We start from the raw sequence: 55,880 nt of genomic DNA, 5'->3' as shown, positions 1-55,880 counted from the left end.
CTTGCCTGACTGGAGCCTGAGCGATAAGACGATCACCTGCACCCGCAATTTCAAAGACTTTGTCACCGCCATTGCCTTTGTCAACCAGCTGGTTGAACCCGCCGAAGCCGCCGGACACCACCCCGATATCCAAATTTCCTATAACCGTGTGGTAATTAGCCTCTCTACCCACGATGCGGGAGGACTGACAGACAAAGACTTTGCCATGGCGACGACGATCTCCAGCTTAGACTAGACCTAGTTTGCCATCCTCCACGGCTCAGACTAACGGCCAGCCCTAGTAGCTTGCCTTATACACCGTCGTCATCGGGCTACTGGTTGCAATAGACAAAGCGTTTTGTAACGTTTAGAGGTGCTTTAGAGCTAAGTTAGCTCGAAAACACCTCCCATTCGATATCATGCGAACTGGTTCCCGATTCAAGGCCATTGCACTTCATTATTCAGCAACTTTAAGTTTCCCTGCTTGAAGATTTACTGAACGCCTCTGGGAACCCTACTTAGGTAATGCTCGTCATGTGATGGGTAGGTGGGTTCTTGGTCACGTGACCAAACTTATCTAGCCGACACAGAGCATATCTGCTAATATCAGTTTTGAATGTACATTGAGGTTTCGGTTAGTCTGGCCCATTAGTGGGTTAGTGCGATCCTCTTTCGATTAGAGTTGGCTTCGGCCAAACCTGCTGATACGTACACGATAAGCCTTGTATAAGGTGTGAGGAGAAAATACCGAATGGCTAAGTTATTTTGGCAATCTTTATTGGCCGTACCCGCTGCTCTGGGTGCTGCTGTAGCTGTTTCTGGCTCTGCGATCGCGGCTGAAGCTGCATCCACCGTTGAAGTCAGCAACTTCGATCAGGACTCTGTTCAGCTGGCTCAAATCACCAGCGTTTCTGAACTGACCGACGTTCTACCTTCCGACTGGGCTTTCCAAGCTCTTCAGAGCCTGGTTGAGAACTACGGTTGTATTCAGGGTTACCCCGACCGCACCTTCCGCGGTCAGCGCAGCATGACCCGCTTTGAGTTCGCCGCTGGTCTCAACTCCTGTCTCGACGTGATTGCGACCCTGATCGCCCAGTCTGGCATCGACCCCGATGACCTGGCTACTATTCGTCGCCTGCAAGAAGAGTTCCAGGCTGAACTGGCTACCCTACGGGGCCGCGTCGATGCTCTCGAAGCTGAAACCGCCACCCTGCGTGCCCAGCAGTTCTCCACCACCACCAAACTGCGTGGTCAAGTGGACATGCACCTGGTCACTCCCATCGATACGGTTGCGACTGACACCAGCACCAGCGTAGCTAGCCGAGCTCGTCTAAACTTCGACTCCAGCTTCACCGGCAACGACCGTTTGCGCATTCGCCTTCAGGGTGCTCAGGGTAATGCTGTTAGCAGCGGCGTTCTAGGTGGTCTGGCTAACGCCTCTGGCGGTAGCTTTGCGTCCGTTGTTGTTGACGACTTCTACTACCAGTTCCCCGTTGGTAGCCGCATCACCGTGACGGCCTCTGCCAACGGTCTGCAGGGTGACGACTACGTTACCAGCACCATCGTTCCCTTCGATGGCCCCTCCGTGGCTGATGCTGGTGGTCCTCAGTTCTATGATGCTGGTGGCAGCAGCTCCAATGGTGCCGGTGTTGGCCTCAGCATTGCCTTTACCGATAACCTCGTGCTCGACGCTGGCTATACCGCTGGTTATGCTGGTGCTTCTAGCCCGACGGTGGGTGTTTTTGCAGCCACCAGCCAGAGCTACATTGCTCAGCTGAGCTACCTCAGCGATGGCTTCCTGGATGTTGGCGCGACTTACCTCCACAACGACCAGTTGGGTGGCACTGACACCTTTGCTGGTCTACTCAACCTTGACTTCGGCAACTTCTTTGTCGCTGGCCATGGTGCCTACAGCACCTTCACTGGCGGCAATGACTTCAGCTGGACGGCTGGGGTTGGCTTCAATGACCTCTTCCTTGAAGGCACTCAGTTGGGTATCTATGGTGGTCAGCTGCCTAACTTCACCATCGGTGGCGAAAATCCTCTGCTGATTGAAGGCTACTACGAGATTCCCTTCAATGAGTTCCTGACCATCACCCCCGCTGTCATCTACGGCGATCTCAACACCAACGTTGCGGGTGCCGATGATACTGGTTTCTGGGGTGCTCTGCGGGCCACATTCCGCTTCTAGGTTGACCAAATCAACCCTGCGTTTAGCTAGACTTTTCTAGCGATTAAAGGCTCTGCCGAGTTTGGCAGAGCCTTTTTGTATTACAAGGTAAATTCAAAGGGCCTAGGCTTCAGTCCAGCAGCCCTCAGACAGCCATTGCCCCCCCAGGGCGATAACGCGATCGCGGTTCATGGTGTAGACCCAGGCCAGCCCCAGCGATCGCCAATGATGGTCATAAATCAATTGACGGTGCCGCTGGTATTCGCTGCTGTCAGGGCGATCGGGATAGTATTCTTCAAACGCATCAATCGCTTTGAGACAGTCTGAATCAGGAAATGTTAGCAGCACCCCCCGTACCCAGCCAACTTCTAAAGTCATGGCCGGGTAACCCAGGGGTAAATGGTAGAGCCGACCATGGGTTTGGGCAGGCTGAGTTGCGATCGCAAAGGGTTGGCAAAGTTCAACAAAGGCACGTTCACCCGGTTTGAGTGTGCCGTAAGCAAAGATACAACAACGATCGTTCCCAGAGCTAAAATCAGCTGGCATTTTACTCACATGGGCTAAATCATCAATCAGCGCTGTCTAACAGGGTGTCAACGTAAGTCGAGACAAGGCGTGGCGTGGGGAATTCAGGAGCTAGGAACCAGAGGACCGCGCTCCTAGCTCCTGAATTCTTACAGCTGCCTAGAAAATTTTCCGCGTTAAGTTGGTACCCGTCTAGCGCGCAAAACTTCATAAAGAGTTAGTCATTTAGTCAACCTTACAACTTGGGTAGTTTAGATATATCAACACAATCCGGGCATGCAAGTAAGCTGGTGTAGAGCTGCTTGGTTGTAGTTTAGTCATCCATTGCTGGTTATTGACCTATGAGAATCCTCGTAACTGGTGGAGCCGGGTTTATTGGTTCCCACCTAATTGATCGCCTCATGACCGCAGGGCATGAAGTGATTTGTTTAGATAACTTTTATACTGGCCATCGCCGCAACTTACTGCACTGGTTCAATCATCCTTATTTTGAACTGATTCGCCATGATGTAACCGAGCCTATCCGGCTTGAGGTCGACCAGATTTATCATTTGGCCTGTCCTGCATCGCCCGTGCACTACCAGTACAACCCAGTCAAAACCATCAAGACCAACGTCATGGGCACACTCAACATGCTGGGATTGGCCAAGCGAGTTAAAGCGCGGTTTTTGCTGGCATCCACTTCTGAAGTGTATGGTGACCCTGAAGTACATCCCCAGCCTGAAGAATACCGGGGTAATGTTAACCCCATTGGCATTCGCAGCTGCTACGACGAAGGTAAACGTGTGGCCGAGACCCTAGCCTTCGACTACCATCGCCAGAATAATGTCGATATTCGCGTTGCCCGTATCTTTAACACCTACGGCCCCCGCATGCTCGAAAACGATGGCCGGGTGGTCAGCAACTTTGTGGTTCAGGCTCTCCAGGGCATGCCCCTGACTCTCTATGGCACTGGGGCTCAAACCCGCAGCTTCTGCTACGTCTCGGATCTAGTAGACGGGTTAATGCGGCTCATGAATGGCGATTACATTGGCCCGGTTAACTTGGGTAATCCCGATGAATACACTATTCTGCAGCTTGCCCAAACGGTACAGTCGATGGTTAATCCCGATGCTGAGCTGATCTATAAACCCCTACCCCAAGACGATCCTCAACGTCGCCAGCCCGATATCACCAAAGCTAAAACTTTCCTAGATTGGAGCCCCACCGTACCCTTGCAGGAAGGTCTGAAGCTCACTATTGACGATTTTCGCGATCGCACCCAAGCTGGCGATAAGGCTCTAGAAAAATCAGCGTTGCACTCTGTCACAGCTTCCTAAGCCAGCAAGAGCTCCAGAAGATAGACTGTTCATCGACAACAGCTCAGTTATCAACATTTCATAAAAGTAAAGGGTATTTTCTATGCGCGTATGTGTAATCGGTACAGGTTATGTGGGCTTAGTCACTGGTGTTTGCCTCGCCCACGTTGGCCACGATGTAGTGTGTATTGATGTCAACGAAGAAAAAGTCAAACTCATGCAGTCTGGGCAGTCGCCCATTTTTGAGCCCGGTTTATCCGACCTGATGCAGTCATCGATGGCAGCAGGTCACCTACAGTTCTCCACCGATCTTAAGGCAGGGGTCGAACATGGTGATGTCCTCTTTATTGCCGTAGGTACACCGGCTCTGCCAACAGGCGAAAGCGACACTCGCTATGTTGAGGCTGTTGCTAAGGGCATTGGTACTCACCTTAACGGGGGGTATAAGGTCATTGTGAATAAATCGACCGTACCCATCGGCTCTGGTGACTGGGTACGCATGATTGTCCTGGATGGCGTGACTGAACGGCAGAAAGTTGCGGTACCTGCGGGTGGTGTTCCTAACACCACTCACCCTGAGGTGAGCGCTGACTTTGATGTTGTGAGCAATCCTGAATTTTTGCGCGAAGGATCGGCAGTATACGATACCTTTAACCCCGATCGCATTGTGCTCGGCAGCAACAGCCCCCGTGCGATCGAAATGATGAAAGAACTCTACACCCCGATCGTAGAGCGTCGTTTTGCTGAAGACTCAGCGGCTACACCGGTACCCGTTGTCGTGACCGACCTCAGTTCAGCAGAAATGGTCAAGTACGCGTCTAACGCATTTTTGGCCACCAAAATTAGCTTTATTAATGAAGTCGCCAATATCTGCGATCGCGTTGGGGCAGACGTTACCCAAGTTGCCCAAGGCATTGGCCTCGATTCTCGCATTGGCAAAAAATTCTTGCAGGCGGGCATTGGCTGGGGCGGCTCTTGTTTCCCGAAAGATGTTTCAGCCCTCATTCACACCGCCGACGACTATGGCTATGAGGCCCAGCTGCTCAAGGCTGCCGTTGAAGTGAACAACCGTCAACGCCAAATCACCCTTGAGAAACTTCAGCAGGTACTCAAGATTCTCAAGGGCAAAACCGTAGGTCTACTCGGGCTTACCTTTAAGCCAGATACCGATGATATGCGCGATGCTCCCTCGCTGATTTTGATTGAGCAACTCAATCGCCTCGGTGCCAAGGTTAAGGCCTACGATCCAATCGTCTCTCAGAGCGGCCTCCGCCACGGGCTGAGTGGCGTTAGCGTCGAGACAGATGCCGCTCATTTAGCCGATGGCTGCGATGCCTTAGTGCTAGTCACCGATTGGCAGCAGTTTAAAGCCCTTGACTACGCTGCTATGGCTCAGCGTATGCACAGCCCAATCCTGATCGATGGACGCAACTTCCTCGATCGCGAGGCCATGATCCGGGCTGGATTCCAATATCTGGGTATTGGGCGCTAAAAGACCCGTTCATGATCTCTATTGACTACAGGCCTGGGAACCGTTACTAGTTCCCAGGCCTGTAAACTTAAAGGGAAGAGCCACAGGTTTTGTATTTTGCGATGACATCCTATCAGCCTGCCCCTAACCTTACCTACGCCCTGGATGATGAAGCCTGGTGGGTACAGCGCTGGGTCGAACTCCTCAACACTTACAGATTCAAAAAGCGCTTAGAACGAGGGCGCATCTATGCCCGAGAGGGGCATATTCTCAGCCTTGAATACAAGGGCTCAAAGGTAACAGCCCTAGTACAAGGCACAGCTGAAGAACCCTATAAGCTATCTATTTGGCTCGATGCGTTTAGTGACGAAGACTGGGACTATGTCATTGACTCACTATCAGAGCAGGCAATTTATTCAGCTCAGTTGTTAGCGGGAGATATGCCCGCAGAGATCGAGGCTATTTTTACCGCTAACGGGCTGAGTCTTTATCCTTTCAATCTGTCTGAGGTGCACTCTAAATGTAGCTGCCCCGACCCTAAGAACCCATGCAAGCATATCGCAGCGGTATATTACCAACTCGGCGACCTCTTTCGAGAAGATCCCTTTGTCTTATTTCGGCTTAGGGGGCGCAGCCGAACCAGCATTTTAGAGGCTCTACGCCAGCGACGGCAGAGTCTCACAACGTTGTCAGAAAACTCTATCACTGAGAGTCAGGCCAACCCAGCTGTTGAGTCAATTGCTGCCGTTGAAGACCTTAAGTTACAGGGTTTTTGGACCTATGAAGCACCTTTAGACACGGAGTTGGTAGTCATCACCCCCAGTGAGACTACCGTCTTAGATGTGCTGGGCAAAATACCCCTTCCGCCCGAAGAGGCCGCGATTGTCATGGCCCACCTGCGTGAGGTGTACCAGGCAACAACTCAGCAGGCCATGATGCAAGCCCTGGGTTAAGCTGATTGAGTCAGTGAGAGCAGCCGCCGCAAGCCCAGCCAGCCAACGATAGAATAGCCAGCAGCCAGCAGCAGGCTAATCACAGAAACACGAATCCCTGAACGCCAAGCCTCAGTTTTTACACGGCGCTCAGCTTCGGCCCGGCGAGTGCCAATTTCAGCTTCAATTTGCTGCTGAGCTTGATCAGCTCGATCCTGCAAAAATTCCGCTAGACCATCAGGATTATCACGATATTGCTCAATATCTGGAGGCAGTTGGCCACTTTGAATTGCCTGGGCCAGTAAATCTTCGTTTTGGAGTAGCGCGCCCAGCTGAGTTTGCTGTTGGCTTAATTCGGTAGATAGCTGCTGCTGCATCTGGGTGGCCGCTTCGCCAGCTTCTGTACTCACTTGGGTTAAGGCTTGCTGACTCGACAGTCGCACAGCATTCAAGTGCAGCAAGCTTAGAAGCAGGTAAGCAAACCCTAGTACACTAGCTAAGGAACATACCCAAAAGCGGGCGTCAGCGGTCAAGCTTTTGCGTTGGCTAACACGACCCACAAAGCTATCAATCCAAAACCCAGCCAGCAGCAAAGACATACCCACCAGAGGCACAATGCCACGATCAACAAGTTGAGTAGTGGTAGCCAATTGCCACTGAGTATTGGTCAGGTTAGGTGGAATCAGCAAGATAAGAAAGTCTAGCAGCGCTGACAATATGGCGATCGCGCCAGCTATCTTCAGAGCGATTGCTGCTAGGGGAGACACCACCGGGCTAGTAATAGCAGGTTCAGAGGTCATAGGGTTGGTCGATTGCTACAGGTATCCATTTTGCCCTGGCTATGGCAGAAAACGACAAAACCGCCACAAAATATTGAGCTTTAGCAGCGGGGCCGAAGCCCAGATCTATCTTGCCAACCTAATCCTGGTAGATTGACAACCAGCCGGGCTCTAGTCAGATTCATGAGATTTTGGCTCACTATCTGGCCCTTCGGGCACCGGGTCATAACCGCCAGGATGAAAGGGATGACAGCGCATGACGCGCCGCATGGCTAGCCAACTTCCCTTCATGGGGCCAAACCGATCGATCGCCGTCAGAGCATACTGCGAACAGGTGGGCGTAAACCGACAGGTGGGTGGAAACAGCGGCGATAGCAGCCGTCGGTAGCCATGAATGAGCAATAGCAGGAGTTGCTTCATAGCTCTATTCTATCGACTGGCTGGGCCTGGAGATACGCTCTATTGGCGCAGGCTGTTTAACTCTAATAGTCCAGCATCAAGGTGCTGTAGTCTTCAGGGGCCTGGCGGCTGTTGCGCTCGGGCAGGTATACGTTAGCGTTGGGGGCAAAATTGACACCCTGGGGCTTGGCTGTACCGGGCTTTGGAGCTGGCTGACGCAGGTTAGTGGCCTGGGCATCTAGCCCCTCAGTTTCCTGGTTGATTTCGGCGAGGCGATCGCAGAGCCGCTGACGACGCTCGTCAATGTACTCTAGCTCCTGCTCAAGGCGCCTTTTCTCAATGGTGAGCTTGTACATGTCGAGGTAGTGAGTCGCCTCGGTGGCCTGGCGGGGCATGGTGCTCACCTTGGGGAAAATTCGGCGGGGGGCGCGTTTATTAGTCATAACAGTCTCCGGGGGCTGAACTAGAGTTCACTGCCCTAGTTTGCCCGTTGACTAGGAGGAATTCCCAGCGCCTGACAATTTGTAGCAATCGATCACGACTCATACTAAATCCTGTTTGGTTACCCCCGATTCCTGAGGGCGAATACCATTCGCCCCCTACAGGTTGGCCTTTATGGAACCGGGGATATGCGGTTCGGATTTGGTATCAGCCAGTAGGCGAGCTACCGCGTATACCAAGGTTAATGTAGATGAGGCCCAAACACCTTCAGGGGTTGAGTCATCTGCTCAACCCGAGACAGGAGGGGATGTCGCCTCGAAACAGCGCAGTGAGCCTCAGCAGGCAGAGCAATGGTTTGTTGAAGATCTCGGTAGCCAATGCCAGTGGCGAGAATCGGTTGTCCATTGATGCGAAGGGCGATCGCAGCCCCTGGCACCTGAGCCTGAGCGATAGACTGCTGAATAGCGTTATCGAGACGCTGCCTCAGATCTTTTTTCATCTGTTTAGCTGATGGCTGAAGGTGGCCTGCTGGGTTGCTGTATCAGAGGTGCTAGTCAGCGTTTAAGAGTTGCTTTGAGCACAGCGAAATCCAATATGGCGGTGTCCTCGATCGGGGGTGCGTGAAAATCCGACTCGGTAGTAAGCCGTTAGCTCGTTGGGGGCAGAATCATAGACGTAATCGCCACCGCGAGTAACCCGTTCACCGCTGTTGTCTAGCTGTTCGCGCCCGTCGTCGGGATTGTAAGGGTAGGGCCGATACAGTGTACTTGTCCACTCAGCAACATTTCCAGCCAAATCATGAATGCCGTCGGGGGTCGCGCCTGCTGCGTGAGTGCCTACGATCGCCGTTTCACCCGAACGCCGACCATAGACGGCCCGCTCCGGAGTTGGTAGGTCATTACCCCAGGGGTAGAGACGCCCCTGCTTACCCCGTGCGGCAGCCTCCCACTCAACTTCGGTGGGCAGTCTTGCGCCTCGCCATTCACAAAACTGCTGGGCTCCGCGCCAGGTTGTTTCGGTGACGGGATGCTGTTCATAGCCTGATTGGGCAACAAATTGTTCGTTCTGAATCGCAATGCGACTGTGTTCATCATCCAGCGCAATCAAGGGTTGTTGCTGATTACCTTCCGCTCCTTCGATGAGTACGGGGGCGGCCGCCTGGGGCAGATTACCTGAGCGGACTCGTCCAGCTGGGGCATCCTGGAGGGGTGCAATGGCCAGCGAATTGAGAAATTCAGCGTATTGAGCATTGGTGACTTCATCGCGATCGATCCAAAAGGAATCTAAGGAAACCTGATGAACAGGTTGGGTATCCTCAGCTTCATCTGAACCAATCGGATAAGTCCCAGCGGGCACGAGAATCATGCCTTGGGTTTGAGCAGCGCCAGTGGTCGGTACGGTTGCAGCCGGGCTCGATGGTGGCAAATTGGTGGTCGCAGGTGGACTGTCTGTGCCACAGCCAATTATCAGTAATGTAGTCAGGGCAGCGACCGTGATGGGTGGCGTGTGGCGTTTGCGGTAACGAAGCGATCGTAATTGACGAATTAGACTGTTCATCGCTACACCTCATCAAATTGATTGGGGTTCAAGTTTAGGAATAGAAAATCAAGTGCTGCCCACTCTCAATTGCCCTCAAGAAGCTGTGCGGCTGCAATAAACATTGCTACAGCTTGCTATAGTTGTATCTCTGTAATAAATAGTGCTACAACAACTGGCTATGCACGGAGTCGATATCCTATTCCTCGAACAGTTTCAATTCGACTGTTGCCCAATTTTTTCCGCAGATATCCGATATAGACATTGACAATATTTGTGCCAGGTTCATAGTCGTAGCCCCAGACGCGATCGAGGATTTGCTCGCGGGTCAGTACCTGCATCGGGTGGCGCAGAAAAAGCTCGACCAGAAAAAACTCTCGTGCTGACAATTCGATAGCGCGATCGCCCACCCAAACCTGACGAGTTAATAGATTCATTGTGATGTCTGACACCTGCAACGAAGCGTCTGGCTGGGTGCGGGGCAAGTGATTGCGGAGTTGAACCCGGATACGAGCCAGTAATTCCTCAAAGCTGAATGGCTTGGTCATGTAGTCATCCGCACCGACATCCAGTCCAGCAACTGTGTTTTCGATGCCGTCGCGTGCAGTCAGCACAATAATAGGTAGCGCATAACCCTGTCCACGTAGTGCCTTGAGAATCATCAAGCCATCTTGGTCCGGAAGGCCTAGATCCAGAATAGCTAGATCGAACATCTCAGATTGGCTCACCTGTAACGCCTCCTGGCCGGTGTTAACGGCGATGGTTGTGTAGCCGTGCGCTTGCAGCCCAGATTCTAAAAAGTCGATGATGCGGAGGTTGTCCTCGATAATCAAAATCTGACTCATGACTTTCTCTGTCTAGATTGATTTCAAGAGGTATTACAACGGTAAACGTAGAACCTTGCCCTAGGCTACTGGAGAGTTCTACCCAACCGCCATGGGCCTGAGAAATTGCCTGTACAATGGCCAGACCCAATCCATGATGTTCGTTTTCACTCTTGCGGACTGTGGCCCGAGAAAACCGCTCAAAAATATGTGCCTGATCTTCTGGCGCAATACCCTCTCCGGTGTCACTGACCCAGAGATAAGCGCGGTTTTCACGAACCGAAGACCCAATCGCGATCGTGTCATTCTCTTGGGTATGGCGAATGGCATTTTGAACCAGATTCATGACCACTTGGGTAATACGCTGGCGATCGATCAAAATCGGGCTCAATCCCTTCGACTCTAGTTTCCACTGCCGATTTGCGATCGATCGCACTTTTAGATACAGTTCCTCGGTCAGCCAGTCTAGTTCTTCCCATTGCAGCACCAAAAAATCTTGGCGCTCGGCTTTGGCAAGCAGTAATAAATCATTTACTAATCGACTCATCCGATCGAGTTCATCAATTGCTAGGGAGACCTTTTGTTCCTGGCGGTCAGGAGAGTATTTCAAGGTCTCTAAATGGCCACGAATTACCGTTATCGGCGTTCGTAGTTCATGTCCAGCATCTTTAACAAACTCCTGTTGACTCTCAAACGCTATCTGGAGGCGGTCGAGCATTGCATTAAAGGTCGTCGTTAGTTCCGCAATTTCGTCGGTTCCTTCCACGGCAATGCGGCGCGTCATATCTGATTCGGTAATGGTATGGGCTGTTTGAGTCAATTCCCGTAGGGGAGCCAGCGCTCGTCCGGCGGTGGCCCAGGCAACTGCCGCCGCGATACCCATCACACCCAATGTGGCTGGAATAATGAGCAACACGGCTCCATCTATCACTTGATACGCCGTGTCTGCACAGTGAACGATGACTAACACACCTTGAGGTTGCCCGTCTACGATGATGGGTTCGACGAAATAAAACAGTTTGCCTGCTGATGTGGTGGTGTTGCCCTGTTTGGCGACGGTTAACTGTCCCCACTCTCGAATCAACGCCGCATCTTGGATGAGCAGTTCAGTGGGAAACAGGTCTGTGTACTGGTAAACTTGGCCGTGCAGTAGGGCGATCGCATAGTCATCGGCATCTACAGGTTGATACCGAGACAAAAAGGCATCAACCATAGCCGTCGCCTGCTGGTCTATGGGAAGGGCTGTATCAGCTTGCTGCTGCTGGACAATTTCGCGAAACTCGCCGATCTGGCGAGACACATACGTCCGTGATTGATCTCGAATTCGCTCATACAGAATGTGATGGGTGACCAGGATCGAGACCACACTGGAAAAAGCAGTGAGCAGAAAATACCAGATTAAAATACGAGAACGGGTACTTCTGAACCACCGTTGCGGCTTGAAAGCAGTTAAGGCACTCATCACCTCCTCCCCAATTCACGTGAGAGCGACATTTCTAAGGCATTTAGTAATCCGGCATTTCTGAGCTGCATCAAGGCAAGCTCGGAACTTTGAGTACAGCCGCTCGATGTTCTGATTGAGTCTTTAGTTGTTTGCACCATGTGCTGATGCAGGAAACTCAAATATTGTCCAATTTGGATATGGGGCATGAGGGGTATCATGATTGATTTTACTCCTACATTAGGGTTACTTGAGCAATGCTTTCTTCAGAGCCTGATTTGACCGTCGCCAGAGCGATCGCATGTACTTTTTTTGATCGATTGCGTGCAACACGATGAAGGCTAAAAACGTATAGCCGATCCAAAAATGTAAATCCCGTGCTAGATCCACGACCGCTGCATTCTGGGGGAAAAGATCAGGTACGGTTGCCACCCAGAAGAAGGGAACGTTGCCGCTTTGATAGGAATTGGACAAGAAAAAACCGCTGATGGGTACTGCCAGCATAAACACATAAATTGCCGTGTGTAGAAGGAACGTACGCATCCACTCACCGTCGACCAAAGGTCGACGGTGAGTGTACTTACGCCACCAAACCCGCTGTAACCAAAAAATACGCCAGGTTAACAGTGCCATGGTTAATGAGCCAAGCGACTTGTGCAGGGTGTAGGCGTTTTCTTGCAAAATTGTATCCTCCGGCATCCGCACCATACTAAAGCCTCCTACAAAGAGCAGCAGGTAGCAGCCTGCCATCCACCAGTGAATTGACCATAGCTGTTTAAAGGCGGAATTCATTCTGAGTCGCGGTTTTGGGGTTTGAGAAGCCGTTTTTTGAGGAATTAGTGGTGAACTCATTGGATACCTCCCGATTTAGATGATGTTCGCTCACACCTTCTAATATCTGTAAGGTGGATAAATCTAGAGTAAGCAGTTGATAAAAAAGTTCTTATATTTTTGGGTGCTGCTGTATGGCCATACCTGCTGAGAAAACCAGTGGCGCAAACGCTATTAAAGCTGGCGGGACAAGCCGCAAGAAGGGCGAGCTCTCTTTGCCTGCCAGAGACTACCAGTCAGGGCTAGTATCGTCGGGCCAGCTGGGGCGTTAGTCACGCGCTGGAGGCCGACTAATAAGAGCCTAAGCTAAAGACTAACTCTTTTATTTGTCAAGCCGGTACGCCGTGTTAGTGCGATCGAGCAGTGTTAGGCTAGCTTATGCTTCAGCAACAGTCCGGACAGTTTTAGCAACGACGCTATAAGGCTTACAGGGCAATCACTCTAGCAATTTCCTATTTAAATCAAGGTTAGTTTTCAGGCTGACATTGATTTAAATACTTTGAGCAACGTAGGCTCTGGCTTACAGGTAATATGGAGGGCAATTTTTTGTCCGGGGTATTGCTTCAGGTAAGCCAACTTAATATATTTGCAAGGGGTCGCACATAAAAAGAGTCTTATCTTTGCTTTATCAGACATTTACGAATGCAAACCATACTGATTTGTGTCAAGCCGCTCAGGCACTTATGCAGTTCAGTTGGAGATAACCCATGAAACTCTTTTCTCTATGTACCCTAATTTTCACTTTAATGGGTACTATTGTTTTGCCAGTTGAGGCAACAGAACAAAAAAAGCCTAACCTCAATGAACTCCGCCGCGAGAACTTAGATAAGGACGCCGTTGACTTCGATAAACTCCGCCGCGAGAACTTAGATAAGGACGCCGTTGACTTTGATGAACTCCGCCGCGAAAACTTAGATAAGGACGCCGTTGACTTTGATGAACTCCGCCGCGAGAACTTAGATAAGGACGCCGTTGACTTTGATAAACTCCGCCGCGAAAACTTAGATAAGGACGCCGTTGACTTTGATAAACTCCGCCGCGAAAATCTTGACAAGAATTTAGTTGAGCCAACATATCAGGCCCTGCAGATGATTTCTAGACAAGGAGAGTCAATAATTCCTGTAGGTCTTCTCAGCTAAAAATTGAGTTTGGGCTGCATCCAAGAAATACTGGATGCAGCTTTTTTATCCCAGAAAAATAAAATATCTTTATATTACTTTTATCGCTGCATTACAGAGCTCCTAAAATCTAGCTCTAGAGCCTCGAACTATTATCAGTATAAGTGTTGACGATGGCAATCTTGCCGTTGCAGACTTTTGTTTTGAAACGAGTATGATTGTATAAATATTCACGTCTAAGATGGCGGGGATGTATGGATCCGATCACTTGTATCAGCAGATGCGTCGAACGTTTAGTGCCCCGATCGACAAATTCTATCCTGGTTCTGGTATCACAGAGGTTGCCGAGATGGATGCTCAAGCAACTCGTCGTCTAGAATCCTTAGCAACCGCTGGGTCAGAGATATTGGAGAGGGTATTGCTGACAATGATCAGGCAAAAATTTTTGAACGCTTTGCTCGTACGACCCATAGCAAAACCCAGGATGAACACCACGGGTTGGGTTCGGGCCATTTCTCAAACCTACGGTGGATAGGCTAAACTCTCTAGCTATCGGGTTCAGGGAGCAACTTCCTTCATATCCATACTGTTCCGCTAACTCTCGATAGAGCAATCTATGAATCGGATTTTGATAGTTGAAGACAACCCCCGCATCGTCGACTTCTTAGAGTCCGGACTGCAGGCGCTTGGTTTCACGACCATCGCCGTTAACACCGGTCGTGATGCGCTGCAAGTCAGCGTTAGCGAGGATTTTGACTTAGTGATTCTGGACTTGGGCCTGCCCGATCGAGATGGTTTGTCCGTGCTCAAAGCCCTACGAGAGGAATACACGTTGCCGATTATTGTCCTGACTGCCCAAGATGGGGTGCGAAACACGGTTACGGGGTTGGAAGGGGGCGCGGATGACTACATCACTAAGCCTTTCAGCTTTGAAGAATTGCTGGCCCGCATCCGAGTCCAACTCCGCAATCGACTACCCCGCACTCAACCGGAGAAAACCTTACAAGTTAGGAATATCCGGCTAGATCTCTTAACTCGTCAGGCTTGGGTGAGCGATCATCCTGTCGAACTCTCAACTCGGGAGTTTTTACTTGCAGAATTTTTCCTTAGACATCCGATGCAGGTCCTGACCCGAGAACAAATTCTGGATCGTATCTGGGGCTACGATTATGATCCTGGCACGAATATTGTCAACGTCTATGTTGGACATCTGCGGAGAAAGCTAGGCGATAATTGCATTGAAACAGTTCGAGGGGTGGGGTATCGACTCCGCCCCTAATCAAGGCAGTATGCGCTTGAACATCTAATTCATGCCTACTTCCAGCAGGCCTGATCTTGTTTATTTTCCTATTTAAAGTAGCTGTAAATCTGCATCTATTGGTATTTTCCTGTTGAATAACGAAGTAAGATCGCAATGAATTTTACGTAAGAAACTTCCTATAATTCTGGCGAGAATTTTTATCGAAAAGCTAAAACCCTTTCCAGTCCTGGGGCATTAGTGTCTTAAAAGGACTTGGCTAAAATATTGACAGTTCAATGGATGCATGCCGATGCATTGTTCAAATTGCCAAAGCCAGAAGGTAATCAAACGAGGATTTGACCAGTTAAAAGATGGAACACAGTTGCAACGATATCGTTGCCAAGAATGCGGGAAACGTTTTAACGAACGAACAGGAACGCCGATGAGCCGATTACGCACCTCCAGCAGTCTGGTTTCGTTTGCGCTCAATGGTCGCACTGAAGGGATGGGTGTTCGAGCAACGGGCCGGACCTTTGGCAAGTCCCATACGACGATAATACGTTGGGAGCAGTGTTTAGCGGACAAGATTGTCGAATGGTCACCGCCAGCCCCTGAAGGGTCTGATGTGACGGTTGAAGGGGATGAAGTTTACACTCGCGTCGGCGAGAACTTTCCCCCCCGCTGAATCAGAAGGCTGGACCGTGCATTTTATTGGATGTGAGAGTCGTTATTGGATCGGGGCGCGAGCCTGCCTCAAGGACGAGCAACTCTTTGCCACCAGCGTTGAGGCCGCTTGGGAGTGGGTCAAGGGCTGTGAAGGCATCCGTTGGTTTTCCGATGGCGAAAGACGATATGGAAACCAATTGTGGAACCTGGCTAGTGTCTATCTCCTGAGCGGTGAGTATCACCCAGGTTATGGCTATCGCAAAGTCTGGCGAGAGGGCTTAGAAGTCGCCATGAAAATTAAGGGGTCTCAAGGAAATCGGCGGGTTGAATGGGTCAAAGTTGAGCATCCTTTTACCACAATTAGCCCAAAGCTTGTGGTCCAGGCGAATCATAATGAGGCTCAGAATGTAGCCTTGAGAAGGCGATGTAGTACCTATCGCAGACGGGCAAATCTCTATGCGAAGAAACTCCCGAGCTTACAGCGGGTTTTAGACCTGCAACGGCTGGTTCATAATTGGGTCAGACCCCATTGGGGACTGGCAAAAGGTGCCACCCCAGCCATGAAAATGGGATTTTGTTCTCGTCCGTTCACGATGCTGGAATTGCTCACTAGCAGAGGGTCATCCAGTATGCCCTGCTAGCAAACCAGTGCCGTCTAGCTCTCGACAAATGTCTCGCACAATGTGCCGTAGCCAAAGATTGGCTGCATCGCGATCTTGTAGTTTACTCCAGACCATCGCAATCCCCCAGGACGGTAGCTGGAGGGGAATCTCAAAACACTGCACTGGGTAATACTCAACAAAGTGCTGCTGTAAACAGGAGGGAATAGCGGTGAGTAGATCGGACGCGGCGATCGCCGCTGGCAGCGTAAACCAGTAGGGAATGGTGAGGGCAATCCGACGCTGTAATCCTTGTTTGGCGAGGGTTTGGTCAATAATACCGATGGCATCGCGACGCAGCGTAAACAGAGCGTGAGGAAACTCAACAAAGTTCTCCAGGCTAACTCCGCCAGTTTTAATTGCAGGATGTCCCTGGCGGCAGAGACCCACAAATTTCTCCGTAACTAGGGTTTCTCGCGCGATATGCGATGGCAAGTCCGCGAAGGTTCCCAATGCTAAATCGATAATGTCTTCTTCCAAAAGTTCCACAAAGGATTCTTTCTCAACCGTGATGAGGCGGAGATCGACCTGGGGAGCCTGGTCTTTAAGCACCGGCAACAGTTTTGGCAAAATCAGACTGGCAAAATAGTCAGAAGTGGCGAGGGTAAATATCTTGGTCGCCAGGGCTGGATCAAAAGTTTGTCGCTCCGCCAGGGTTGCTCGCACCGTGCTTAGCGCCGAGGCAATCTGAGGTGCGATCGCCTCGGCCCTGGCGGTGGGTCTCATTTCTCGCCCCACCCGCACAAACAGGTCGTCGGCAAAGAGCGATCGCAGGCGCCCCAGCGCCGCACTCATCGCCGGTTGCCCCACATGGATGCGCTGGGCTGCCGCCGTTACGCTGCGCTCGGCGTAGAGAGACTCGAAGGCCACCAGCAGGTTGAGGTCAATAGCGCTCAGATCTATCATTTGAATTGATGCATTCTATCTTTATTATCAATTTGATTTATCCGAACTCTGCCATTATCGTAGATTTTAAGCAAGTCGGGGAATTTCAAGGATGAATGAAGTAGAAAGCCAAAATATAGCGGTTGCCCATCGCTACGTTGAGCAATTTTTAGGCAAGGGTGACATGAGTCTGGCAGAAGAACTGCTAGACGAAAGCGTGCAGATTATTACAGGTCTCAAGCCCACTGGGCCAATCGATGGTATTGAGGAATACAAACAAGTTTTTTCTGGCTTTTATGAAGCCTTTCCTGATGTGAAATCGCTGGTCATTGAGGATAGTTTTGCCACAGGCGATCGCGTTGTGGTGCGCTTTAAGTCATTTCAGCAGCACGTAAAAGACTATTTTGGTATTCCTAAAAGCGATCGCGTGATTACCTTCCATGAAACCCACGTCATGCGCCTTGCCAACAGTAAGATTGTTGAGAATATCGTCAGCGCTACTAATCTGGAGTTTGAAATGCTGATGGCACCGGTTCTAGCCCCTCTAATTTTGGCCTAAAATCATGGCATTACCTGATATCTATGCTGGGACGCCCGTTGCGATCGCCCCGTCGCAAACCCTAGTTACACTGCCCGTCAATACTTTTTTAGAGAATCTAGCGATCGCCCCCACAGGCAAACTATTGATCACCAGCCATGAAGCTGGAGAAATTATCACGCTCGATCGCGAAAATAACTTAGGACTATATGCCAAGCTTGAGGGTAAAGTCACCGGCATTGCCCTAATTGAGGAAGATAGCCTTCTAATCAACGGCTGGAATGCAGAAAGCGTTCCTTTTGTGGCCATTTTGGCCGATGGCGAAGTGCAGTTTTTGCAAACGCTACCGGGGGCCCTGTTTCTCAACGGCATTACGCCGATTTCGGCTAATCAATACCTGATGGCAGACTCCTATCGAGGCGCGATTTGGTCCTTTGATCTGATCACTCAGACCGCCAATATTTGGCTAGAGCACCCGCTTCTTGCCCGCGCCGATAGCAACAATCCATTTCCGGGAGCCAACGGGTTGAAGCGATTTGGCGACGTTCTCTACGTGTCGAATACCGAGCAAAAACGGCTGGTGCGTATTCCACTAGATGATAACCATACACCGCAGGAGCCAGAAATTTTTGTGGAGGGCACCAACCTCGATGACTTTGCCTTCGATATCCACGGCAATCTCTACGGCACGACCCATGTCTACAATAGCGTGGTGCGCATCGAGCCCGATGGCAACACAACCATTATCGCCGAGGCCGAACAGGGCGTAACCGGCTGTACCGCTGTGGCCTTCTACGGCACCGGGCTTTACGTCGTCAACAATGGGGGCATGTCCTATCCGCCACCGGGTGGAGTCGAACCCGCCCAAATTGTGCGACTAGAGCTTGGGGTTGAAGGCGCACCGCTGCTCAGCAAAGGCTAAGGTTATGCAAAGCGATCCTCCCGTTACGGTAGACGTGATGCAGAGCGTTAGACCTGGAAAAGAGCGCGAGTTTGAATTTCTGCTAGAGCAAATCATCGGTACTGCCAGTACCTTTGAAGGTTATCTTGGCTCGTCTGTCTTTCGCCCCAGCCAACAAAATCCATCGGAATATCGCGTCATCTTTAAATTTGATCATCTGGATCATTTGAAGCAGTGGGAAAATTCTACTGCTCGGCAAAACTATCTAGCCCAGGCTAAGGAACTTACCCTCAACAAGGGTACATTCTCAATTATTACAGGTCTAGAAACCTGGTTTACGCTGCCGTCGAAACCTGGCCTCAAGCCTCCCGCCCGCTACAAGATGGTGATAGTCACCGGGGCCGTTATCTTTGTCATCAACCGCATGTTGTCTTTGCTGCCAGCTGCCTGGTTAGGCCTGTTTCCACCCCTGGTGCAGTTGCTCATTTTGATTTTTATCACCGTTACTCTGATGACCTATATGGTTATGCCCCGACTGACTAAACTGCTGGCCTGGTGGCTTTATCCCAATCAGTAATTTTCCGTTCAAAATAAAAAGGAGCGAAACCATGGTAAAACTCTGTGCCATTGTGGGTATGGGTGAGGGCAATGGTATGGCGATCGTCCGCAAATTTGCCAGTGAAGGCTTTGAGATTGCGATGGTCGCCCGCAGCCCAGAGAAGCTCAAAGGCTATCAGTCCGTGCTGCAATCAGAAGGCACGACCTCCCACTATTTCTTGGCCGATGCTGGCGACGAAGCAGCCCTAAAAGCGGCGTTTGTGGCCATGCAAACCCAGTTGGAGATGCCGGAGGTTCTGGTTTACAACGCCGCCGTGCCTCGCATGGAGAGCGTGCTGCAAACCGAGTTTGACACTTTAGTCAGCGACTTTCGGGTCAATGTCGCCGGGGCGATCGCCTGTGCCCGGGCCGTTCTTCCCGCCATGCAGGCCCAGCAAAAGGGCACGCTCCTCTTTACCGGCGGTGGCTTCGCCCTCTACCCCGACCCCAACTTCATCTCTCTTTCCGTCGGTAAAGCCGGAATTCGCGTACTGGCCAACACCCTCCACGCCGCCCTCAAAGATTCGCCAATCAAAGTGGGCACCGTCACTATCTGCGGCACGGTCAACGGCGATGACCCAAAGTACAGCAGCGATCGCATCGCCACAGAATACTGGAAGCTCCACACTGCCGAAAATGGAGAGTACGAAACAATCTATTGAGGCACTGCTGAAGGATGAATCAATTTCCAAGAACCGTTGTCGTCATTGGTGCTAGCCGAGGCATTGGCGCCGCCGTGACTCAGCATTTCGTAGATCAGGGCCACGCAGTATGGTCTGTTTCTAGAACCGCCGCCGTCGCGGGCACCTGGATACAGGCCGATATTTCAACCCCAGAGGGCATTGCCGCGATCGCTCACGCCCTCGGCAACCAGCCCCTAGATGCCCTGCTCTTTATGGGCGGTGTATGGGAAGCAGGGGCGTTTACCGACGCCTACGACTTCCTCAGCAGCTCCGACGCCGAAACCCGCTTTGTGCTGAGCGTCAACACCATTGCGCCGATCGAAATCACGCGATCGCTGGCGTCGAACCTTTCCCATGCCGCCAATTCGAGGGCCATCTACATTGGCGCTCTCAGCGGGCTAGACAACTGCCCGTCGGTGGAAGTGGCCAATACGGCTTCCGAGTTTGGCCTGCGCGGCGCGGTACAGGCGCTGCGGCTGGCCTTGGGTAGTCAAAACATTGGATTCACAGTGATTAATTCTGGCAACGTGGCCACCGAAGAAGTCATGCTAGATATCGCAGCGGGCCGGTTTGGCCCCCAGACCCCGATACCGATGGCCGCGATTACCTCGGCCATCGATTGGCTGCTGAGCCTGCCCGCCAGCGTGGATGTACAGGAGCTGAATTTACAGCAGCGATCCTATAACCTTTAGCTTCGTCTAATACCAAATCCTGTTTGGTTACCCCCGATTCCCTGGGGCGAATGCCATTCGCCCCTACAGATTGGCCTTTATGGAATCGGGGTTATGCGGTTCGGATTTGGTATAAGGCAGCAGCAGCCCATATCGTGTGGTAAGTAGGCAAGACTGCGCTTGAGCCAACCAAAACTCCAGTTTCTAGCTAAACCCTGAATTCGGTATCAGCGTTGACCTTTGGAAGACCGGCTTGCCTTCCCCTCCAAGGAGGGGCTAGGGGTGGATTCGCCTGGGTCATTAAGCTATCTATCTGTGAGGAACGGTTGGTCTGATACCAAATCCTGCCTGAATACCCCCGGTTTGTAGGGGCATAGCATGCTATACCCCTACGGGGTTCCTGATTGTGAATCGGGGTTTCCCAAATCGGGTTTCGTATGATATTGCCGTTTTGACCCATCCCGCCGTTTGGCTGAGCCCACGACGAAGCACTCCGGGCACCCCTCCCGGTTGGAAAAAGCATTCTCTCGAACTGACGTTGCTAAAGCTGGCCAAAGCCTTTCTTTTTCTTCTGTTTTTTCTGTTTTTTGTTGCTGGGGGCACGAAATCCCGGCTGAGCCCCGCCGCCCATACCGGGTAGCCCCGGCATACCACCACCCATACCGGGGAAGCCGCCGCCATCCATGCCTGGCATACCGCCACCCATGCCGGGAAAGCCGCCGCCGCGCCCCATCTGCTGCATCATGGTGCGCATCTTGGTGAAATCACTGACTAGCTTGCCCACGTCTTTTTCTTGGTGCCCTGAGCCTTTGGCAATGCGACGGCGGCGGCTGGGGGAGCTAGCGAGCAGATTGGGCTGTTTGCGCTCTGCGGTGGTCATGGAGTTGATCATGGCTTCGCAGCGTTTGAGCTGCGCCTCACCCTGTTCCAGCATGTCCCCGGTAATTTGCTTGCCCATGCCCGGAATCAGCTTCATAATGCCGCCCAAAGAGCCCATGCTCTTCATAAAGCGCATTTGCTTGAGAAAGTCGTCAAAGTCAAACTCGGCTTCGAGAATTTTTTGCTGTAGCTTTTCGGCATCACCAAGGTCCACGGCTTCCTGAGCCTTTTCCACCAGGGTGAGCACGTCACCCATGCCCAAAATGCGGGATGCCATGCGATCGGGGTAGAAGGGCTGAAGCGCTTCTACCTTTTCGCCCACGCCAATAAACTTAATCGGCTGGCCGGAGATCTGTCGCACCGACAGAGCCGCCCCACCCCTTGCATCGCCGTCCATTTTGGTGAGAATGGCCCCGGTAATACCAATGTCGTCGTGGAAGGTGCGGGTGAGGTTGGCAGCCTCCTGGCCGGTCATGGCATCGACCACCAGCAGCACCTCGTCGGGCGCAATGGCGGTTTTAATATCGGCCAGTTCGGCCATCATCTTGGGGTCGATCTGGAGGCGACCTGCCGTGTCAACGATGACTGTGTCTACGCCATCGGCTTTGGCCTTCTCAACCCCCTGGCGGGCAATGTCAACGGGGTTGGCGTCGGTGCCCAGCTCAAACACGGGCACGTCAATCTGCTTGCCGAGGGTAACGAGCTGATCGATCGCCGCCGGACGGTAGACGTCGGTGGCGACCAGCAGGGTGCTGCGGTTTTCTTTGCGCAAATGTAGCGCCAGTTTAGCGGTAGCGGTGGTTTTACCCGTACCCTGTAGACCCGCCATCAGCACCACTGTGGGCTTGGTTGGCGAGTCTGCCAAGGGAGCATTGGTGTCGCCCATGAGCCGCACCAGCTCATCGTTCACCACTTTGATGAACTGCTGGTCGGGGCTGACCCCCTTGACTACCTCAATGCCCAGGGCGTTTTCTTTGACCTGGGCGATAAAGTCTTTAATCACCTGGAGGTTGACGTCGGCTTCTAACAGAGCACGGCGCACCTCCCGCAGGGCACTGTCAATATTAGACTCGCTGATTTTGTCCTGGCCACGCAGGCTTTTCCATGCAGATTCGAGGCGGTCAGACAGGGCTTCAAACATAGCTCAGCGATAACAACCATCTAAACAAAACGAATAGTCACCATAGTCAGGTCATCACAAGCATGACGTGACATGGAGTGCCTCAAGCACTGGTCTACAGCGTTGATCTCCGTGGCCCGAATATAGCCCATGCTATCCCCAGGGCAGCACTTACGCACTGAACTTATATTCTAAAGGGTGAAGGAAACAACTGAAGTGCTGAGACTGCTGGCCAACAATTTCAAGCCTTGCGTTCTACTTTTTTTGGGCGCAGGAGGTGGGCAGCTCGCTTTAATGATGTGAGGAGAGCCCTTTGCTGAAGACTCACGCACTGTGGCGGGTATGCTGGTTGCTAGGGGAGTTGCTAGCTTACGGCTTAGCAAAAGCTTGGTGTCAGGATGCTGACGATAACATAAGGTTCATGATATAGCCACAGATACACCTCGATTCCACAAAGATTTGAGGCGCAATGCGGAATTCTAGCGGGTTGCTTTGTAACAATCCTTAGAAGGGTGAATCACAGGGTAGCTATGGCTAACGAATCGTCTCAATGCATCGACCCGCAATTCATCTCTAGGTCTATGCCGACAAGTGATACCAGTAATATGATCAATGATCATACCAGCTTGCGACAGGGGGGTGAGACCCCTAGCACCCCTCCATGCCGTCCGCAGGTGCCATGGTTAGACCTAATTCAGAATCATAGCCACCTGGTAATGGCGGTAGTTGACATAACTGGCGAGATCAGTTCTCCACCCCGGGCTCACCCTGTATTGTTTGCCAATCAATATTTTTGTCGGCTCACGGGCATTGCCGCTGAGGCGGGTCACCTCGATTTGAGCTTCTTCGATCGCCTCACTGTGGCCGATCAAAAGACCTTGCAGGAGCGGTTTAGACGCCATTTTTTGCAGGCGCTACTGCGATACGCCTACAACCAGACCAATTTGGTCTCGGAACGGCTACTCAACGAGCCTTTGGTGATGTCGTTGGCAGATTCTGCAACGGGCCAGGTACGACAAATTGAGTTGCGCCTGCGCACTGCCGCAGGCGGTCTCGAAATTAATGCCGTGGATCCTCTGCTGAACGCTCACTTGAGCACCTGTTGGGCTGAGCCACCGAGCCGTGAGCAGGTCGCTACCCAGCTACTCAGTCCAGAACCCGCTTTTAAGCAGCTTTTGGCAGCCCTCAAGCCGGGTAACTATGGTGTCAGCGGCCAGATTTTAATTGAGGGCATAGACGTTACCGAGCGAGAGACCTCTAAGGCTCTGATCCAATTGCTGGTGGGCCATGAGTCGGTGCTGGGGACCCAGCGCTTTGACCAGGCAAATGAATTAATGAAACAGTTGTTTAAGGCCACTGATAGCTTTTTACTGAGCGCTGAGAATAATCAGGCCCAGCTGTTTACGGCCCTTGACCAGCCCGAATGGATAACAGCTACCTATGCCATGGACGCTCTCCAGGGCTCAGCCTTCTTGAGGGCGACTGGGCAACGAGCGGTCGTCAATATCCCCGATCTAAGTCTCGCCTGTAGCACCCAGTGTGAACGAGAGTTAATTGCCCAGGGGACGCGATCGCTGCTGCTGATTCCTCTGGTCATGCGCAGTGCTCGACTGGGCGATAGCGCTGCCCCCATGGTCGGGCTGGTGGGCTTAACCAGCACTAAGCCCTATGCCTTTGATCAGGCTGACTGCAGCCGCGCTACTAGCCTAATACCAGCCCTGACAGCGGCCATGCGCCATAGCGTACAAGATCGCTTTACCAATATTCATCCCTCAGTGCGCTGGCGGTTTGAGCAGGAATCTGAACGCCTCAGCTTGGGGCTGCCGTCGGGCCCCATTGTGTTTGAGAGCGTTTATCCGCTCTATGGCATTTCCGATATTCGCGGTTCGTCAGATGAGCGCAACCGAGCCATTCAACAGGATCTGCTCACTCAGTTCAGGCTAGCTCTAGCGGTGGTTGAGCAGGCTAGTCAGACTGTGGGCAATGCTCTGGTAGAGCAGCTGGCCTTAGATTTGGACGATCACATCATGGCGCTAGAGCAAGGTGTCACGGTTGATGCCGAAGTCACCCTACTGCGTTATCTACAGAACGAGGTAGAAGTCCATTTCCCTTACTTTGCCCAGCACAGTGCTGAGGTAGAAGAGGCGATCGCACAGTATCAAGCGGCCATTGATGCCGACCACAACTGCGTTTATCAATCTCGCGCTATCTATGACGAAACCATTGGCCATATTAACGGGCTGCTGCGTGAGACCTGGAATAAGTGGCAACAGTCAATGCAGACCATTACTCCCCACTACTGTGACCTAGAGGCCACCGATGGCATCGACCATATGATCTATGCCGGTAAGGCCATCGACCCCAAATTCACCGAGTTCCAGCTTCAGGCGCTGCGCTATGAGCAGATGCGGGCGGTATGCGACTGCGCCCGCAAGGGGTTCGCCCTCAAGTCGATCTACAACACCGACATGACCATCACTCACCTGGTGCTAGTACAGGGCTTTACGGTCGATATTGTGCACGACGAAACGACCGAGCGGCTGTTCGATGTCCGGGGTACCCGTGACACTCGCTATGAGATTGTGAAAAAACGCATTGATAAGGCTTGCGATGCCGAAACGGGCGATCGCATTACCCAGCCCGGCATGTTGACGGTGGTGTACTCTACCAGCGAAGAGTGGCAAGAGTACAAACGATACTTGCACTACCTGCATCGCGAAGGCACAGTAGGGGGCCACATCGAGCAGGGCACAGTAGAGCCCCTACAGGGGGTGAGCGGCCTGAAGTTTGCTCGAGTGCAAGTCAATCCAGAGTAGCCTGTCTCTGAAAACCAGAAATCGGAGATCGAATAGAGCATCCATGACTGAGATGAACACCGTCTAGAACCCCGGTTTCGATTTGAGCAACGCCAATTGAAGCGGTTGTCTCTCCTCCTTACGGGTAGAGATGGGGTGGTGCAGCAGCCCTACAGAACGGGAGGGACGTTGCCTTGTCTTAGCCTACTCGAGCGCTATGGGCCGCTGTCATCTGTGGATACATGTGACCGGCCCGCTCTCAACACTCTCTCAGAATGCACTCATGGGGTCTTCAGCCAGGTCGAGTTTAGTAGTGACAACGTTGAGCCCTAACCAAGGTCTTGCGTTTCAGCAGTAAATGTCTAGCAGGATGCTAGGCCTGCGTTCAGTTTCAGAACGGTTAGTCATCGACTATCAATTCAGGCGTTGATACGACGGTGCCTCCCTCCCTGTCCTTACCCCAAAGAATTTCAATGAAGCTTCAATATTTAGCGGCCCTCTTGGCCTCATCCACGTTGACGGTTGGCGCAATGGCGCTACCCAGTGCAGTGAGCTCTGTTTTTGCAGCACCTTGTGCCGGTGCTGCTGGCACCGTTAATCCTTGCGCCAGTGCCAATCCTTGCGCCAGCGCTGACCCTTGCGCCAGTGCCAATCCTTGCGCCAGTGCTGACCCCTGTGCCAGCGCCAATCCCTGCGCCAGTGCGAACCCTTGCGCGGGTGCAGACGTCGTGCAGGCCAGCGAACCGCCCCACCCTGAAGTCTATGTGGAGTCGGCTAGCAATCTAGCGATTCGTGGTGCTGACCCAGTGGCTTACTTTACCGAAGGAGCTGCGGTGCCCGGTAATGCGGCTTATTCATACAGCTGGAATGGAGCGACTTGGCACTTTAGTAGTGCCGAAAATCGGGCGCTTTTTGCTGCTAGCCCTGAAGCCTATGCGCCCCAATATGGTGGCTACTGCGCCAAGGCGATGAGTGAGGGCAACTTGGCTTCGGTTGATCCTCGTGTTTGGGAAATTGTGGACGGTAAGCTGTATCTCAACTACAGCGCTGAGGTACAGCAGCAGTGGGTAGAAGATATTCCTGGCAATATTGCTAAGGCAGACTCCTTTTGGCCTAGCGTGCTGACCGTGCAGACCTTTTACGAAAATGTGGTCTCCTGGGCAGGCTAATGGCGGTGCACTGAACGGTAGCGCCTAAACCCTCTGCTTACCCCCGGCAGCAGGCTCTAAGCCTGGGCTGGGGTTTTTAGTGAGGGCGTTCAGCGTTGTTGCATTGGTTGTCACAGAGAGGGTAAGCCGAGTCGTAGCGGCCAGGGCGGCGGCCAAACAGGTCATAGCGACGATCGCGGACAACGGCATAGAGTTGATCCCCCATCTGCTTAGCCCCTGGCAAGGCTCGGTAAGCCTGAACGAAGGAGTTGCCCAGGGGCAACAAACGGCCAATTTCTTCGGCAGCAGCGCTGCCCTGCCAGCGCTGCTCAGGGGCTGCCAGATCAATTAGGATCATGCCGGCTTCGCAGTTGGCAGGGGTAATGCCGTAACGGCCTAGGGTGTTGCTGTCTTGCATCGGCGCGTATTGAAACTGATTGCCGCGATCGGCAGCTTCTAGTAACCGTACTAGACTGACGCAAAGGTTACAGTTACCGTCATAAATTACACAGTACATAGTAGTATGGCTGCTAAAAGGTCGTCACGTTTATCTTAATCGTCGGTTCCTCAAAATTCAGACTGAGGGTGATTGGGCGAGTTGTTATGGGTTCCTGAAATTAATGCTGTAGCGGCAGGGGCTATAGAGCTAGTTCTAGCTCTGTGAGGCACGGTTGCAGGGCTTTCCACCCAGTGATTTTTTGCTGGTTTTTTGCTGGTGAGCCCAATTCAATACTCTGTACGCATATCATCATGGGGCCTTGGGCTCGGCTTAATGGAGGGCATTGAGCAGTGTGTTTTTAGTCTGTGGATCCCGGCTTGATCGGCCCAAGTCATCAGTGTCAATAGGTCGTAGGTGGCGATCGCTACCCTGGCTAGTGCATTTACCCCCGCAAATCTCATGGTTGTGAAAAGACTGATCGATGGTCGGTTTCAGTTTATTCGAGTTGTTAGCACTAAGGCTTACACCAAAACCTACCTGATGGCTGATCATAACGATCCGGCTAAACCAAAGTGCATCGTCAAGCATCTCCAGCTACCGGCCCATAACGCCATTACCCTGAAGTTTCTCAATGACTTACTGGCCAAGCGGGTCAATCTACTCAAGCGCATGGGCGAGCACGATGCGATCGCAAAGCATCTATCCACAATTCAAGATGGGCAGGAGTTTTACTGGGTACGCACCTACATTCCGGGACAGTCTTTACAGATAGAGCTAACCGAAGGCAGGCCCAGAACTGAAGCGGAGGTCAACGCTTTTTTAGGCGAGAGCCTCAGTGTTTTAGAGCTGATTCAACGTCACGGTATTGCTCACCAAAACCTACACCCCAACAATCTCATTCGCCATCGCGACCAGGGTCACCTGGTGCTGGTTGATTTTGGCCTGATTCAAGACCCGGCCATTCCAGAGTCGGCTGTGACAATCACTGGTAAAACCACCAACGGTAGCGCTGTGGGCAATGATCCAGTCTCAGCTTACCTCCCCCCAAGCCAAAATCGACAGTACACGCGGTTTGCTGCCGACCACTTTGCCCTGGGCATGATTGCGATTCAAATGGCCACCGGTCTATCGAATGAAGCCATTCCTCGCCTGAGTCAAACTGACTTTATTGGTCAGGTCAGGCTCCAGCTCGATGAGTGCTCAACCCTGGATGCCCCGCTCAAGAATCTGCTGATTAGAATGGTGTCGCCCCAAACCGAGATGCAGTTTCATCAGGCCAAAGACATCTTGGTTGCCTTGGCCAGCATGGGTACTCCAGCCCAGGCGAGCGCTGACCGTCATCCGGAGACAGAACTCCAGTTTTCAGAGGCTGAGGCTGGGACTGATGCCACAGCCTCAGCCTCTGAAACCAACTCGAACCCCAGCACATTAAAGCCGCCTATCTGGCGCCGCCCGGGCCTTTGGCTAGGCGCAGGGGCAACGCTGGCACTCTTGGTAATAGGTAGTGCGATGATGCGGCGTTTACCACAGTCGTTGACGGTCAACAATTTGATTCAGCAAGCTGAAACCGCAGAGCAACTGGGCCAACGTAATGACGCTTTAAACTATCTCAATCAGGCCCTAACGCTGCAGCCCGGTAACAGCGACGCCTTGGCCCAACGCTCAGCCCTACTCTGGACAAATGGTCAGTCGGAAGCGGCCCTCCAAGACCTGAGCAATGCCATTCAAGCCCAGCCGGAGTCGGCAACGCTGTACTACCAACGGGGAAATTTGCGCTTTCAACTGGGAGATTTGCAGGGAGCCATCACCGACTACAGCGATGCTTTGCAGCACAACGACAACTATGTCGATGCCTACATTAATCGAGGTAACGCTCGAGCCGAGTTTGGCGATGAAGCGGGAGCCATTCAAGACTACACCGCTGCTATTAATCTAGGCAAAGAGCCTGAGAGCAAAGCCGATGCCTATACCAACCGCTGTCTATCGCTCTCTAACCTAAATGACCACAGCGCTGCCCTAGATGACTGCACCGAGGCAGTAAACTTACGCCCTAATAACAGTCTGGCCTACGAAAACCGTGGCCTGGTCAAGCATCGCTTGAACGACTACCAGGGAGCCATTCAAGACTTCACCATTGCCATTCAAATTAATGCCAGCAACCCGGAACCTTACTACAACCGTGGCCTGACCCGGCAAGATCTGGGCGACTTTGCCGGGGCCATGGATGATTTCAACCAAACGATTCAGCTCGATCCCGATCATCCCTTTGCTTACTACGATAGAGGGTTACTCCACGCTGAACTAGGGGATCTCGATCGCGCGATCGCCGATCTTGAAACAGTCGCTACCGCCTGCCTAGATGTCAGCCGGTTGGGCTGCTTTGACGATGCTCAGTACCAACTCCAAAAGATCCGGGCTGCTCAGGCCAGTCAACTTTAGCTGCGCATCCCCCGACGTCCACTACCCGAACGTCCATTACGTCGTACATAGGTATGTGCGATCGTATCTTTCGTCAGTTCAGCCGAACTCAGACCAGTCTGAGACTGACCGAGGGCTGACTGAAGCGATAGGGCTAGGTAGCCCAGCCCGCTTACACTGCCGAGGGTAACCAGAGTCAACACTACAGAGAACTTATGCCACATGACGGTAATTGCCAATTAGGACAATTATCCTTTCTCTATGGCGAGAAAAAATCCAGCCATTTCGCAGCCAACTAAATCAATAGTCTGTAAACAAAGTTACGGTTATTAGAAGATTCGACCGCATTAAGGGTCAAATTGCTCGTTGCAATTGACGCTCCTAGCCGGGCAGAGTAAACCAACGCTCCCAAATCCCCGCACCAAGCCATATTCTTTATAGTGAAAGAATATGGCTTGGCCGTCGGCTGCCCCCCCAGGCATAGGTTAAGAGGGGCAGACCAAACCACCCATAACAGCCATTAGGAGAATTCAATGTACAACCTCAAGGTGGTCATTATCGGCGCTGGTATTGGCGGCTTAACGACAGGCATCGCCATGCAGCAGGCCGGATACCAGGTCAGTATCTACGACCGTGCCCATGAGCTGCGTCCGGCTGGAGCCGGTATTTCGCTGTGGTCAAATGGCGTCAAAGTACTCAATAAACTGGGGTTAGGTGAGAAATTAGCGGCCATTGGCGGCGAAATGAACGCGATGGAATATCGCAGCCACACCGATGAACCCCTCAGCTATATCGATTTGAAGCCTTTATTTGAGCGCGTGGGCCAACGCCCTTACCCGGTGGCTCGCACTGATCTTCAGGCCATGTTGCTCGATACCTTTGGCCCAGAAAATGTGCACTTGGGCATGCTCTGTACCGGGGTCGAACAAGACGAACACAGTGCCACTGCCATTTTTGAGCAGGGTGAACGGGTCAGCGGTGATCTAGTGATTGGCGCCGATGGCATTCATTCAGCGGTGCGGGCTGACGTGGTGGGCCATTGTGTCGATCGCCGCTACGCCCACTACGTCAACTGGAATGGTCTCGTGAAGGCAGACCCCGAACTATGCAAAAAAAACCTGTGGGTGCTCTACGTCGGAGACAGCAAACGGGCCTCAATGATGCCGGTAGGGGGGGATCGGTTCTATTTCTTCTTTGGCGCACCCATGGTAGAGGGTACCGAGGTTGCCCCAACCCACCGCCAAGATGAGCTGGCCAAGATCTTCCAGGGTTGGCCGACTCCGGTACAGCGGCTGATTGAAGCCATCGATGCCGAACAGACGAACCGCCTCGAGATTGGCGACATTGACCCCCTAGCGCACCTAGTCAAAGGACGGGTTGCCCTGCTCGGTGACTCGGCCCACGCCACCACCCCCACCCTGGGCCAGGGCGGCTGTCAGGCGATCGAAGATGCCGAGGTGCTCACCCGCTACCTGACCACCACCAATATCGGCGTGGTCGATGCCCTCAGACGCTACGAAGCCGCTCGCAAAGACCGCACCGCTGAGCTAGCGTTAAAGGCCCGCAAGCGCACTAGCACTATTTACGGCCACAGGCCCGAGGCCACCCAGCAGTGGTATGACGATCTAAAGCAAGAACCGCCTGAAGCCGTGATCAATGCCCTGGCCAAAGTCATTTTGGCTGGCCCCATGGGCTAATCGTGCCTTTCGCTAGATCGTTGTTCCCCAGCCTGGGCCAGGCTGGGGGTAGCTCCCTCAGCCATGGCCTGGGTTGATTATTTCAGTGGCTGATTAGAGCCGCGATCGGGAGAGGGCCTTACCAGGCTTTGCCGCTCTCGTTCACCTCACCGCTGCTCAGGGCAGCTGGCCAATTTTGATCGCCTTTGACAATATTGCCGGCCACGTCAGCCTGCCATCTTTCCTGCACATTGGCGTTGTAATTGAGGTAAAGCTTGCCGTCTACGATTTTCCAAGCTTCGGGGTCCACGGAGGCTAGGTAGCCGCCCTTGACCGCCCAGGCGCAATACCCGCCGTATTGAGGCGCATAGGCGTCGGGATCAGCCGTGAAGGCCGCCAGGTTTTCGGCACTGCTAAAGCGCCAAGTCGCTCCATTCCAGCTGGTTTCATAGTCGGCAACGCCTTTTACAGCCTGCCCCTCGGTGAAATAGGCCACCGGATCGGCTCCGCGAATCGCCAACCCGTTGAAGCTGTAGACGGCAGCTTGCTCAGCCGTAGACACCCCAGCGCAGGGATCGGCGGCGGCGCAGGGGTCAGCCGCAGCGCAGGGGTCAGCCGCAGCGCAGGGGTCAACCGCCTCTTGGCTGACATTGTCAGGACTTTCCACCGTAGTTGTGCCACAGGCAACGGCACCCAGGGTTAGCAAGGAGGCGATCGCAACGGCACCTAAATAGTGAATTCGCATGATAAACCTCTACTCAGATAGCATTTTAGACCTATGGCCATCGCTCCATCGGGAAGACGATACCGAGTACTAGCGTGCCATGACAATCTGAGAGCCCTGTGAGAGAGGCTTAAAACAGCCTTAAGCAAGCTGAAGAATGATGCCCAGGGGGCATTGATGTCTGGCGCAGCCCTGGTAGGCTTGGCGTAGCCGTTATTCTCCAACGCTATGACCCTCACGCAGGTCTGGGGTGCCCTTCTAATTTTTGTACTGGCTCCGGTGGTCGGTGGTCTACCCCTCACAGGGTGGGCTACTCGACTGCTGTCGGGTCAGCAGCTTCAGCGGGTGGGCACCGGCAATGTGGGGGTATCGGCAGCGTTTTACCACGGCGGCAAGATAGCGGGCATTGCGGCTGTAATGCTGGAGGCGGCCAAGGGCATTGGTATCGTGCTCTTGGCCCAATACTATTTCCCGGCGGATCCCGTTTGGCAGATCATTGCTTTGATTTTCTTGGTGATGGGCCGCTATTGGTTTGCCCAGGGCGCGGGCACCACCAATGTGGTCTGGGGCATTGTAGCCTTCGACTGGGGCACAGCCCTACTGACCTTCTTACTCAGCGGGTTAGGGTTTACGATTTTTCGCGAACGCCGCCAGGGTCGGCTCTTGGCGCTGGTGCTACTGCCCCTGATCACCGCCCTGCGCCATGCCGATGGGGCCCTGGTAGCAGCGATGGCCTGTCTGAGCCTGCTGATAGCCTGGATCTATCAAAAACTGCCTGACGATCTCGACTTACCAGACGACAAAGGACGCTTGGAGTCTCGCACCATGTTTCGTTTTTTTCGTGGCGATCGCGGCCTGGTAGCCCTCGACCAGCCTCTGGATGCGACCAAATTTGGCCACAAGGCCGCGATGTTGGGCCAGCTCTCCGCCTGGGGCTATCCAGTGCCGCGAGGCTATGTGCTACCGGCTGGGGATGATCCGGCGGCGCTGCTGGCGATCGCAGCCCCCTCCTCCCAACAGCCCTTGGCCGTCCGCTCCTCTGCCCAGGACGAAGACACCGGCACCGCTTCAGCGGCGGGAATCTATCGATCGATCTTGAATGTCACCGATGGCGACAGCCTGGCCGAGGCTATTCTACGGGTTTTCTCGTCCTACAACTCGCAACGGGCCTTGGCCTATCGGCAGAGTTTGGGCCTGCCCGAGCGCGGTCTGGCGGTGATTGTGCAGCAGCAGGTACAGGGGCAGTTTTCGGGGGTGGCCTTTAGCCGTGACCCGATTACCCGCTGCGGCGATGCCGTAGTCATTGAAGCGCTGCCCGGTGGCGCTGAGCAGGTGGTCGGTGGGCAGGTCACCCCCGAGCAGTACCGGGTGCTAGTGCAGCCCGACGATGTGCCGCCCATGGCAGATATTGCCGAGGCCGACTGGCAGCTATCCGAGGCCTTAACCCTGACCGTAGACGGCAGTGGCCAAACCCCCTCGCGGCTGCTTCAACAGGTGGCCTACCTCGCCCGTCACCTGGAGAGTCGCTTTCAGGGGGTGCCCCAGGATATTGAATGGAGCTTTGATGGCGAAACCCTTTGGCTGCTCCAGAGCCGTCCGATTACGACGCTGCAACCGCTGTGGACACGCAAAATTGCGGCGGAGGTGATCCCCGGCACCATTCGCCCGCTGACCTGGTCGATCAACCGTCCCCTAACCTGCGGCGTATGGGGTGAGATTTTTACGATCGTGCTGGGCGATCGCGCCGAGGGGCTAGACTTTGAAGCTACTGCTACCCTGCACCATGCCCACGCCTACTTTAATGCCACCCTACTGGGAGATATTTTTCGGCGCATGGGTTTACCCGCCGAGAGTCTAGAGTTTTTGACCCGTGGGGCCAAATTTAATCGCCCACCCCTGGGTTCGACCCTGCGCAATCTGCCGGGTCTGCTGCGGCTGCTACGGTGTGAAATTGTGCTGGAGCAGCAGTTTAGGCAAGCCAATGGCGCGGTCTACAGCCCGGCCCTAGAGACATTAGCCGCTAGCCCAAGAGACCACCTCAGCCCGAGCGAGTTAATTGAGCGGGTAGAGACCATCCTCGACCTGCTGCGGCAGGTGACTTACTACAACATTTTAGGGCCGCTCAGCTTTGCCCTCCGCCGTGCCCTGCTAGGCGTACCGGAAACTGACCTAGACCCATCCCGCAGTGCCGAAATTGCGGCCCTCGATGACCTGCGTGCGATCGCCCAGGACATTCGCCAGGTGCTCTCCACTGCCGAACTCGATCGCATCGGCCACGGGAGCAGTCTGATGACGACCCTAGCCGAAAGCACCGATGGCGAAAATCTGCTCCACCAGATCGATCAGTTCATCGCTAACTACGGCTATCTCAGCCCGGTGGGCACCGATATTGCGGTCGCTACCTGGCGCGAAAACCCTACCCCCGTGCGCGAGTTACTGGCTCAGTTTGTGCAGCAACCCCCGAGGCCCAAACCCCCAGCGGCCACCTCTCAAGGAGGTAAAGTCGCGCTGGTGCAGCAACGCCTCGATCTCAAAGGCCAGGTGAATACGCTGTATAACCAGCTCTTAGCCGAGCTGCGCTGGAGCATCTTGGCCCTCGCCAGCCAATGGCAACAGCAGGGGCACCTGGAGGCTGTCGACGATATTTTCTTCCTCACCCTGGAAGAGATCCAGGCTCTGGTAAAGGCAGAAAATGCCCTTCCCTGGGCAGTCATTCGGCAACGGATAGGCGATCGCACCACCCAATACGAGCAAGACAAAACCCTATCCAGCTTGCCCTACCTGGTCTTTGGCAACGAGCCGCCCAGCCGCGATACCCCCCTCGTGTCCAGCGCTACTGTCCAGCAACAGCTCAAGGGCATTGGGGCCAGCGCTGGCCTAGTCACTGGCCCAGTGCGGGTCGTCACGCAGCTAGAGTCAATCCCCACCGGGGACGGCCCGTTTATTTTGGTTGTGCCCTATACCGATGCCGGCTGGGCACCTCTGCTAGCCCGGGCCCAGGGCCTGATTGCTGAGGTGGGGGGTCGCCTCTCCCACGGGGCCATTGTCGCCCGCGAATATGGCATTCCTGCCGTGATGGATATCACCGATGCCACCCGGCGCCTGCACACGGGCCAATGGGTGCGACTCAACGGCGAGAGCGGCCTTGTCGAGATTCTAGAACCGCCCACGACCGCACCTCTGGCCCTTGAAGCTGGGCCAGACTAGGGCGATCGCCTCCGAATAACCAGCCACTTTTTCCCTGCCGATCTGTTGTCAGATTAGTACATTTGAACTATATTAAGTAGTGCGATCGCCCTTGGTCGCTGCTAATTATTCAAGTTTTGACTATGAATGGTCACCGTGACAGGGCACAGGCCCTGGGCTGGATTATTGCGCTGAGCGTCGGGGTTGGCATCATGGCAGAGTTAATTCACACCAAATCGCAGGTTGTAGCCGAGGAGCAGCAGGCAGCGGCGGCACCGCCCAACCCCTGGCAAGGGGCCTCCTTTCCCCTCGAGAATTTTGCTCGCTACACCTCTCCCTTTGGCTATCGGCAGCACCCCATGGGAGGTACCCGCTTCCACTACGGGCTAGACCTGGCCGCCCCCATGGGCAGCTATGTGCGCAGTTGGTGGGAAGGCACCGTCATTCGGGTTTCAGACGACACCGCCTGTGGCACCTCCGCCATTATTCAGTCAGGCCGCTGGACGCACATTTACTGCCATATGCAGGGTTATCTGGTGATCGAAAAGGAAGGCGGTCGAGTACTGGTAGACCGCGCTGGCGGCATCGAACTTCGCCAGGGTCAACCGGTCACTTCCGGTCAGCGCATTGGCCGAGTGGGCATGACCGGCCGCACCACCGGCCCACACCTGCATTGGGGCCTCAAGTATGACGGCTCTTGGGTAGATCCAGCGCTGATTATCAAAGCCGGGTTCGACTATCAACAGCTACAGACGGCGCAAGCCGTCAATTAGCCCCTCGCAGACGCGGGTGAGAAACGTCAAATCCAGGGTCTCTATCGTGTCAGTGGGCTGGTGGTAATGAGGGTTGCGCAGGTCGGCAGTATCCGTTAACAAAATGGCGGGGTAGCCCAGATCCCAAAAGGGAACATGGTCACTACGGCGGGTATCAGGCAGCCTACGCCCCTGGTTAACCACCGGCAACCATTTGCTCCGCAACCCCGCGAACCGAAAGCTCCACCACAGTCTCGCCATGGTGGGAATACTCTGCCATGGGCCAATCTGGGCAATATAGTTGCCTTGATTGGGATAGAGGTATTTCAGGCCGGGGGGGTAGCGCTGGGAGTGAGACTGTTGGCAGCAGTAGCCCAGCATTTCGAGGGAGATCATCAGCCCTAGGGCATCCCCGTTTTGGTGTAGCTCCTCAGCGTAGCGACGACTGCCCACCAGACCAGATTCTTCCAAATCAAAGGCGACCAGGCGCACAGGCGAAAGGCCTGGCTGGTGGGCAAAGGCACGGGCCAATTCCAGCAGTACCGCCACCCCAGTGGCATTGTCATCGGCCCCCGGCGACCCGAGGACTGAGTCGTAGTGGGCCCCGACCAGCATAGGAGGCCGCTGGGGATCCTGCCCCGGCAGGTTGAGCATCCAGTTGGTATGCTGCCGCCCCTGGTACTCAAAGATATGTGCTTCGACAACTCCCCAGCGAGCAAACTCCTGCTGGATATACTGCTGCACAAAGAAGTGCCGGGCGGAAGCGAAGTAGGGATTGCGATCGCCCACAATCTGTTCTAGATGATCCAACAAGCGCTGCTGTAGCAAGAGATCCATGACTGGCAATGCCTAGAACGCCGGTACAGAAACCCGGTTTCTCGGCCAGAATGCCAGTCATGTCGTTAGGGTAGTGACAAAGAAACCAGGTTTTTAGCCATACTGTACCGATGCTCTAGGCTGGCTTTTGTATATCTCGGGTGATCGCCGCCAGTTTTTTGCGCGGCAGCAGCCGAGTTGCCAGCGACAGCATCTGGTTGACCGTGCCGTGCACCGCCGTGCGCTCACCTTTTTCCATGGCGGCATAGCCGTAGATCGCCACATCAGCCGAGGTGGGCAGATTGCCAGCAGTCTCAAATAACTTGGCGTCTTTAATCTCGGCCCGCTCCGCAAACTCCGACTGGGTGGGGCCAGGGCAAAGGGTAGTGGCAGTTACACCCGTACCCTCTAGCTCAGTGGCGATCGCCTCGGTAAACGACAGCACAAAGGCTTTGCTAGCGTAGTACACCGCCATATAGGCCCCCGGCAAAAATGCTGCCGTAGAGGCCACGTTGAGAATGCGCCCCTGGCCTTGGGCAATCATGGCCGGTAGATACAGGCGGGTCAGGTGGGTCAGGGCCACAATGTTGAGCTGAAGCATGGCATTCTGCTTATCCCAGCTGGATTCAGCAAAGGGGGTTAAATCGCCAAAACCAGCATTGTTCACCAGGGCATAGGGAACGATGCCTTGACCTTGAGTCCAATCAAAGAATTGCTGGCGAGTATCCGCATCGGTGAGATCACCCCGATAGGTCAGCACCTGCACCCCGTGGGTCGCCTCTAGTTCGGCCTTGAGCCCCAGCAGACGGTCTTCACGCCGGGCCACCAGCACTAGGTCGTGGCGGTGGGCCGCACAGACCCTGGCCAATGCGTAGCCAATGCCGCTAGATGCTCCGGTAATCAGAATTGGCTTTGCCATGGGTTACCCCTGTAGTGACCGGGTTGATTCTAACGAATTGGCCACCGAGTCGCGGGGGGGAACCGGTTAAGCCCAGAGCTTTAAAGCGTCGTAAATAGCTCCATCCCTTGGGTGCGGCCCCGAATGTCGTGCGGCCCGACTGATTGCAAGGGCCAGGGGCCAAGCCGCTGGCGGGTGGCCTCGCTCAGCAACAGGGCGTGGCCTAGGGTTTTAGTCAGCGCCTCTAGGCGAGCCGCTACGTTGACGGTGTCGCCAATCACGGTGAATTCTAGTCGCCCGGTGGTGCCCAAACAACCTGTGACCACTGGGCCTGAGTGTACACCCACCCCCATGGCCAACGGGGAGATGGTTTTGACCTCACGCAGCATCGCCGTAGCCGCCGTGAGCGCACTGTGGGCATGGTTTTCGAGCGGGTCGGGAGCCCCAAATACCGCCAGCATGCCATCGCCCATAAACTTATCGACCCAGCCCCCGTGGCGCTCCACCAGGGTAGCCAGTAACCCCTGATAGCGGTTGAGGAAATCGAACGCGGCTTGCGGTTCTAAGGATTCGGCAAACAGGGTGAAGTCTCGGAGATCCGTGACGACCACCGTCACATCGGTTTTTTGCGATTGCTGCAGCAGTTCTAAGGGTGATTCAAAGGCGGCTTCGACCACAGTTTTGGGTAAAAACTGAGCCATCAGCACGCGCCCCGACTCGTTTTTGACCTGCCGTCGCACAATCACAGCCATACGTATGCCTAAATAGCCCGTGCCAAACACTGTAATAGCCGCAAAAAGAGTTAAGGCCACGTTGAGCCTAAACAACACGGCGGCATAGCCAAAGTTAGCTAGGGCTAACACAGTCGTCAGCCTGGCGGCGCTGCGGCTGAGACGCAACCCTCCCGACACCGCTACCAGGCTGCAAAAGGCTACTACATTGGTCAGAATCAGCGGCTGGGTTAGGCCCAAAACTTGCCAAATATTGGTGATAAAAGCCCAGAGCAAGAGATTATCGAAGATGGGAATCACCACCTGCCAGCGGTGTAGGGCCTCCATCGATAGCCCGCGATGCAAGATTGCCACTAAGCCTAGAGCAAATACGTTGGCACACAGGCTAATGATCAGCACCGTCGGCGGCACCTGGTCTTTGCCTACCAAAATCTGGGGGAAGAAAAAGACAGCGGTATCCAGCGCCAGGGAAATGAGCAACACGCCAGCTCTCACATAGGAGAGTTGCAGCTCATTGCGGTGAGCCTCTTGGGAAACCACCTGATCGAGGGCGGCCTGAATGCTGCCCCGGCGTGAACGGCCCCCGAGGGCGGTGATCGTTGAGGGAGTTTGAGAGGTCATCTCTACAGAAAATGTGAGAAAAGCCGATGGCCCACCTTGCGTTCCAGGACGGTTAGCTGCGGCCAGTCAGACTATGTTTTACCTTTCTGATGATGCCCCAAGTACTACACCTAGAACCCCAATGCCCTGTCCTTACTCAAAACATTAAGGGTGGTTAGTTAAATCATGACTACCCGGGAGAGCTTTGACAACCCGCCGAGCTTAAACGCTGTCTGCGGCCGCGACCCTGAGTTGGCCTACCATGCCGGCCTCTGCATGACCGGCGATCGCACAGTGCAACTCGTAGAGACCCGGTCGCTCGGGCACAAAGACCCATTCAGCCAGGCCCCCCGGCTTGAGCTCTAGCTCATGGATAGCGCCCTTGACCTCAACGGCCCCAGCCTGCACCTTTTGAGTCCAGAGGGCATCGGCAAAGTCTTTGGCTGTAAAGTAATGTTTCTCGGGGCTGGGGTTATCGAGCACCAGTTTGTAGCGCTGGCCTACCGTAAACTGCATCTGACTGGGCTCGAAGCGGAGGTCACCCGCCGCAGTGCCCAGATGCACGGTGACCGTTTCGGCAGGAGCTGACGCGGCGATCGCGCCATATCCACCCAGCGTCAGCACAGCCACAATAGCTATCAGCACCGTTAAAATCTTGGGCAAAACAAGCGCCTGTCTCAGCTGCTGCACCATCATTAACTGTTCCCTATAGATACCCCAAAGGCCAATCGTCAGGGCGGGCCGTCTTTAGGGATTCTATCGCGTGCTGCGTGCTGGGGCCCATAATGCCATCAATGGCACCGCTATAAACCCCCAATCGTTTGAGATAAGACTGAAGCGCTTTAGTCCGATGCTGCAAATCGTTCCAGAGAGTATCGACCCAAGTTTGACCAATCAGACGTTTGAGCTTGCTCTGCTGTTGCTTGAGCGCCTCATCCGACAGCACACCTAGCTGTTCGTCTACCCAGCAATCGGCCTCATCCAGCCAAAAGCTGAGCAGAGGGTTGTCTACGGCCTGGGTCAAAATATTGCTGAGGCGGTCTTCGTCATCGACGGAGAGAGTGGGCTGTAGAGCCAACGTGCAGTAATCGACGAGTACGGTGCGATGCTGGCGTAATGATTGCATCAGCCCATCTAAAGGAGACTCGTCACTACCCGTCAGCCAATCACAGAGGGGGGTACTGGCTGTATCGGGGCTAGGGGGCGTGAGTCGGTCATGGCCAAATGCCGTTACATGTTCTGTGTTCATTACTCCTCGCGTGCCTCCATGGGGAAAGCAAAATAGAAACTACTCAAGTCGTTGCTCGTTACTAAAACCCGCCGCGATGCCACTGCGGGGCGCTCCTAGACCACCACAGCGTTGGCCTCACTGACCTGGTTAGACTCACTCTGGTTCCAGAACCTCAACCTAGCGCACGGTTAAGGTGAGTCACCCCCACACGGCTACCCAGCGATCGCCGATCACCAGATTCCCCATACCCATCGTGGCCCAGGGGAGTCTGGTGATCGGCGCGCTAGAGCCTGGTGATTGTGGCGCTAGTGTATTAGTGATCTGGGCCCCAGATTTGTGACAAGGGTAAACAATATTTCTTTTTTGACACAAGTTTCCGTAATTTTATTTGTCACATTGGGGCCACTTATATCACTTAATCTTTAAGTGATGCCGCACCTAACGCCAAAGGGAATATGACCCAATCTGACGACACCAGTGGTTTTCAAGAGTCTCACCTACCTACCGATGCTCCAGCCCAAGATGTGTTTGATCAAGTGTTGAGCGAAATTTTGGGCCAAGACAACCCCCGTGCCACCCCTATTTTGAGCGCCATTCAGAGAACCCTCAGGCAGTACCACTTAGACGACCAGATCGAAGCCTACGAAATTCTCCATGAAGCCTACCTGCGCGGTAAAAAGAAGCTTCAGACCGGGGAAGTGATTCGCAGCCCCTACGCCTGGCTAAAATCTACGGCCTTTCATGTCATCTATGAGCGCAAACGCAAACAGCGTAGTAGCGCCACCGACCCCCAGGTGATTGAGGCAGTACTGGCCGACAACCGCCTCAACCTCATGCAGCAACAGGTCATTCTCGAAGAGTTAGATCTGCTCTATCAAGCCCTGGCAAGGCTGAACGAGGAAGACCCCGAAGGCGCCTGTCTACTGTATCTGCACAATGTTTGCGACTGGTCGTGGCGGCAAATTAGCCAGCGACTGGTGGCCGAAGGCCAGCCACTAGTCGCCGAAACGACTCTGCGCCAGCGAGCCTCGCGGGCAAAACGTCGTCTGCGGGAGATTTTTTTAATAGCCAGCTCATCGAATTAGAGGGTCATGCCTGTGATGATGTACTGCGTGGGCCCCTGGGGTTGCGATCGCACGGTAGCCGTGAATATTGGCGAGGCAGATACTGGCGAGGCGATCCTTAAAACGGCATGATGGAGGGTGGCACTGGCACTGGAGCTAAGCATGCATCGGATCTGGGAACGACTACAGAACTCAAAGCTGGTGTTGTGGGGCTTAATTGGAGCCCTGGGGGTAGGTGCCCTCATCCCGTTGCTATTACTCCTGCTATCTCAGCGCAACCAGGCGGCGGCTCCCAGCAGCCCCGCAGCCCACCAGGCAATTGTGACCGATGTGATTGGGTCTATGAGCCGGGCGAGCCTGATTGGCACGTCGGCCACTAAGGGCAACCCCAATGCCCCCATCGTGCTGTTTAAGTTTTCTGATTTTCAGTGCCCCTATTGCGCTGTAGCAGCGGGCTATATGAAAGAGTTTGTGGGCGACCATGAGGCCGACATTCTCTACGTCTACAAGCATTTTCCGCTCACACGCATCCACCCTGAGGCCCTGCCGTCGGCCAAGGCCGCCTGGGCAGCGGGTCAGCAGGGGGAGTTTTGGCTCTACCACGACGGCCTGTTTGTGAATCAAGACCGCCTGGGCGAAGACCTCTACCTGGAGCTGGCTGAGGCTATGTTCCTCGATCTAGAGCGGTTCAATCGCGATCGCGCCAGCGACGAGGCCGAAGCCGCCATTCAGCAAGATCTAGAGCTAGCCCAGCAGCTTCAGCTCCAGGGCACTCCCTCCTTCGTCATGAACGACCTGCTGATCCCCGGTGGGGCCCCGCTGCAGCTATTCGAAGAAGTCTTTGACCAGATCGACGCCGCCATTAAAGCCCAGGGCTAGCTCCCCGCATCACTCACCAGCGGCACCTGGGTCTGCCGGGACGAGTTGACGTGAGCCCCTCTAACCCTGCCCAGACTATGCCAGTTGACTGTGCCAGTTGAGCACCTGCCGCAGTTTAGGGGGTAGTTTTGTGGCTCTGAGAGGATAGTGCGATCGCGTCTAAACCTCAGGCTTGGCCCCTAAAACCCTGATCTTTCAACGGTTTGGGCATCGAGTCGTTTTTTTGGGCTCAGACATCCTGTATCACCCACTACGCAAAGTGTCATGGCTTGGTGAAATAGCGCCTAGTCCCCAGCGCTACAACAGAGTCATAGCGACAGCAACCCCATTGCTCCAACGCTACCCATCCCGACCGCAGGCATTGCCTCAAAGCGTTTGACCGTTTTGGGATGGCTCTTTAACGCTACACCGTCAACAACACACAGTTTGCATTTGGAGAATGACCATGAAAACCCGTTCTATCGCCGCGATCGCATTAGGTCTTGCTGCTGCTTCCATGGCAGTCCTACCCATGACCGCTAACGCCCAAGCAGCTCCCACCGACTACAACTACGTCGGCGCGGGGGTCGGCATTGGCGACCTGGGTACCGGCGACTTTGGCCTGTCGGTTAACGGCAAAGTTACCGTAGCTGACCACGTGTCGGTACGCCCCGGTGTCATCAGCGACCTCAACTTCAGCAACACGGGTGAAACCGTCTTTTTGCTGCCCGTCACCTACGACTTTAACCCCATCACCCCCAACGGTCGCCTCATGCCCTACGTGGGCGGCGGGCTGTCGGTATCGACCGAGGGCGCTGGCGCAGTTGGGCCTCTGGTTACCGGCGGCGTCGACTACCGCATTACCGATCGCGTTGTGGCCAATGGCGCCGTCAACTGGTCGATCTACGGCAACAGCCAGGTCAATGGCACGGTCGGTCTAGGCTACAGCTTCTAGACCCAGGCCTCTCGTGTTAAATCAGCTCTAACCCAACAACAGCGGGATCGGTGCAGTGCAACCGATCCCGTTTCTTTTGGCTGTGCAACCCAGAAAGTCATTCTCAACCCTCTCGGGGCGATCGCACCATGGAATAGAAGTGCGTTGGCCTACGCCGAGAGTAGATCCCGCAGGGGCTTGGTCATCCAGTTGATGCCGACCCGCACCTGGTGATCGAAGGTGGGCAAGCGATAGAGGTAGATCAGGCGGCGAGCCATGTGGGCCAGTTCGCCGTCGAGCTGTACCCCTAGACCTGTGAGAGTGGCGCGACTGGTGCCCAGGGTCATCATTTCGCCTAGATGTTGATAGCGAAAGGGCATCTGGGGACGATGCTTCGCGCCAGAGGCTTCGCCAACGCTCAAACTGGCCCAGATATTCCACCCGACAAAGTCGGCCTGCTGGAGGGCTACCTGGGCCGTAGCGGGCACCTGCTGGCCCTCGGCATCGCGGCAGTCGGCTACATCGCCCAGGGCATAGACGCCGGGGCGATCGACCGACTCCAGGGTGGGCTGCACGACGATCTGCTGGCGATCGTTGTGCTTTAGCGGCAGATTTGCCACGACCTCATTGACCTTGGTACCCACCGTCCACAGCACTAGCTCAACGGGCAAAATGTCGGTCTGCTCACGATAGGTCAGGCTGATGGTGTCGGCGGTAACGCTATCCACAGCCGTTTCAAGATCGACCCACACGCCCAGGTCAGAGAGCGCCTTTTGGGCCACTTCGCGGTTGTACTCTGGCGAGGTGCGCAGAATGGTGTCGGTGCGCTCGATTAGGCGCACCCGACCGCGATCGCCCAGATGTTCGGCTACCTTGCAGGCCAGTTCGACGCCACTGTAGCCGCCGCCCACCACCGCTACGCGAATTTTGTCGGCATCAGACGCTGACCGCAGGCGCAGGCGTTCTTTAAGTTGATAGGCGTCATCCAGGGTGCGAAAGGCCAGGGCGTGCTCAGCCACGCCGGGGGCCATATCCATTGGCGTGGTGCCGCCCAGGGCCAACACGAGGCGATCGTAGGTAAGCAGGGTGCCGTCGCTGAGGCTGACCCGATGCTGGTCGAGATCGATGCCTGCCACCGCCCCCTGGCGAAACTGCACTGGTGTACCGGCCAGCAGCTCGGCGTAGGGGGGCGCAATTTCCCAGGTTTGCAGCTCATCGGTGACCAGCTCGTAGAGCAGCGGCAAGAACAGAAAGCGATCGCTGCAATCGACCAGAGTAATGGTGGGCGGCGTGCCTTCCCAGGGAAGATTGCTGAGGCGCAGGGCCGTGTAGAGGCCGCCAAAGCCGCCGCCGAGAATACAAATCGATTGGGGAGCGTCTGCCATAACCAAAAGCCGTGATACCTCTTCTTTCTTCTAACTCAAAATAGAGAGAGTCATCCTGGTTTGGGGAGATTTCTTTTGTCTAGCTCAACCGAGTTCATCGTCAAGTTGCCCCGGCAAGAGGCGTTATCCGGGGCCCGGGACATTTTTCCGCTGATTGTGGGGGCGATTCCCTTTGGTATTATCTTCGGCACCCTGGCCCAGGGCAGCGGTCTTTCTTTTGGGGCCGCTTTGGGTATGTCGGCGTTTGTCTTTGCGGGGTCGGCGCAGTTTATTGCCCTGGGACTGCTGGCGGCGGGCAGTGCGCTGCCGCTGGTAGTGCTAACGACGGTGGTGGTGAATCTGCGGCACCTGCTCTACTCCGCTAGCCTGCTGCCCTACGTACAGGGGGCCTCTCCACGGTGGAAGGCGGCGATCGGTTTTTTTCTGGTTGACGAGGTGTTTGCCGTGGTCATTCGTCGCTACCAGCAGCCCGATCCCAGCCCCCACAAGCACTGGTACTACCTGGGGGCCGGAGGGGCCATGTACCTCAACTGGGTTTTTTGTACCCTGCTGGGGCTGACGGTAGGGCAGCTGATTCCCAACGCGGCGGCCTGGGGGCTAGATTTTGCCATGGTGGCGACCTTCATTGGCATGGTCGTGCCCTACGCCACGACCCGGCCGATGGTGGGGGCGATCGCCGTCGCCGGACTGGTCGCCGTGCTGGCGAATGGCTTACCCCATAAGCTGGGGCTGATGGTGGCCGCGATCGCCGGGGTGGCCGCCGGGTACTGGCTTGAAACCAATATCTCCGGTAGCGTGGGTCGCCCAAGCTGAATTTTGACCAAGATTGCTGGTGCGCCCCCCGCTACGTTTTTCCAAAATCCAAAATCGCAAATCCAAAATTTTCTATGAACGACTGGCTTCTGGTAGCCCTAATGGCCCTGGTAACCTTCTCAATTCGCTACACGCTGCTGGCCTTTAGCGGGCACCTTCGACTATCGCCAACCCTGGTGCGGGCGCTGGGTTATGTGCCGCCGGTAGTGCTGACGGCGATCGTGGTGCCCGCAGTGGTGCTGCCCGAGGGCGAACTGTGGCTGGGGTGGCAAAACGCGCGGCTGGTGGGGGCGATCGCCTGCGTAGCCCTGGCCCTCTGGCGCAAAAACCTGCTGCTTACGATCGCAGGCGGCATGACCGCATTCTGGGGCTGGCAGTGGTGGATAGGCAGTCAGTTGCCTTGAGCTAAGATCAACAGGCATGAATCGGCGATCGTGAACCTGTAGGGATCATCAACATGGTAGTTCGACAGATCGTAATCGATATTCCTGAAACCGTTTTTTTGGCCGAAGGCATGGACGAAGCGATGTTTGCCCGTGAACTGCGTACCATGGCTGCTGTCAAGTTGTATGAGTTGGGTCGGCTCTCCTCTGGTAAAGCCGCTGAGTTAGCGGATATGTCGCGAGTTGAGTTTTTACTCAGCCTCAAAGAATATAGAGTTTTTCCTCTGGAATCTGAGCTGCAAGATCTAGAGGAAAGCCTTGCTTGACGGCATTTCTAATACATCGCCGTTGTTGTACCTCTATCGCATAGACGTAGTGAACTGGCTACCGCAAGTTTTTGGTGAGGTTTGGATTCCCAGCGCCGTAGAGATCGAACTACAGGCAGGTCAAGACAAGGGCTACGATGTGCCCATTCCTAGCAACTATCCTTGGCTGCGAGTGACAGAACCTGGCAGCATCCCAATTGATTGGCAACGTCTAGATCTAGGTTCAGGAGAGCTTGCAGCGATGGCCTTGGCTGCAGAGCACCCTAAAAAAATTGTGCTGCTCGATGATACATTAGCTCGACGCACGGCTCAGCTGGCTGGATTAACGGTCTGGGGGACACTCAAGATTTTGCTAGAGGCTAAGTCACAGGGCTTAACCGAATCTATCCAACCGTTGGTATCGCGATTAAATGATGCTGGCATGTGGCTCTCTGATGACATTCGGCAGCGGGTGTTAACCCTAGCAGGCGAAAACTAGCGGGGGGTAGCTAAACGGGGTCAATCTGGACCGCCGTTGAGCAGCAGTCGGGCTAACAACAACACACAGGCGATCCCCAGCAACGGGGTCGAAACGCCGACTATGCGGGCTGCCAGCCAGGAGGGCAGATAAATATCCTGCACCGTTTGCCCTGCTGGGGTCAGGGTTTCGGCCAGGGTGCGTAGGGGGCAGCGCCAGCCGTTGCCGACATAAATCACCACTTCTACAGAGACCGTGGCGAAGGCGATCGCCGTCCAACGAGATAGATCGTTGGCCCAGCCGCAGTACAGCAAAAACAGAATGGCGGTAACCATCACCACGACCACCGCCGTGTGAAGCAGTCTGATTGCAATGAGGAACATGGATCTAGCCTCAACAGGCTGGGGGGAATGCGATCGCTGTTAGTACCAATATTACGGGTTTCCAGGGCAGCATCATGCTGTGCGATCGCCCCCATTGCTCGTGGCCGCACCCTTTGGTGAACTAGTCGCAGCAGAGGTCGATCTTAAATAATATCAAGCACTATCCCCTCATCCCCATAGACCTATAGTGCTAATCGACTTTAGAGTCAGGTTAATATTTCACAGAACAAGCATCCAGAGAGAAAACCATGAGTGGACTAGGTGGCCTGAATAAATCTCCCAACGGCGTGGTGCTGGGCATGGTGCAGCTCCAACTGCCCAACGTCGTCACCCCCGACGACCTGGCTGCCCAGACCCAGCGCATCTGCGCCATGGTCGCCAAGGCCCGCCGCAATATGCCCGCCATGGATCTGGTGGTGTTCCCCGAGTATTCGCTGCACGGGCTGTCGATGGATACCAACCCCGCGATCATGTGCCGCCTGGATGGCCCCGAGGTCGCCGCCTTTCGCCAGGCCTGCATCGACAACGACATCTGGGGCTGCTTCTCGATTATGGAGTACAACCCCGAGGGCTACCCCTACAACAGCGGCCTCATCATCGACAACACTGGGGAACTCAAGCTCTACTACCGCAAGCTGCACCCCTGGGTGCCGGTCGAGCCCTGGGAACCTGGGAATATCGGCATTCCCGTCTGTGACGGCCCCAACGGCAGCAAAATCGCGCTGATCATCTGCCACGACGGCATGTTCCCCGAAATGGCCCGCGAGTGCGCCTACAAAGGGGCCGAGATCATGATTCGCACCGCAGGCTACACTGCCCCCATTCGCCACTCCTGGCAGATCACCAACCAGGCCAACGCCTTCTGTAACTTGATGGTGACGGCCTCGGTGTGCATGTGCGGCAGCGACGGCAGCTTTGACTCCATGGGCGAGGGCATGATCGTCAACTTTGACGGCACCCCCCTGGTGATGGGCAGCCACCGCCCCGACGAGATCATCACCGCCGAGGTGCGCCCTGACCTGGTGCGCGAGGCCCGCATTCACTGGGGCGTAGAAAACAACATCTACCAGTTTGGCCATCGCGCCTATGTGGCAGTCAAAGGCGGTGCCCAAGACTGCCCCTACACCTACATGAAAGACCTGGTGAAAGAGACCTATCGCCTGCCCTGGGAAGATCAGGTGGTGCACACCGACGGCACCTCCTGCGGGTTTCCGGTACCGACCCGAGACTACAAGGGCGAAGAGATCCCACCCGCCCTCAGCTAGCCATGCCTGCTTTCCATTGCGGCGAAAACTACCCCTGGTGAGAGCAGCACGACCTGGCTTTGGTAACACCAACTACCCGTCACGGTAAACATGATCCCTATACTCCGGGCAGTGTGATGGAGTTTATAACCATGAACCGTGGCTTTTTGGCCGTTTTGTCTGTCGTTGGGCTGTTGGCAACCGCTGCCACCGCTAATGCCCAGGAAGATTTTCCGCTGTCGCCCAATGGGGTTAGAACCCTGGCCCCAGAAGGGGCGATTTCACCGACAGGAACCTGGAATTTGGGCACCCGTGCCGGGGATTTTGTCTTTGTCGCCGGTATGCGCGGTATCGACCCCGCCACCAATAGCCTGGTGCCTGATGAGGAAGGCAGAGTGAGGCAGGCCTTTCTCAACATGCAGTTGATTGCCGCGTCGGAAGGGGCCAGCCTCAGGGACGCGGTACGCATCGTTGTTTACGTCACTGACATGTACCGCTATCGCCCCATTGCCAACCAGATCCAGGCCGAGCTTTGGGGAGATGGCCCCTATCCACCCCGTACCATCGTTGAAGTGGATCGGCTGAATCAGGATGACATTTTTGAGGTGGAAGGCACCTTCTATGCGCCCCTAGATTAGTGGCTAATCTTGCCGAGGCTTAAATTCCTGAGGAGATTTAAGCCTCGCACACTAAATTTTGCCCATGCCAAGTCCTTGCTTACTGATTTTCAGCTCCTGATACAGCTGCTCTAAGTAGGAAGACCCAGTCAAGTATAAGACCGTGTAGGTTGCGGTTGAGGAACGAAACCCAACGCCCCCATAGGTTACGCTATCGCTAACCAATCCTGCATTTGAATTAGCCCAGCTGCTCTAGCTAGTACAAGGCTGATCGACCTTAGGATAGCCTTGTTTGTGCCAATCAATAATCGGACTCATACCAAATCCTGACTGAATATCCCCGGTTTGTAGGGGCGTAGCATGCTACGCCCCTACGGGGTTCCTGATTATGAATCGGGGTTTACCAAAACGGATTTCGTATCACACTTAGACTGTTCCAATCAAATACCTATCCGGAGTTTCACCGCGACTGGCCCACCGGGCCGAGTTCGCAGCCCTAATCGGGATATTTTTTAGATGGAATATTCTTAGTGAAAATTCCTGCAGGCTCGCGCTAAATGCTAAATTTTGGGGAGAAAAGTAACCAAGATATCGCCCAGGGGGAATATACCTCCCTGACCTGTGGGCTTATTAGGTTAACTGAGTGAATCCATAGGGCTTGCAGAGTCCACGGCCAGCCCCTCAAACAGCCAGATTTCTCAAGCTAACGCCTATTAGCCATAGCTGAGCCAGATTCAAGATTATCGTTTTCACATCTCCGCTTCTTTTCTAGACAGCTCATCATCTGCTGACGAACTTCGGATGCCCAATCCTCAAACTCAAGGGTAGCTACCCCTACCTGGCGAGGAAAATAGGGCGATTTTTGTTGGCTAAAATTGATCATAGTGATGAGAAGCATATTCCCCATGCCCATTATCTTGCAGCTCAATAAGGACTTGGTTTAAGCGTAGTTTAAGGTTTTGCTGAAGCAATTTATTCCACCGTTGCAACCGTTTTGGGTCAAATTCAGGCAAAAATCCTCAAATTTTCTATTCCGGCACACCGGCTTCAACATCTTTTTCACCATCCGGAACCATGCTCAAACCCCAGCAGTTGATGCAGGCCATTCGTCAACTTCGTCGTCAAGATGTCACCAGCCTGGGCGACTTTGCCCTGCTCAAGGCCGATGCGCTGGGGGGCAAGGCCAGCCCCGAGGTCATGGCCCAGCTAGAACCCGTCGTCGGCTACTATCCGCCGATTGACTTAGACGCGCTTGGCCAGTTGCCCCCCGGTACCTTTGGCTATGAGTACGCCCACCATATGCGGGCCAATCACCTCAGCCCGTTTACCATCAGCCCCCAGCTAGACGACGTAGCCCAGCGCAACGTGTTTGCCCTCCGCTACGCCATCACCCACGATATTTTTCATGTGCTGCTGGGTTTCGACACCAGCTACGCCGGAGAAATTGGGGTGCTGGCCTTTGCGGTGGCCCAAAACTACAGCCGCTCCCAGCGCCTAGGGCTTTGGCTGGCGGCTGCACTGTACCCTCTGCTGGCCCCGGGGCAAAGGTCAGCCATCGTCGCCAGTCGTCACCGGGGGATGGCGCTGGGGCAGCAGGCCAAGTTTTTGCTGGGCACCCAGTTTGAAGCCATGTGGGAGCGGCCCTTAGGCGAGGTTCGAGCAGAGCTGGGGCTACCGGAGGTAGTGAACTAGTTCAAGGCGCGTTAGGTCTGCAGCAGCCAAATGCTCAGGGGGTCAGGGCTCAGAAGACAGGGCTCAGGAGGCAGGACATGTTGCAATACTGCAAAACGTTGTCCTAGCAAAACGTTGTCCTAGCTGCCGAAGGGGTTGGTGGCTAGACCGGCGATAGGGGTGGCGATCGCAAACAAATCCCCGGCATAAAACCCCTGCTGGATCTGCTGTTGGCTCAGCCCCACAGAAGCCGTGGTGACGTAGAGCGTAGACAGGTCAGAACCGCCAAAGGTCGGACAGGTGGGAAGCTGTACGGGCAGCTCGACCCGCCCTAAAACCTCACCCGTGGGGCTAAAGCAGGCCACGGCCCAGCCATCCCACAGGGCGGTCCAGAGGTTGCCGTTGGTGTCGATCGCCAACCCGTCGGGTTCGACGGGTTCATCGCCCAGATCGACGGCGACGCGGCGATCGCCAATGTCTCCAGTCTTGCCATCAAAACCATAGGCGTAGATCTTGCGCTGGGGCGAATCGATCAGATAAAAGGTGCCGCCATCGGGGCTCCAGCCCAGCCCGTTGGAAATCGTCAGCCCGGTTTCCATCACCCGCATCGAGCCGTCGGGATCGTAGCGGAAGAGGGCCGCTGCCCCCGGCACGGGGCTAATCGTACCCACCCAAAAGCGCCCCTGGGGGTCACACTTGCCGTCATTGAAGCGAGCACCAGGGACAGCAAAATCAAAAGTGTAGAGGGTTTCGACGGCCCCAGAGGTCAAATCGAGGTAGGCAATGCGGTGACCCAGGGCCATCAAGAGTTTGTCACCCGCCATCAACGCCAGGGTACTCACCACATCGCCCACGTCCCAGTGGCAGTCGTCGCCGCTGCTGGGCTCAAACACATGCACCCGGTGATTGTAGATATCCACCCAATAGAGCACCTGTTTGGCGCTATCCCACAGGGGGCCTTCGCCCAGGCGGGCGCGGGCATCAAGCACGTTTTGGGCCGAGAGTTGAGGCAACGTTGCAGGGGGCATGACCAGTCACCAGGATTGATAGGTAGCAGCTTTGCACAGCCTTGCCCAGGGTACTCCCATCTGCAGTGAGACACCAGGCCTTTCTCAGCAGTAGAATGGGCCAACGACATTGGCACCAGCGCAGCCCTGCAAGCGTTTGAGCGATCGCTGACCCCATCGGTCTAAACTCCAGTATCGTTGTTACTTCCCCGCCGCCTGACGAATGGCCTCTGTCGTCTCGATCTGGTCTGGGCTAAACCCAGCCTGCTCCAGGTGGTCAAGGTACGCACGGCTGCTGTAGCGGCCATCGAGACTCAGCGCCTGACGATAGTTGGCCGTAGCCTGGGCTTGATCGTCCGCCGTCCAATAGGCCAGCGCCAGCGCCACCCAAGGGTGCGGATTCCCGGGCTCCAGGTCGGTAGCGGTGGCGGCCTCGGCGATCGCCTGCTCAGTCTGCCCCAACCGCTGGTAGGCGAGGCTGAGGTTGTAGTGGGCGATTTCATTATCGGGCTGGAGGGTAATGGCTTTGGTGTGGGTCTCTACTGCCGCTTCGAGCTGGCCATCCACCAGGTAGACAATGCCCAGGGCGTTGAGGGCAGGCACATGGTCGGGGCTGACGTTCAGAGCCGTTTGCAAAGCCGCGATCGCCGGAGCCGCAAACCCAGCCAGGTGCTGGGTCCAGCCCAGAAGCACCTGCCCCTCGGGGTGGCGGGGGTCGAGGGCGGTGGCAATCTTGAGGGTGGCGATCGCTCGCTCCATATCGCCCTGCTGGCGAAAGGCCAACCCCTGCTGCCGATAGTCTGCCGCCGTTTGGGCATCGACCAAAAAGGGAGGATAGCCTAGGGTATCCAGCGTCTCCGGTGTCAGGGTGGTCTGCTGCCAAGGCATCGCCACCTCGCGCTGGCAGCCCCCCAGGGCAAAAATAGCGCCCAGGATGGCCACCATCGTCCAGCTGGATGTTTTTCCCATAGTGATGTTGCCCCCTAGGGAGGATGCGCGGGATCGGGCGATCGCGATAATACTGCATTTAGATGGAGCTGTCGTGACGATGTATTCCAAACAGCACAGCAAATCTCTGGCTCTGCTGTAGCTTGGCCAAGAGCTCCCCCATCAACCCGCAGTAACAGAGGATCACGCTATGGCATCGGCCAACTCATCTGACCTTGGCATCCGCCAGATTCAACAGACTCTCTGGCGCGCGGCCAAAACCACGCTTATAGACGGCGGCATTCAGCCCAATACCCGACGCGGCAACAAGGAGCTAGACCTGGCCGTGCAGCGTCTGGCCCAGCAACCCTACCGCACCATTGATGAAGTCAACCAGGCAGGTCAAGACCTGGGGCAAAAAATCATCGAGATCTCCCAAGCTCAGGGCAAAACCAATCTCGACGGCGGCATTGTTCGCCAGATGATGCTTACGGGGGAGATTGCCACGGTGACTAAGGCGGTCGCCACCAAACCAACTCCGATCGCGGCATCGCAGCCCCAGACTTCAGTGCCCAACTCGGCAGTAGACCCTGCGGTAGAGGCCATCGAGGCAGACGTGCCTGAAATCGAGGCTATTGAGGCCGAGATCGAGGCCATCGAGGCAGACGTGCCTGAAGTCGAGGCCATCGCTGGGTCAGCTACCGCCACAGACGTTCCCGAACTGGAAGCCATGGAGACCGTCGACCCCGTCCCCGCAGAGGATCTCGCCATAGCCGAGATTGAGACCCTCGACTCTGCTGCGATCGCACCGCCTGAGCCGGAACCCATGGCCACTGCAGACATAGCCGCCGTTGAAACCGTCGAATCAGCGTAGGCCTAGACGCCGTTTCTGAAGGTTAGGGAGCCGAAGAGCTTGGGGTGGGGGAGCGGCGTTGGTGCCCTAGAGAGGAAGCACGCCCAGCTCATCCAGGTAGCTCTGCTCCCTAGCCCCCACAGCTCCCTGCTCCCACCCTCCCCAGCAGCTGGCAACAGCACCCGATTTAACTCTCCCCAGAGCGTTCACTTTGAACATTCTGGGGAGATAACTTTGTGGCATATCAGGGGCGATCGGCCAAAATCGACAAATTCTTCGATCCTTGCCTGGCAATGGATGCGACTTGCGATCCGTTAGCGTTTAACTTTTGCTTTAGAATTTGTGTCAACGGTATTTGCTCTTCGCAGGCTCGGCTCCAGTTCACTTCCCTCAACGGCACCCTATGGCTATTGGTTATCTCGCGCTCGTTCTCCACGCCCATTTGCCCTACGTGCGTCACCCCGAGAGTGACTTCGTGCTGGAGGAAGAATGGCTGTTTGAGGCCATCATCGAGACCTACGTGCCACTGCTCACCATGTTTGAGGGGCTGAAGCGCGACGGCATCGATTTCAAGCTCACCATGAGCATGACGCCGCCACTGGTCTCCATGCTGCAAGATCCGCTGCTGCAAGAGCGCTTCGACGCCCACCTGGCCATGCTCGAAGAGCTCACCGAGCTAGAAGTCGAGCACAACGCCCACAACGGTCATCTGCAATACCTAGCCGAAACCTACGCCAAAGAATTCAACCACGTGCGCGACGTGTGGGAAAACTACAGCGGCAACCTGGTCACCGCCTTCAAGCAATACCAAGACAGCAATAACCTCGACATCATCACCTGCGGGGCCACCCACGGTTATCTGCCGCTGATGAAAATGTACCCCGAGGCCGTGTGGGCGCAAATTCAGGTGGCCGCCGAGCACTATGAAGACACCTTTGGTCGTCCCCCCGCCGGTATTTGGCTGCCTGAGTGTGCCTACTACGAAGGCCTAGAGCGCCTGGTGGCCGACGCGGGCCTGCGCTACTTTTTAACCGATGGCCACGGCATTCTCTACGCCCGGCCCCGACCCCGCTTTGGCAGCTACTCCCCGATCTTTACCGAGAGCGGGGTCGCCGCCTTTGGCCGCGACCACGAATCGTCGCAGCAGGTGTGGTCGTCCCAGGTGGGCTACCCCGGTGCCCCCGAGTACCGCGAGTTTTACCGTGACCTGGGCTGGGATGCCGAGTATGAATACATCAAGCCCTACATCATGCCTAACGGCCAGCGCAAAAACGTGGGCATCAAATATCACAAGATTACCGGCAAGGGCCTTGGCCTCTCCGACAAGCAGCTCTACGACCCCTACTGGGCGCGCGAAAAAGCGGCGGAGCACGCCGCCAACTTTATGTACAACCGCGAGCAGCAGATCGGTCACCTCCACGGTCTGATGCAGCGCCCGCCGATCATTGTGTCGCCCTACGATGCCGAGCTGTTTGGCCATTGGTGGTACGAAGGGCCCTGGTTCCTCGACTACCTGTTCCGCAAGAGCTGGTTTGACCAGGGCACCTACGAGATGACTCACCTGGCCGACTACCTACAAGCCAACCCCACCCAGCAGGTCTGTCGCCCATCCCAGTCGAGCTGGGGCTACAAAGGCTTCCACGAATACTGGCTGAACGAAACTAACTCCTGGATCTACCCCCACCTGCACAAAGCCGCCGAGCGCATGATCGACCTGGCCAAGCGCGAACCCGCCGACGAGCTAGAATGGCGCGCCCTCAACCAGGCGGCGCGAGAACTGCTGCTGGCACAATCTTCCGACTGGGCCTTTATCATGCGAACGGGGACGATGGTGCCCTACGCCGTGCGCCGCACCCGCACCCACCTGATGCGCTTCCAAAAGCTGTGGGATGACATTCACCGCGGCAAGATCGACTCGGGTTGGCTGGAGAAGATCGAGGTGGTGGACAATATTTTCCCAAATATCAACTACCGCGTCTACCGCCCACTGTAGAGAGTTTAAGACCCCAGGGTTTTTGAAAAACCCTGGGGTCTGTTTTTTTAGCAGAATCTCAGGATATGAGAACATTTTCCAGAGTAGTTCTAACCAGGCTTTGTAGTGCAGTTTGAGTATGACCCCAACAAAAGCCAACGCAACTCAACAAAGCACGGCATTGATTTTGAGACAGCGAAGCTGCTTTGGCACGATCAGTATCGAGTAGAACTACAGGCTAAATCGGCAATAGAACTGCGCTTCTTAGTAATTGGTAAGATTAAGGGAAAGTACTGGTCTGCAATCATTACCTACCGAGGTACGAACATCCGAATTATTTCTGTACGTCGCTCTCGCGACAATGAGGTATCACTGTATGAAAGCTGAAGATCTGGACCGCAAATTCGATGACGGTGAAGACGTTCTAGAGTACTTTGACATCTCCACCTTAAGACGACCTGGACTAGAGCCCCAGGCGATTGAGATTACCTTTCCGCAGTGGATGGTAGCGGCTCTGGATAAAGAAGCTCAGCGGCTAGGGATTCAGCGCGAGGCCATCATCAAGCTCTGGCTAGCAGAACGATTGGATACAAATTCTGTTTCGGGTGTCTAAGCAACTTTTAGAGAATAGTTTTCCCTCCCCTATGAATTATGAGCGCTTGTCAGAAGCCTTAGCTCATTTCCGCCAGATAGCCTTCCATGAGAAGCGCTCTCCAACATTTATGGAGATTACGTCATATCCTCATCTGGAAAATGTTGCCAGTAATGTGCTCGACTTTTACTTCAACCCAAATGCTGAGCATGGCTTAGGTCTGTTGCTTCTAGAAGCATTACTTTCTCTAGTGGCAACCCCTGTCACAATGTAACTACTCCAAAAGTGCTGGTAGAGACAGGATCTATAAGCTTAGCCGCAGGTAGCTGCCGCCACCTGCGGCGCTGAAGCTTGAGCGCGAATCACATCCGGTAACGGTGGTATTCGGTCATCGCTA

Annotated in this window: 56 protein-coding genes (1 of these 56 running past the window's edge); 34 read left to right on the top strand and 22 right to left on the bottom strand. The window is 54.7% G+C overall.

Annotated elements, in window-relative coordinates; translation table 11 throughout:
* Together IQ254_RS04945 and IQ254_RS04940 are read left to right on the top strand one after the other, a co-directional pair.
* A protein-coding gene (locus tag IQ254_RS04945) for a 4a-hydroxytetrahydrobiopterin dehydratase (RefSeq protein ID WP_193965057.1) crosses the window boundary here: on the top strand, positions 1–235 show its 3' portion. It extends 47 nt beyond the left edge of the window; only the last 235 of its 282 coding nucleotides appear in the window; its start codon lies off the left edge, out of view; its stop codon occupies positions 233–235.
* Positions 236–730: 495 nt separating this feature from the next.
* Positions 731–2,170 carry an iron uptake porin gene (locus IQ254_RS04940; protein ID WP_193965056.1) on the top strand — a complete coding sequence of 480 codons (1,440 nt, stop codon included), beginning with the start codon at positions 731–733 and terminating at the stop codon, positions 2,168–2,170.
* A gap of 102 nt (positions 2,171–2,272) precedes the next feature.
* Here the strand turns inward: IQ254_RS04940 and IQ254_RS04935 are convergent, their stop codons facing one another.
* A complete protein-coding gene (locus tag IQ254_RS04935; RefSeq protein ID WP_193965055.1) occupies positions 2,273–2,695 on the bottom strand; it encodes a gamma-glutamylcyclotransferase in 423 nt (140 codons plus the stop codon).
* Between the two features lie 320 nt (positions 2,696–3,015).
* Between IQ254_RS04935 and IQ254_RS04930 the strand changes: the two genes are divergently transcribed.
* The 3 genes from IQ254_RS04930 (at position 3,016) to IQ254_RS04920 (ending at position 6,396) form a co-directional block, all read left to right on the top strand.
* The gene (locus IQ254_RS04930; RefSeq protein WP_193965054.1) at positions 3,016–3,993 is read left to right on the top strand and encodes a UDP-glucuronic acid decarboxylase family protein; all 978 of its coding nucleotides are present in this window, start codon (positions 3,016–3,018) and stop codon (positions 3,991–3,993) included.
* 82 nt (positions 3,994–4,075) lie between these two features.
* Positions 4,076–5,464 (top strand): UDP-glucose/GDP-mannose dehydrogenase family protein, encoded by a 1,389-nt coding sequence (locus IQ254_RS04925; protein ID WP_193965053.1) that lies wholly within the window; start codon positions 4,076–4,078, stop codon positions 5,462–5,464.
* Positions 5,465–5,565: 101 nt separating this feature from the next.
* On the top strand, positions 5,566–6,396 hold the full coding sequence (locus IQ254_RS04920; protein ID WP_193965051.1) for an SWIM zinc finger family protein: 831 nt from the start codon (positions 5,566–5,568) through the stop codon (positions 6,394–6,396).
* Here IQ254_RS04920 and IQ254_RS04915 read toward each other — a convergent pair.
* The 8 genes from IQ254_RS04915 to IQ254_RS04880 all read right to left on the bottom strand — a co-directional run bounded on the left by IQ254_RS04915 (position 6,393) and on the right by IQ254_RS04880 (position 12,647).
* Positions 6,393–7,175 carry an HpsJ family protein gene (locus tag IQ254_RS04915; protein ID WP_193965049.1) on the bottom strand — a complete coding sequence of 261 codons (783 nt, stop codon included), beginning with the start codon at positions 7,173–7,175 and terminating at the stop codon, positions 6,393–6,395. The genes IQ254_RS04920 and IQ254_RS04915 overlap by 4 nt on opposite strands.
* Positions 7,176–7,325: 150 nt before the next feature.
* On the bottom strand, positions 7,326–7,574 hold the full coding sequence (gene yidD, locus IQ254_RS04910; protein ID WP_193965047.1) for a membrane protein insertion efficiency factor YidD: 249 nt from the start codon (positions 7,572–7,574) through the stop codon (positions 7,326–7,328).
* Positions 7,575–7,636: 62 nt separating this feature from the next.
* The gene (locus IQ254_RS04905; protein ID WP_193965045.1) at positions 7,637–7,996 is read right to left on the bottom strand and encodes a gas vesicle protein; all 360 of its coding nucleotides are present in this window, start codon (positions 7,994–7,996) and stop codon (positions 7,637–7,639) included.
* Between the two features lie 239 nt (positions 7,997–8,235).
* Positions 8,236–8,493: a serine hydrolase gene (locus IQ254_RS04900; RefSeq protein ID WP_193965043.1), complete on the bottom strand. Its 258-nt coding sequence runs from the start codon at positions 8,491–8,493 to the stop codon at positions 8,236–8,238.
* 62 nt (positions 8,494–8,555) lie between these two features.
* Positions 8,556–9,551: an SUMF1/EgtB/PvdO family nonheme iron enzyme gene (locus IQ254_RS04895; RefSeq protein ID WP_228040179.1), complete on the bottom strand. Its 996-nt coding sequence runs from the start codon at positions 9,549–9,551 to the stop codon at positions 8,556–8,558.
* A gap of 158 nt (positions 9,552–9,709) precedes the next feature.
* Positions 9,710–10,375, bottom strand: a complete 666-nt coding sequence (locus tag IQ254_RS04890; RefSeq protein ID WP_193965041.1) for a response regulator transcription factor — start codon at positions 10,373–10,375, stop codon at positions 9,710–9,712.
* Positions 10,281–11,816 carry a HAMP domain-containing sensor histidine kinase gene (locus tag IQ254_RS04885; RefSeq protein ID WP_228040182.1) on the bottom strand — a complete coding sequence of 512 codons (1,536 nt, stop codon included), beginning with the start codon at positions 11,814–11,816 and terminating at the stop codon, positions 10,281–10,283. The genes IQ254_RS04890 and IQ254_RS04885 overlap by 95 nt, the downstream gene beginning before the upstream one ends.
* 225 nt (positions 11,817–12,041) lie before the next feature.
* Complete coding sequence (locus tag IQ254_RS04880; RefSeq protein ID WP_193965037.1) at positions 12,042–12,647, bottom strand: cytochrome b; 606 nt, start codon at positions 12,645–12,647, stop codon at positions 12,042–12,044.
* Between the two features lie 686 nt (positions 12,648–13,333).
* Between IQ254_RS04880 and IQ254_RS04875 the strand changes: the two genes are divergently transcribed.
* The 3 genes from IQ254_RS04875 to IQ254_RS04865 all read left to right on the top strand — a co-directional run bounded on the left by IQ254_RS04875 (position 13,334) and on the right by IQ254_RS04865 (position 16,291).
* The gene (locus tag IQ254_RS04875) at positions 13,334–13,765 is read left to right on the top strand and encodes a hypothetical protein (protein WP_193965035.1); all 432 of its coding nucleotides are present in this window, start codon (positions 13,334–13,336) and stop codon (positions 13,763–13,765) included.
* Positions 13,766–14,360: 595 nt separating this feature from the next.
* On the top strand, positions 14,361–15,023 hold the full coding sequence (locus IQ254_RS04870; RefSeq protein ID WP_193965033.1) for a response regulator transcription factor: 663 nt from the start codon (positions 14,361–14,363) through the stop codon (positions 15,021–15,023).
* Positions 15,024–15,294: 271 nt separating this feature from the next.
* Positions 15,295–16,291 (top strand): IS1 family transposase gene (locus IQ254_RS04865; RefSeq protein ID WP_193965031.1). Its coding sequence is split into 2 segments (ribosomal slippage): positions 15,295–15,654 and positions 15,656–16,291, totalling 996 coding nucleotides; the frame shifts between segments, so codons are not numbered across the junction.
* On the opposite strand, the gene IQ254_RS04860 is transcribed toward IQ254_RS04865, so the two are convergent.
* On the bottom strand, positions 16,271–17,221 hold the full coding sequence (locus IQ254_RS04860) for a LysR family transcriptional regulator (RefSeq protein WP_193965074.1): 951 nt from the start codon (positions 17,219–17,221) through the stop codon (positions 16,271–16,273). The genes IQ254_RS04865 and IQ254_RS04860 overlap by 21 nt on opposite strands.
* An 85-nt stretch (positions 17,222–17,306) precedes the next feature.
* Here IQ254_RS04860 and IQ254_RS04855 point away from each other — a divergent pair, with 85 nt between their 5' ends.
* From IQ254_RS04855 to IQ254_RS04835, 5 genes are read left to right on the top strand one after another with little or no spacing between them, the layout of a single operon-like run.
* Positions 17,307–17,753, top strand: a complete 447-nt coding sequence (locus tag IQ254_RS04855) for an ester cyclase (RefSeq protein WP_193965029.1) — start codon at positions 17,307–17,309, stop codon at positions 17,751–17,753.
* Between the two features lie 4 nt (positions 17,754–17,757).
* Entirely contained in the window at positions 17,758–18,654 is an 897-nt protein-coding gene (locus tag IQ254_RS04850) for an SMP-30/gluconolactonase/LRE family protein (RefSeq protein ID WP_193965027.1), read from the top strand.
* Positions 18,655–18,658: 4 nt separating this feature from the next.
* Positions 18,659–19,210, top strand: a complete 552-nt coding sequence (locus IQ254_RS04845; protein ID WP_193965025.1) for an antibiotic biosynthesis monooxygenase — start codon at positions 18,659–18,661, stop codon at positions 19,208–19,210.
* A 31-nt stretch (positions 19,211–19,241) separates the two neighbouring features.
* On the top strand, positions 19,242–19,892 hold the full coding sequence (locus IQ254_RS04840; RefSeq protein WP_193965023.1) for an SDR family NAD(P)-dependent oxidoreductase: 651 nt from the start codon (positions 19,242–19,244) through the stop codon (positions 19,890–19,892).
* 14 nt (positions 19,893–19,906) lie between these two features.
* Positions 19,907–20,605 (top strand): SDR family oxidoreductase, encoded by a 699-nt coding sequence (locus IQ254_RS04835; RefSeq protein WP_193965021.1) that lies wholly within the window; start codon positions 19,907–19,909, stop codon positions 20,603–20,605.
* 520 nt (positions 20,606–21,125) lie between these two features.
* On the opposite strand, the gene ffh is transcribed toward IQ254_RS04835, so the two are convergent.
* Positions 21,126–22,604: a signal recognition particle protein gene (gene ffh / locus IQ254_RS04830; RefSeq protein WP_193965019.1), complete on the bottom strand. Its 1,479-nt coding sequence runs from the start codon at positions 22,602–22,604 to the stop codon at positions 21,126–21,128.
* A 695-nt stretch (positions 22,605–23,299) separates the two neighbouring features.
* Between ffh and IQ254_RS04825 the strand changes: the two genes are divergently transcribed.
* Together IQ254_RS04825 and IQ254_RS04820 are read left to right on the top strand one after the other, a co-directional pair.
* Positions 23,300–25,399, top strand: a complete 2,100-nt coding sequence (locus IQ254_RS04825; protein WP_193965017.1) for a GAF domain-containing protein — start codon at positions 23,300–23,302, stop codon at positions 25,397–25,399.
* Between the two features lie 452 nt (positions 25,400–25,851).
* On the top strand, positions 25,852–26,547 hold the full coding sequence (locus IQ254_RS04820; RefSeq protein WP_193965015.1) for a YHS domain-containing (seleno)protein: 696 nt from the start codon (positions 25,852–25,854) through the stop codon (positions 26,545–26,547).
* Positions 26,548–26,623: 76 nt separating this feature from the next.
* Here IQ254_RS04820 and IQ254_RS04815 read toward each other — a convergent pair whose 3' ends face one another.
* The gene (locus tag IQ254_RS04815; RefSeq protein WP_193965013.1) at positions 26,624–27,043 is read right to left on the bottom strand and encodes a thiol-disulfide oxidoreductase DCC family protein; all 420 of its coding nucleotides are present in this window, start codon (positions 27,041–27,043) and stop codon (positions 26,624–26,626) included.
* Positions 27,044–27,424: 381 nt separating this feature from the next.
* Between IQ254_RS04815 and IQ254_RS04810 the strand changes: the two genes are divergently transcribed.
* On the top strand, positions 27,425–29,404 hold the full coding sequence (locus tag IQ254_RS04810) for a tetratricopeptide repeat protein (protein ID WP_193965011.1): 1,980 nt from the start codon (positions 27,425–27,427) through the stop codon (positions 29,402–29,404).
* A 512-nt stretch (positions 29,405–29,916) separates the two neighbouring features.
* Positions 29,917–31,080, top strand: a complete 1,164-nt coding sequence (gene hpxO, locus IQ254_RS04805) for an FAD-dependent urate hydroxylase HpxO (protein ID WP_193965009.1) — start codon at positions 29,917–29,919, stop codon at positions 31,078–31,080.
* Between the two features lie 118 nt (positions 31,081–31,198).
* Here the strand turns inward: hpxO and IQ254_RS04800 are convergent, their stop codons facing one another.
* Positions 31,199–31,804 carry a YHS domain-containing (seleno)protein gene (locus IQ254_RS04800; protein ID WP_193965000.1) on the bottom strand — a complete coding sequence of 202 codons (606 nt, stop codon included), beginning with the start codon at positions 31,802–31,804 and terminating at the stop codon, positions 31,199–31,201.
* Between the two features lie 207 nt (positions 31,805–32,011).
* On the opposite strand from IQ254_RS04800, the gene IQ254_RS04795 reads away from it, so the two are divergent.
* Positions 32,012–34,990: a glycerol-3-phosphate acyltransferase gene (locus IQ254_RS04795; protein WP_193964998.1), complete on the top strand. Its 2,979-nt coding sequence runs from the start codon at positions 32,012–32,014 to the stop codon at positions 34,988–34,990.
* A 122-nt stretch (positions 34,991–35,112) separates the two neighbouring features.
* Complete coding sequence (locus IQ254_RS04790) at positions 35,113–35,742, top strand: M23 family metallopeptidase (protein WP_193964996.1); 630 nt, start codon at positions 35,113–35,115, stop codon at positions 35,740–35,742.
* On the opposite strand, the gene IQ254_RS04785 is transcribed toward IQ254_RS04790, so the two are convergent.
* The 5 genes from IQ254_RS04785 to IQ254_RS04765 form a co-directional block, all read right to left on the bottom strand.
* Positions 35,716–36,558 carry a M28 family peptidase gene (locus IQ254_RS04785; RefSeq protein ID WP_193964994.1) on the bottom strand — a complete coding sequence of 281 codons (843 nt, stop codon included), beginning with the start codon at positions 36,556–36,558 and terminating at the stop codon, positions 35,716–35,718. The genes IQ254_RS04790 and IQ254_RS04785 overlap by 27 nt on opposite strands.
* Positions 36,559–36,673: 115 nt before the next feature.
* On the bottom strand, positions 36,674–37,456 hold the full coding sequence (locus IQ254_RS04780) for an SDR family oxidoreductase (protein ID WP_193964992.1): 783 nt from the start codon (positions 37,454–37,456) through the stop codon (positions 36,674–36,676).
* 80 nt (positions 37,457–37,536) lie between these two features.
* Entirely contained in the window at positions 37,537–38,787 is a 1,251-nt protein-coding gene (locus tag IQ254_RS04775; protein ID WP_193964991.1) for an adenylate/guanylate cyclase domain-containing protein, read from the bottom strand.
* Positions 38,788–38,988: 201 nt separating this feature from the next.
* Positions 38,989–39,459 (bottom strand): multicopper oxidase domain-containing protein, encoded by a 471-nt coding sequence (locus IQ254_RS04770; protein ID WP_278000300.1) that lies wholly within the window; start codon positions 39,457–39,459, stop codon positions 38,989–38,991.
* A 13-nt stretch (positions 39,460–39,472) separates the two neighbouring features.
* Complete coding sequence (locus IQ254_RS04765; RefSeq protein ID WP_228040176.1) at positions 39,473–40,015, bottom strand: peptidoglycan-binding protein; 543 nt, start codon at positions 40,013–40,015, stop codon at positions 39,473–39,475.
* Positions 40,016–40,452: 437 nt separating this feature from the next.
* Here IQ254_RS04765 and IQ254_RS04760 point away from each other — a divergent pair, with 437 nt between their 5' ends.
* From IQ254_RS04760 to IQ254_RS04750, 3 genes are all read left to right on the top strand, one after another.
* Complete coding sequence (locus IQ254_RS04760; RefSeq protein ID WP_193964980.1) at positions 40,453–41,082, top strand: RNA polymerase sigma factor; 630 nt, start codon at positions 40,453–40,455, stop codon at positions 41,080–41,082.
* Between the two features lie 141 nt (positions 41,083–41,223).
* Positions 41,224–41,940: a thioredoxin domain-containing protein gene (locus IQ254_RS04755; protein WP_193964978.1), complete on the top strand. Its 717-nt coding sequence runs from the start codon at positions 41,224–41,226 to the stop codon at positions 41,938–41,940.
* Between the two features lie 445 nt (positions 41,941–42,385).
* Positions 42,386–42,874: a hypothetical protein gene (locus tag IQ254_RS04750; protein ID WP_228040174.1), complete on the top strand. Its 489-nt coding sequence runs from the start codon at positions 42,386–42,388 to the stop codon at positions 42,872–42,874.
* A 149-nt stretch (positions 42,875–43,023) separates the two neighbouring features.
* Here IQ254_RS04750 and IQ254_RS04745 read toward each other — a convergent pair whose 3' ends face one another.
* Positions 43,024–44,238, bottom strand: a complete 1,215-nt coding sequence (locus tag IQ254_RS04745; RefSeq protein WP_193964974.1) for an NAD(P)/FAD-dependent oxidoreductase — start codon at positions 44,236–44,238, stop codon at positions 43,024–43,026.
* Between the two features lie 75 nt (positions 44,239–44,313).
* Here IQ254_RS04745 and IQ254_RS04740 point away from each other — a divergent pair, with 75 nt between their 5' ends.
* The 4 genes from IQ254_RS04740 (at position 44,314) to IQ254_RS31355 (ending at position 46,238) form a co-directional block, all read left to right on the top strand.
* A complete protein-coding gene (locus tag IQ254_RS04740) occupies positions 44,314–45,051 on the top strand; it encodes an AzlC family ABC transporter permease (RefSeq protein ID WP_228040173.1) in 738 nt (245 codons plus the stop codon).
* Positions 45,052–45,125: 74 nt separating this feature from the next.
* On the top strand, positions 45,126–45,455 hold the full coding sequence (locus IQ254_RS04735) for an AzlD domain-containing protein (RefSeq protein WP_193964972.1): 330 nt from the start codon (positions 45,126–45,128) through the stop codon (positions 45,453–45,455).
* Positions 45,456–45,508: 53 nt separating this feature from the next.
* A complete protein-coding gene (locus tag IQ254_RS04730) occupies positions 45,509–45,760 on the top strand; it encodes a UPF0175 family protein (protein ID WP_193964971.1) in 252 nt (83 codons plus the stop codon).
* Between the two features lie 241 nt (positions 45,761–46,001).
* On the top strand, positions 46,002–46,238 hold the full coding sequence (locus tag IQ254_RS31355; protein WP_228040171.1) for a DUF3368 domain-containing protein: 237 nt from the start codon (positions 46,002–46,004) through the stop codon (positions 46,236–46,238).
* Positions 46,239–46,258: 20 nt separating this feature from the next.
* Here the strand turns inward: IQ254_RS31355 and IQ254_RS04720 are convergent, their stop codons facing one another.
* The gene (locus IQ254_RS04720) at positions 46,259–46,600 is read right to left on the bottom strand and encodes a hypothetical protein (protein ID WP_193964967.1); all 342 of its coding nucleotides are present in this window, start codon (positions 46,598–46,600) and stop codon (positions 46,259–46,261) included.
* 248 nt (positions 46,601–46,848) lie between these two features.
* Between IQ254_RS04720 and IQ254_RS04715 the strand changes: the two genes are divergently transcribed.
* From IQ254_RS04715 to IQ254_RS04705, 3 genes are all read left to right on the top strand, one after another.
* Positions 46,849–47,865 (top strand): formamidase, encoded by a 1,017-nt coding sequence (locus IQ254_RS04715; protein ID WP_193964965.1) that lies wholly within the window; start codon positions 46,849–46,851, stop codon positions 47,863–47,865.
* A gap of 131 nt (positions 47,866–47,996) precedes the next feature.
* Positions 47,997–48,482: a RidA family protein gene (locus IQ254_RS04710; protein ID WP_193964963.1), complete on the top strand. Its 486-nt coding sequence runs from the start codon at positions 47,997–47,999 to the stop codon at positions 48,480–48,482.
* Positions 48,483–49,535: 1,053 nt separating this feature from the next.
* Positions 49,536–50,153, top strand: a complete 618-nt coding sequence (locus IQ254_RS04705) for a Coq4 family protein (protein ID WP_193964961.1) — start codon at positions 49,536–49,538, stop codon at positions 50,151–50,153.
* Between the two features lie 119 nt (positions 50,154–50,272).
* On the opposite strand, the gene IQ254_RS04700 is transcribed toward IQ254_RS04705, so the two are convergent.
* Together IQ254_RS04700 and IQ254_RS04695 are read right to left on the bottom strand one after the other, a co-directional pair.
* Complete coding sequence (locus tag IQ254_RS04700; RefSeq protein WP_193964959.1) at positions 50,273–51,160, bottom strand: SMP-30/gluconolactonase/LRE family protein; 888 nt, start codon at positions 51,158–51,160, stop codon at positions 50,273–50,275.
* Between the two features lie 180 nt (positions 51,161–51,340).
* Complete coding sequence (locus IQ254_RS04695; RefSeq protein ID WP_228040169.1) at positions 51,341–52,108, bottom strand: tetratricopeptide repeat protein; 768 nt, start codon at positions 52,106–52,108, stop codon at positions 51,341–51,343.
* Between the two features lie 169 nt (positions 52,109–52,277).
* On the opposite strand from IQ254_RS04695, the gene IQ254_RS04690 reads away from it, so the two are divergent.
* From IQ254_RS04690 to IQ254_RS04670, 5 genes are all read left to right on the top strand, one after another.
* Entirely contained in the window at positions 52,278–52,940 is a 663-nt protein-coding gene (locus IQ254_RS04690) for a hypothetical protein (RefSeq protein ID WP_193964957.1), read from the top strand.
* A gap of 382 nt (positions 52,941–53,322) precedes the next feature.
* Positions 53,323–54,912, top strand: a complete 1,590-nt coding sequence (locus tag IQ254_RS04685) for a glycoside hydrolase family 57 protein (RefSeq protein ID WP_193964955.1) — start codon at positions 53,323–53,325, stop codon at positions 54,910–54,912.
* Positions 54,913–55,017: 105 nt separating this feature from the next.
* The gene (locus IQ254_RS33455; RefSeq protein ID WP_193964953.1) at positions 55,018–55,278 is read left to right on the top strand and encodes a BrnT family toxin; all 261 of its coding nucleotides are present in this window, start codon (positions 55,018–55,020) and stop codon (positions 55,276–55,278) included.
* On the top strand, positions 55,268–55,504 hold the full coding sequence (locus IQ254_RS04675) for a CopG family transcriptional regulator (protein ID WP_193964951.1): 237 nt from the start codon (positions 55,268–55,270) through the stop codon (positions 55,502–55,504). The genes IQ254_RS33455 and IQ254_RS04675 overlap by 11 nt, the downstream gene beginning before the upstream one ends.
* A gap of 31 nt (positions 55,505–55,535) precedes the next feature.
* Positions 55,536–55,757, top strand: coding sequence for a hypothetical protein (locus IQ254_RS04670; RefSeq protein WP_193964949.1), 222 nt, complete (start codon positions 55,536–55,538; stop codon positions 55,755–55,757).
* The last annotated feature ends 123 nt before the right edge of the window (positions 55,758–55,880 follow it).

This window comes from Nodosilinea sp. LEGE 07088, assembly GCF_015207395.1.
Classification (GTDB): domain Bacteria; phylum Cyanobacteriota; class Cyanobacteriia; order Phormidesmidales; family Phormidesmidaceae; genus Nodosilinea.
Note: the sequence above shows the minus strand (reverse complement) of the source record. Positions and strands in the feature narration are given on the sequence as shown.

What these genes read in the sequence shown, in the direction of transcription:
- IQ254_RS04940 (WP_193965056.1), top strand. Translation starts at nt 731, where the DNA reads ATGGCTAAGTTATTTTGGCAATCTTTATTGGCCGTACCCGCTGCTCTG.
- IQ254_RS04935 (WP_193965055.1), bottom strand. Translation starts at nt 2,695, where the DNA reads ATGCCAGCTGATTTTAGCTCTGGGAACGATCGTTGTTGTATCTTTGCT.
- IQ254_RS04930 (WP_193965054.1), top strand. Translation starts at nt 3,016, where the DNA reads ATGAGAATCCTCGTAACTGGTGGAGCCGGGTTTATTGGTTCCCACCTA.
- IQ254_RS04925 (WP_193965053.1), top strand. Translation starts at nt 4,076, where the DNA reads ATGCGCGTATGTGTAATCGGTACAGGTTATGTGGGCTTAGTCACTGGT.
- IQ254_RS04920 (WP_193965051.1), top strand. Translation starts at nt 5,566, where the DNA reads ATGACATCCTATCAGCCTGCCCCTAACCTTACCTACGCCCTGGATGAT.
- IQ254_RS04915 (WP_193965049.1), bottom strand. Translation starts at nt 7,175, where the DNA reads ATGACCTCTGAACCTGCTATTACTAGCCCGGTGGTGTCTCCCCTAGCA.
- yidD (WP_193965047.1), bottom strand. Translation starts at nt 7,574, where the DNA reads ATGAAGCAACTCCTGCTATTGCTCATTCATGGCTACCGACGGCTGCTA.
- IQ254_RS04905 (WP_193965045.1), bottom strand. Translation starts at nt 7,996, where the DNA reads ATGACTAATAAACGCGCCCCCCGCCGAATTTTCCCCAAGGTGAGCACC.
- IQ254_RS04900 (WP_193965043.1), bottom strand. Translation starts at nt 8,493, where the DNA reads ATGAAAAAAGATCTGAGGCAGCGTCTCGATAACGCTATTCAGCAGTCT.
- IQ254_RS04895 (WP_228040179.1), bottom strand. Translation starts at nt 9,551, where the DNA reads ATGAACAGTCTAATTCGTCAATTACGATCGCTTCGTTACCGCAAACGC.
- IQ254_RS04890 (WP_193965041.1), bottom strand. Translation starts at nt 10,375, where the DNA reads ATGAGTCAGATTTTGATTATCGAGGACAACCTCCGCATCATCGACTTT.
- IQ254_RS04885 (WP_228040182.1), bottom strand. Translation starts at nt 11,816, where the DNA reads ATGAGTGCCTTAACTGCTTTCAAGCCGCAACGGTGGTTCAGAAGTACC.
- IQ254_RS04880 (WP_193965037.1), bottom strand. Translation starts at nt 12,647, where the DNA reads ATGAGTTCACCACTAATTCCTCAAAAAACGGCTTCTCAAACCCCAAAA.
- IQ254_RS04875 (WP_193965035.1), top strand. Translation starts at nt 13,334, where the DNA reads ATGAAACTCTTTTCTCTATGTACCCTAATTTTCACTTTAATGGGTACT.
- IQ254_RS04870 (WP_193965033.1), top strand. Translation starts at nt 14,361, where the DNA reads ATGAATCGGATTTTGATAGTTGAAGACAACCCCCGCATCGTCGACTTC.
- IQ254_RS04855 (WP_193965029.1), top strand. Translation starts at nt 17,307, where the DNA reads ATGAATGAAGTAGAAAGCCAAAATATAGCGGTTGCCCATCGCTACGTT.
- IQ254_RS04850 (WP_193965027.1), top strand. Translation starts at nt 17,758, where the DNA reads ATGGCATTACCTGATATCTATGCTGGGACGCCCGTTGCGATCGCCCCG.
- IQ254_RS04845 (WP_193965025.1), top strand. Translation starts at nt 18,659, where the DNA reads ATGCAAAGCGATCCTCCCGTTACGGTAGACGTGATGCAGAGCGTTAGA.
- IQ254_RS04840 (WP_193965023.1), top strand. Translation starts at nt 19,242, where the DNA reads ATGGTAAAACTCTGTGCCATTGTGGGTATGGGTGAGGGCAATGGTATG.
- IQ254_RS04835 (WP_193965021.1), top strand. Translation starts at nt 19,907, where the DNA reads ATGAATCAATTTCCAAGAACCGTTGTCGTCATTGGTGCTAGCCGAGGC.
- ffh (WP_193965019.1), bottom strand. Translation starts at nt 22,604, where the DNA reads ATGTTTGAAGCCCTGTCTGACCGCCTCGAATCTGCATGGAAAAGCCTG.
- IQ254_RS04825 (WP_193965017.1), top strand. Translation starts at nt 23,300, where the DNA reads ATGGCGGTAGTTGACATAACTGGCGAGATCAGTTCTCCACCCCGGGCT.
- IQ254_RS04820 (WP_193965015.1), top strand. Translation starts at nt 25,852, where the DNA reads ATGAAGCTTCAATATTTAGCGGCCCTCTTGGCCTCATCCACGTTGACG.
- IQ254_RS04815 (WP_193965013.1), bottom strand. Translation starts at nt 27,043, where the DNA reads ATGTACTGTGTAATTTATGACGGTAACTGTAACCTTTGCGTCAGTCTA.
- IQ254_RS04810 (WP_193965011.1), top strand. Translation starts at nt 27,425, where the DNA reads ATGGTTGTGAAAAGACTGATCGATGGTCGGTTTCAGTTTATTCGAGTT.
- hpxO (WP_193965009.1), top strand. Translation starts at nt 29,917, where the DNA reads ATGTACAACCTCAAGGTGGTCATTATCGGCGCTGGTATTGGCGGCTTA.
- IQ254_RS04800 (WP_193965000.1), bottom strand. Translation starts at nt 31,804, where the DNA reads ATGCGAATTCACTATTTAGGTGCCGTTGCGATCGCCTCCTTGCTAACC.
- IQ254_RS04795 (WP_193964998.1), top strand. Translation starts at nt 32,012, where the DNA reads ATGACCCTCACGCAGGTCTGGGGTGCCCTTCTAATTTTTGTACTGGCT.
- IQ254_RS04790 (WP_193964996.1), top strand. Translation starts at nt 35,113, where the DNA reads ATGAATGGTCACCGTGACAGGGCACAGGCCCTGGGCTGGATTATTGCG.
- IQ254_RS04785 (WP_193964994.1), bottom strand. Translation starts at nt 36,558, where the DNA reads ATGGATCTCTTGCTACAGCAGCGCTTGTTGGATCATCTAGAACAGATT.
- IQ254_RS04780 (WP_193964992.1), bottom strand. Translation starts at nt 37,456, where the DNA reads ATGGCAAAGCCAATTCTGATTACCGGAGCATCTAGCGGCATTGGCTAC.
- IQ254_RS04775 (WP_193964991.1), bottom strand. Translation starts at nt 38,787, where the DNA reads ATGACCTCTCAAACTCCCTCAACGATCACCGCCCTCGGGGGCCGTTCA.
- IQ254_RS04770 (WP_278000300.1), bottom strand. Translation starts at nt 39,459, where the DNA reads ATGGTGCAGCAGCTGAGACAGGCGCTTGTTTTGCCCAAGATTTTAACG.
- IQ254_RS04765 (WP_228040176.1), bottom strand. Translation starts at nt 40,015, where the DNA reads ATGAACACAGAACATGTAACGGCATTTGGCCATGACCGACTCACGCCC.
- IQ254_RS04760 (WP_193964980.1), top strand. Translation starts at nt 40,453, where the DNA reads ATGACCCAATCTGACGACACCAGTGGTTTTCAAGAGTCTCACCTACCT.
- IQ254_RS04755 (WP_193964978.1), top strand. Translation starts at nt 41,224, where the DNA reads ATGCATCGGATCTGGGAACGACTACAGAACTCAAAGCTGGTGTTGTGG.
- IQ254_RS04750 (WP_228040174.1), top strand. Translation starts at nt 42,386, where the DNA reads ATGAAAACCCGTTCTATCGCCGCGATCGCATTAGGTCTTGCTGCTGCT.
- IQ254_RS04745 (WP_193964974.1), bottom strand. Translation starts at nt 44,238, where the DNA reads ATGGCAGACGCTCCCCAATCGATTTGTATTCTCGGCGGCGGCTTTGGC.
- IQ254_RS04735 (WP_193964972.1), top strand. Translation starts at nt 45,126, where the DNA reads ATGAACGACTGGCTTCTGGTAGCCCTAATGGCCCTGGTAACCTTCTCA.
- IQ254_RS04730 (WP_193964971.1), top strand. Translation starts at nt 45,509, where the DNA reads ATGGTAGTTCGACAGATCGTAATCGATATTCCTGAAACCGTTTTTTTG.
- IQ254_RS31355 (WP_228040171.1), top strand. Translation starts at nt 46,002, where the DNA reads ATGGCCTTGGCTGCAGAGCACCCTAAAAAAATTGTGCTGCTCGATGAT.
- IQ254_RS04720 (WP_193964967.1), bottom strand. Translation starts at nt 46,600, where the DNA reads ATGTTCCTCATTGCAATCAGACTGCTTCACACGGCGGTGGTCGTGGTG.
- IQ254_RS04715 (WP_193964965.1), top strand. Translation starts at nt 46,849, where the DNA reads ATGAGTGGACTAGGTGGCCTGAATAAATCTCCCAACGGCGTGGTGCTG.
- IQ254_RS04710 (WP_193964963.1), top strand. Translation starts at nt 47,997, where the DNA reads ATGAACCGTGGCTTTTTGGCCGTTTTGTCTGTCGTTGGGCTGTTGGCA.
- IQ254_RS04705 (WP_193964961.1), top strand. Translation starts at nt 49,536, where the DNA reads ATGCTCAAACCCCAGCAGTTGATGCAGGCCATTCGTCAACTTCGTCGT.
- IQ254_RS04700 (WP_193964959.1), bottom strand. Translation starts at nt 51,160, where the DNA reads ATGCCCCCTGCAACGTTGCCTCAACTCTCGGCCCAAAACGTGCTTGAT.
- IQ254_RS04695 (WP_228040169.1), bottom strand. Translation starts at nt 52,108, where the DNA reads ATGGGAAAAACATCCAGCTGGACGATGGTGGCCATCCTGGGCGCTATT.
- IQ254_RS04690 (WP_193964957.1), top strand. Translation starts at nt 52,278, where the DNA reads ATGGCATCGGCCAACTCATCTGACCTTGGCATCCGCCAGATTCAACAG.
- IQ254_RS04685 (WP_193964955.1), top strand. Translation starts at nt 53,323, where the DNA reads ATGGCTATTGGTTATCTCGCGCTCGTTCTCCACGCCCATTTGCCCTAC.
- IQ254_RS04675 (WP_193964951.1), top strand. Translation starts at nt 55,268, where the DNA reads ATGAAAGCTGAAGATCTGGACCGCAAATTCGATGACGGTGAAGACGTT.
- IQ254_RS04670 (WP_193964949.1), top strand. Translation starts at nt 55,536, where the DNA reads ATGAATTATGAGCGCTTGTCAGAAGCCTTAGCTCATTTCCGCCAGATA.